The 57671-nt window shown below is 47.2% G+C and carries 45 protein-coding genes; 14 read left to right on the top strand and 31 right to left on the bottom strand.

Annotated features, from left to right (window positions below; genetic code table 11):
* Nucleotides 1-157 precede the first annotated feature (157 nt).
* The 14 genes from AAKU64_RS13295 to AAKU64_RS13360 form a co-directional block, all read right to left on the bottom strand.
* On the bottom strand, nucleotides 158-2341 hold the full coding sequence (locus AAKU64_RS13295) for a sodium-translocating pyrophosphatase (protein WP_354362236.1): 2184 nt from the start codon (nucleotides 2339-2341) through the stop codon (nucleotides 158-160).
* A gap of 462 nt (nucleotides 2342-2803) precedes the next feature.
* Complete coding sequence (gene adk / locus AAKU64_RS13300; protein WP_354330414.1) at nucleotides 2804-3460, bottom strand: adenylate kinase; 657 nt, start codon at nucleotides 3458-3460, stop codon at nucleotides 2804-2806.
* A gap of 378 nt (nucleotides 3461-3838) precedes the next feature.
* Entirely contained in the window at nucleotides 3839-4585 is a 747-nt protein-coding gene (gene kdsB, locus AAKU64_RS13305) for a 3-deoxy-manno-octulosonate cytidylyltransferase (protein ID WP_354362237.1), read from the bottom strand.
* Nucleotides 4586-4598: 13 nt separating this feature from the next.
* Complete coding sequence (locus AAKU64_RS13310) at nucleotides 4599-4778, bottom strand: Trm112 family protein (protein ID WP_354330417.1); 180 nt, start codon at nucleotides 4776-4778, stop codon at nucleotides 4599-4601.
* Nucleotides 4759-5919: a tetraacyldisaccharide 4'-kinase gene (lpxK, locus tag AAKU64_RS13315; protein WP_354330419.1), complete on the bottom strand. Its 1161-nt coding sequence runs from the start codon at nucleotides 5917-5919 to the stop codon at nucleotides 4759-4761. The genes AAKU64_RS13310 and lpxK overlap by 20 nt, the downstream gene beginning before the upstream one ends.
* A gap of 93 nt (nucleotides 5920-6012) precedes the next feature.
* Complete coding sequence (locus AAKU64_RS13320) at nucleotides 6013-6462, bottom strand: ExbD/TolR family protein (RefSeq protein ID WP_354330421.1); 450 nt, start codon at nucleotides 6460-6462, stop codon at nucleotides 6013-6015.
* Nucleotides 6462-7067, bottom strand: coding sequence for a MotA/TolQ/ExbB proton channel family protein (locus AAKU64_RS13325; RefSeq protein ID WP_354330423.1), 606 nt, complete (start codon nucleotides 7065-7067; stop codon nucleotides 6462-6464). Before AAKU64_RS13325 ends, AAKU64_RS13320 begins: the two co-directional genes overlap by 1 nt.
* A 197-nt stretch (nucleotides 7068-7264) precedes the next feature.
* Complete coding sequence (locus tag AAKU64_RS13330) at nucleotides 7265-7675, bottom strand: GtrA family protein (RefSeq protein WP_354330425.1); 411 nt, start codon at nucleotides 7673-7675, stop codon at nucleotides 7265-7267.
* On the bottom strand, nucleotides 7672-9009 hold the full coding sequence (locus AAKU64_RS13335) for an NAD(P)/FAD-dependent oxidoreductase (RefSeq protein WP_354362238.1): 1338 nt from the start codon (nucleotides 9007-9009) through the stop codon (nucleotides 7672-7674). Before AAKU64_RS13335 ends, AAKU64_RS13330 begins: the two co-directional genes overlap by 4 nt.
* A complete protein-coding gene (locus AAKU64_RS13340) occupies nucleotides 8960-9913 on the bottom strand; it encodes an NAD-dependent epimerase/dehydratase family protein (RefSeq protein ID WP_354330429.1) in 954 nt (317 codons plus the stop codon). Before AAKU64_RS13340 ends, AAKU64_RS13335 begins: the two co-directional genes overlap by 50 nt.
* Nucleotides 9914-10062: 149 nt before the next feature.
* Complete coding sequence (locus AAKU64_RS13345; protein WP_354330431.1) at nucleotides 10063-12420, bottom strand: hypothetical protein; 2358 nt, start codon at nucleotides 12418-12420, stop codon at nucleotides 10063-10065.
* A gap of 51 nt (nucleotides 12421-12471) precedes the next feature.
* On the bottom strand, nucleotides 12472-13227 hold the full coding sequence (locus AAKU64_RS13350; protein ID WP_354330433.1) for an SDR family NAD(P)-dependent oxidoreductase: 756 nt from the start codon (nucleotides 13225-13227) through the stop codon (nucleotides 12472-12474).
* A 2-nt stretch (nucleotides 13228-13229) separates the two neighbouring features.
* On the bottom strand, nucleotides 13230-14534 hold the full coding sequence (locus AAKU64_RS13355) for an FAD-binding oxidoreductase (RefSeq protein WP_354330435.1): 1305 nt from the start codon (nucleotides 14532-14534) through the stop codon (nucleotides 13230-13232).
* On the bottom strand, nucleotides 14522-15955 hold the full coding sequence (locus AAKU64_RS13360) for a UbiA family prenyltransferase (protein WP_354330437.1): 1434 nt from the start codon (nucleotides 15953-15955) through the stop codon (nucleotides 14522-14524). Before AAKU64_RS13360 ends, AAKU64_RS13355 begins: the two co-directional genes overlap by 13 nt.
* 1072 nt (nucleotides 15956-17027) lie before the next feature.
* On the opposite strand from AAKU64_RS13360, the gene xseA reads away from it, so the two are divergent.
* Nucleotides 17028-18389, top strand: coding sequence for an exodeoxyribonuclease VII large subunit (gene xseA / locus AAKU64_RS13365; protein WP_354333079.1), 1362 nt, complete (start codon nucleotides 17028-17030; stop codon nucleotides 18387-18389).
* A 170-nt stretch (nucleotides 18390-18559) separates the two neighbouring features.
* Here xseA and AAKU64_RS13370 read toward each other — a convergent pair whose 3' ends face one another.
* Entirely contained in the window at nucleotides 18560-19099 is a 540-nt protein-coding gene (locus AAKU64_RS13370; RefSeq protein ID WP_322119535.1) for a DUF3455 domain-containing protein, read from the bottom strand.
* A gap of 348 nt (nucleotides 19100-19447) precedes the next feature.
* Between AAKU64_RS13370 and sodB the strand changes: the two genes are divergently transcribed.
* From sodB to AAKU64_RS13395, 5 genes are all read left to right on the top strand, one after another.
* A complete protein-coding gene (gene sodB, locus AAKU64_RS13375; RefSeq protein ID WP_354333083.1) occupies nucleotides 19448-20026 on the top strand; it encodes a superoxide dismutase [Fe] in 579 nt (192 codons plus the stop codon).
* Between the two features lie 566 nt (nucleotides 20027-20592).
* Nucleotides 20593-21720: a mechanosensitive ion channel family protein gene (locus AAKU64_RS13380; protein WP_354333087.1), complete on the top strand. Its 1128-nt coding sequence runs from the start codon at nucleotides 20593-20595 to the stop codon at nucleotides 21718-21720.
* Between the two features lie 48 nt (nucleotides 21721-21768).
* Entirely contained in the window at nucleotides 21769-24036 is a 2268-nt protein-coding gene (locus tag AAKU64_RS13385) for an alpha,alpha-trehalose-phosphate synthase (UDP-forming) (protein ID WP_354362239.1), read from the top strand.
* An 8-nt stretch (nucleotides 24037-24044) separates the two neighbouring features.
* Nucleotides 24045-24848 carry a trehalose-phosphatase gene (gene otsB / locus AAKU64_RS13390; protein ID WP_354333091.1) on the top strand — a complete coding sequence of 268 codons (804 nt, stop codon included), beginning with the start codon at nucleotides 24045-24047 and terminating at the stop codon, nucleotides 24846-24848.
* A gap of 371 nt (nucleotides 24849-25219) precedes the next feature.
* A complete protein-coding gene (locus AAKU64_RS13395; RefSeq protein ID WP_354333092.1) occupies nucleotides 25220-27007 on the top strand; it encodes a glycoside hydrolase family 15 protein in 1788 nt (595 codons plus the stop codon).
* 200 nt (nucleotides 27008-27207) lie between these two features.
* On the opposite strand, the gene AAKU64_RS13400 is transcribed toward AAKU64_RS13395, so the two are convergent.
* The gene (locus AAKU64_RS13400) at nucleotides 27208-28893 is read right to left on the bottom strand and encodes a sensor domain-containing diguanylate cyclase (protein ID WP_354362240.1); all 1686 of its coding nucleotides are present in this window, start codon (nucleotides 28891-28893) and stop codon (nucleotides 27208-27210) included.
* Between AAKU64_RS13400 and AAKU64_RS13405 the strand changes: the two genes are divergently transcribed.
* The 3 genes from AAKU64_RS13405 (at nucleotide 28892) to AAKU64_RS13415 (ending at nucleotide 32033) form a co-directional block, all read left to right on the top strand.
* On the top strand, nucleotides 28892-29089 hold the full coding sequence (locus AAKU64_RS13405) for a hypothetical protein (protein WP_354333095.1): 198 nt from the start codon (nucleotides 28892-28894) through the stop codon (nucleotides 29087-29089). The two genes, AAKU64_RS13400 and AAKU64_RS13405, sit on opposite strands and share 2 nt — an antisense overlap.
* 259 nt (nucleotides 29090-29348) lie before the next feature.
* Entirely contained in the window at nucleotides 29349-30218 is an 870-nt protein-coding gene (locus tag AAKU64_RS13410) for a DMT family transporter (RefSeq protein WP_322119542.1), read from the top strand.
* 534 nt (nucleotides 30219-30752) lie between these two features.
* Nucleotides 30753-32033, top strand: a complete 1281-nt coding sequence (locus tag AAKU64_RS13415) for an MFS transporter (RefSeq protein WP_354333097.1) — start codon at nucleotides 30753-30755, stop codon at nucleotides 32031-32033.
* A 130-nt stretch (nucleotides 32034-32163) separates the two neighbouring features.
* Here the strand turns inward: AAKU64_RS13415 and AAKU64_RS13420 are convergent, their stop codons facing one another.
* The 10 genes from AAKU64_RS13420 to AAKU64_RS13465 form a co-directional block, all read right to left on the bottom strand.
* Nucleotides 32164-33291 carry an ABC transporter ATP-binding protein gene (locus AAKU64_RS13420; RefSeq protein WP_354362241.1) on the bottom strand — a complete coding sequence of 376 codons (1128 nt, stop codon included), beginning with the start codon at nucleotides 33289-33291 and terminating at the stop codon, nucleotides 32164-32166.
* A 183-nt stretch (nucleotides 33292-33474) separates the two neighbouring features.
* Nucleotides 33475-34989, bottom strand: a complete 1515-nt coding sequence (locus tag AAKU64_RS13425; RefSeq protein WP_354333101.1) for a glycoside hydrolase family 3 protein — start codon at nucleotides 34987-34989, stop codon at nucleotides 33475-33477.
* Nucleotides 34986-35813 (bottom strand): carbohydrate ABC transporter permease, encoded by an 828-nt coding sequence (locus tag AAKU64_RS13430; RefSeq protein ID WP_354362242.1) that lies wholly within the window; start codon nucleotides 35811-35813, stop codon nucleotides 34986-34988. The genes AAKU64_RS13425 and AAKU64_RS13430 overlap by 4 nt, the downstream gene beginning before the upstream one ends.
* On the bottom strand, nucleotides 35813-36682 hold the full coding sequence (locus AAKU64_RS13435) for a carbohydrate ABC transporter permease (protein ID WP_354333104.1): 870 nt from the start codon (nucleotides 36680-36682) through the stop codon (nucleotides 35813-35815). The genes AAKU64_RS13430 and AAKU64_RS13435 overlap by 1 nt, the downstream gene beginning before the upstream one ends.
* A 2-nt stretch (nucleotides 36683-36684) precedes the next feature.
* A complete protein-coding gene (locus AAKU64_RS13440; RefSeq protein ID WP_354333106.1) occupies nucleotides 36685-37929 on the bottom strand; it encodes an ABC transporter substrate-binding protein in 1245 nt (414 codons plus the stop codon).
* Between the two features lie 287 nt (nucleotides 37930-38216).
* Complete coding sequence (locus tag AAKU64_RS13445; RefSeq protein WP_354333161.1) at nucleotides 38217-39227, bottom strand: SIS domain-containing protein; 1011 nt, start codon at nucleotides 39225-39227, stop codon at nucleotides 38217-38219.
* Nucleotides 39220-40332 carry an N-acetylglucosamine-6-phosphate deacetylase gene (gene nagA / locus AAKU64_RS13450; RefSeq protein ID WP_354333108.1) on the bottom strand — a complete coding sequence of 371 codons (1113 nt, stop codon included), beginning with the start codon at nucleotides 40330-40332 and terminating at the stop codon, nucleotides 39220-39222. The genes AAKU64_RS13445 and nagA overlap by 8 nt, the downstream gene beginning before the upstream one ends.
* The gene (locus tag AAKU64_RS13455) at nucleotides 40329-41063 is read right to left on the bottom strand and encodes a GntR family transcriptional regulator (protein WP_322119549.1); all 735 of its coding nucleotides are present in this window, start codon (nucleotides 41061-41063) and stop codon (nucleotides 40329-40331) included. Before AAKU64_RS13455 ends, nagA begins: the two co-directional genes overlap by 4 nt.
* 73 nt (nucleotides 41064-41136) lie before the next feature.
* Nucleotides 41137-42111 (bottom strand): glucosamine kinase nucleotide-binding domain-containing protein, encoded by a 975-nt coding sequence (locus AAKU64_RS13460; RefSeq protein WP_354333110.1) that lies wholly within the window; start codon nucleotides 42109-42111, stop codon nucleotides 41137-41139.
* Nucleotides 42112-42438: 327 nt separating this feature from the next.
* Nucleotides 42439-45180 (bottom strand): TonB-dependent receptor, encoded by a 2742-nt coding sequence (locus AAKU64_RS13465; protein ID WP_354333112.1) that lies wholly within the window; start codon nucleotides 45178-45180, stop codon nucleotides 42439-42441.
* 912 nt (nucleotides 45181-46092) lie between these two features.
* Between AAKU64_RS13465 and AAKU64_RS13470 the strand changes: the two genes are divergently transcribed.
* Complete coding sequence (locus AAKU64_RS13470; protein WP_354333114.1) at nucleotides 46093-47061, top strand: cupin-like domain-containing protein; 969 nt, start codon at nucleotides 46093-46095, stop codon at nucleotides 47059-47061.
* 63 nt (nucleotides 47062-47124) lie between these two features.
* On the opposite strand, the gene AAKU64_RS13475 is transcribed toward AAKU64_RS13470, so the two are convergent.
* Nucleotides 47125-48024 (bottom strand): LysR family transcriptional regulator ArgP, encoded by a 900-nt coding sequence (locus tag AAKU64_RS13475; protein ID WP_354333116.1) that lies wholly within the window; start codon nucleotides 48022-48024, stop codon nucleotides 47125-47127.
* Between the two features lie 100 nt (nucleotides 48025-48124).
* On the opposite strand from AAKU64_RS13475, the gene AAKU64_RS13480 reads away from it, so the two are divergent.
* The 3 genes from AAKU64_RS13480 to AAKU64_RS13490 all read left to right on the top strand — a co-directional run bounded on the left by AAKU64_RS13480 (nucleotide 48125) and on the right by AAKU64_RS13490 (nucleotide 51238).
* Nucleotides 48125-48727, top strand: a complete 603-nt coding sequence (locus AAKU64_RS13480; protein ID WP_354333117.1) for a LysE/ArgO family amino acid transporter — start codon at nucleotides 48125-48127, stop codon at nucleotides 48725-48727.
* A gap of 317 nt (nucleotides 48728-49044) precedes the next feature.
* Nucleotides 49045-49644: a TetR/AcrR family transcriptional regulator gene (locus tag AAKU64_RS13485; RefSeq protein ID WP_354333119.1), complete on the top strand. Its 600-nt coding sequence runs from the start codon at nucleotides 49045-49047 to the stop codon at nucleotides 49642-49644.
* Nucleotides 49645-49828: 184 nt separating this feature from the next.
* Nucleotides 49829-51238, top strand: coding sequence for an MATE family efflux transporter (locus AAKU64_RS13490; protein ID WP_503012706.1), 1410 nt, complete (start codon nucleotides 49829-49831; stop codon nucleotides 51236-51238).
* A 463-nt stretch (nucleotides 51239-51701) separates the two neighbouring features.
* On the opposite strand, the gene AAKU64_RS13495 is transcribed toward AAKU64_RS13490, so the two are convergent.
* Both AAKU64_RS13495 and AAKU64_RS13500 read right to left on the bottom strand, forming a co-directional pair.
* Nucleotides 51702-52583, bottom strand: a complete 882-nt coding sequence (locus AAKU64_RS13495) for a pirin family protein (RefSeq protein ID WP_354362244.1) — start codon at nucleotides 52581-52583, stop codon at nucleotides 51702-51704.
* A 315-nt stretch (nucleotides 52584-52898) separates the two neighbouring features.
* Nucleotides 52899-53276, bottom strand: coding sequence for a DUF6404 family protein (locus tag AAKU64_RS13500; RefSeq protein ID WP_354362245.1), 378 nt, complete (start codon nucleotides 53274-53276; stop codon nucleotides 52899-52901).
* A 1028-nt stretch (nucleotides 53277-54304) separates the two neighbouring features.
* Between AAKU64_RS13500 and AAKU64_RS13505 the strand changes: the two genes are divergently transcribed.
* Nucleotides 54305-55039 carry a YoaK family protein gene (locus AAKU64_RS13505; RefSeq protein WP_354333163.1) on the top strand — a complete coding sequence of 245 codons (735 nt, stop codon included), beginning with the start codon at nucleotides 54305-54307 and terminating at the stop codon, nucleotides 55037-55039.
* Between the two features lie 53 nt (nucleotides 55040-55092).
* Here AAKU64_RS13505 and AAKU64_RS13510 read toward each other — a convergent pair whose 3' ends face one another.
* Both AAKU64_RS13510 and AAKU64_RS13515 read right to left on the bottom strand, forming a co-directional pair.
* Complete coding sequence (locus AAKU64_RS13510) at nucleotides 55093-56715, bottom strand: peptide chain release factor 3 (RefSeq protein ID WP_322121615.1); 1623 nt, start codon at nucleotides 56713-56715, stop codon at nucleotides 55093-55095.
* Between the two features lie 266 nt (nucleotides 56716-56981).
* Nucleotides 56982-57425, bottom strand: coding sequence for a hypothetical protein (locus AAKU64_RS13515; protein WP_354333128.1), 444 nt, complete (start codon nucleotides 57423-57425; stop codon nucleotides 56982-56984).
* Nucleotides 57426-57671: the final 246 nt, after the last annotated feature.

Consider the following 57671-nt stretch of genomic DNA (forward strand, 5'->3'; position numbering starts at 1 on the left):
CGGCAACTTTCGACTGGCTGGTCAAAAGGCAGAATGCTATCGCATCTGACCCTTTGACTTTTTATTCAATGTTGCTCTTCGTACTTGAATCCGCCAACGCAGATAAAGTGATCATTGCGATCAATGTATATCGAATTTATCTGCGTTTCTTCACGTTTTAGAGTTTGCTTTTGGTGCCAGCGTCTGCTGCGACAAGCTCAGTCACTATCTTGGCTGGCATCACCACAGACTGGCTGACAGCTACATTTGCTGCGTGAGGTAGATTTTGCATAGTAGCAGCATGCGGTACAAAAGGTGCCGAACTTGGCAACAAAGGTACCAGCAGCAGCGCCACGATATTAATAATTTTGATCAGAGGATTGATCGCGGGACCCGCTGTATCTTTGTAAGGATCACCGACCGTATCGCCCGTGACCGCTGCTTTATGCGCCTCTGAACCTTTGCCGCCATGATGTCCGTCTTCAATATATTTTTTAGCGTTGTCCCAGGCGCCACCACCAGTGGTCATAGAGATCGCGACAAACAGTCCTGTCACGATCGTGCCCATCAGCAAACCACCCAAGGCCGCTGGCCCGAGTAGCAAGCCCACCAGCACGGGCACGATGACTGGCAACAGCGACGGCACGATCATCTCTTTGATGGCCGAGGTCGTCAGCATATCGACAGCCTTGTCATATTCTGGCTTGCCAGTGCCATCCATGATGCCTTTGATCTCTTTAAACTGGCGGCGCACCTCTACCACCACAGCACCCGCTGCACGCCCTACTGCCTCCATCGCCATGGCACCAAACAAGTAAGGGATCAGGCCACCGATAAACAGGCCGACGATCACTTGTGGGTTCGATAAATCAAACGAGGTACTTTTACCGACCGAATCCAACGCATGAGTGTAATCAGCAAACAAGACCAGCGCTGCCAGACCAGCAGAACCGATTGCATAGCCTTTAGTAACTGCTTTAGTGGTATTGCCAACTGCATCTAATGGATCGGTAATTGCGCGCACTGATGCTGGCATCTCTGACATTTCGGCAATGCCGCCTGCGTTATCGGTGATTGGGCCATAAGCATCCAGCGCCACGATAATGCCTGCCATCGACAGCATAGAAGTCGCGGCAATCGCAATCCCATACAAACCCGCCAGCCAATAGGAGGCCAAAATCGCGGCGCAGACTGCCAGTACCGGGTAGGCAGTGGATTTCATCGAGACGCCAAGACCAGCAATGATATTGGTGCCATGCCCGGTAGTCGATGCCTGGGCGATATGTTTGACCGGGGCAAAATCAGTACCGGTGTAGTACTCGGTGATGTAGACCATTAAACCCGTCAGCACAATCCCGATCACGGTAGAGCCCATCATAGGCACACGCATATCTGCCGGCATGATCTGCCACGTTACAACAGCAAATCCGATCAGCGATAAACCCGCCGCCCACCACAAGCCCGTGTATAAAGCAGACATGATTTTTTTGCCAGGCTTGGCTTTGACCATAGAGCAGCCAACGATCGACGCCAGAATTGAGACAGCACCCAACATCAGCGGATAAATGATGGCCTCGCTAGTCGCATTGGGAACAATCAAGGCACCCAATAACATGGTGGCGATTAAGGTCACGACATAGGTTTCAAACAAATCGGCTGCCATGCCTGCGCAGTCGCCCACGTTGTCACCCACGTTGTCGGCAATCACGGCGGGATTACGGGGATCATCTTCCGGTATGCCCGCCTCTACCTTACCGACCAGATCAGCACCGACGTCGGCACCTTTGGTAAAAATACCGCCGCCAAGACGGGCAAAAATGGAGATCAGTGAAGCGCCAAACGCTAAACCGATGAGCGGTTTAAGTACATCATGCTGAGACAACACAAGCTCAGGGTGGCCTGCTGCGGAAACCACCAGCAACCAGTAAAACAAAGTGACGCCCAGCAAGCCCAGACCGACCACCAGCATGCCGGTAATTGCACCGCCTCTAAACGCGACATCCAAAGCCTCATTAATGCCCTTGGTTGCAGCTTGCGCCGTGCGGACGTTGGCACGTACCGAAACATTCATCCCGATAAAACCACATGCGCCAGATAACACAGCACCCACTAAAAACCCTGATGCCGTCATCAGACCCAAGCCGGGCGCAACCGCAATGGCGATAAACAATACCGCACCAACCATCGCAATGGTTCGGTATTGCCGGGCCAGATACGCTGCTGCACCCTGCTGTATTGCAGCAGCAATTTCTTGCATGCGAGGGTTGCCCGCATCTTGTTTCAAAATCCAGCTACGCGAGACCAGACCATAGGCCACGGCGACGATACCGCATGCAATGACGTACCATAAATTTGTAGACATATTGACTCCTCCAATTGTTATGGGCTTCTTTTGCATGGGCAGCGTCAACTACCAAGTGCAAAATTGCCCTATGTAATTATCGTAAGTTCGGTAAGTATCAAAAATAGAGAGTGGAACTGAAACTAAGACAGAGCAAAAACATGGAGCAAAACAGATCACAAAAAATCGTGATGAGATAAAACGGTGAAAAAGTAAAACAACGACAAATCTCACTTCTTAATGATGCTTGATACGTCATACGTGGCGCGTGATGCTGCGTAATGTGATCGGTGTCGGCATCAAAAAGTGATGGCTACAAGGTGCTGCAAAACTCAATCATTAGAGCTGAATCTTTAGAGCTGAATCCTTAGAACTGAATCCATACAACTTAGTCGTTACAACTTATCCGTGGCCCGTTTTTGGAGGAAAATTTGTCTGGGGGCGGTTGACAAGAAAAAAGCGGACAATCTTGTCCGCTTTTATTTATTCTGAGAGTGCGGCAAAGGCACTGTCTCTGATGGTTTCTACTGGTCCAATACCAACTATTTTGCGATACTTTGGCGCACCTGGCTGACCTGATTTTGCCCAGTCGCCGTAATAGCTGACAAGTACTTCAGTTTGTTCGTGATACACACTCAGACGTTTTTTGACAGTTTCTTCTTTGTCGTCATCACGCTGGATCAGTTCTTCACCAGTGACATCGTCACGGCCTTCTACTTTTGGCGCATTGTATTTGACATGATAAACACGGCCAGAACCCGGGTGCACACGGCGACCACTCATACGATCAATAATGGCATCGTCCGGTACTGCGATCTCTAAAACATAATCAATGATAACGCCAGCGTCTTTCATTGCATCAGCTTGCGGCGTGGTGCGTGGAAAACCATCAAATAAATAGCCATTAGCGCAATCAGATTCTTTCAGGCGATCTTTTACCAGACCGATGATGATGTCGTCCGATACCAAGCCACCCGCATCCATCACTGCTTTGGCAGCCAAGCCCAAAGGTGTGCCAGCCTTGACCGCGGCACGTAGCATGTCGCCAGTCGAAATTTGGGGAATATTGAATTTTTCCTTGATGTAATTGGCCTGCGTACCTTTACCGGCACCAGGCGCTCCTAACAAAATAAGACGCATGTTATTTCCTAAAGACGAGTTTGAATTTTTTGTATCCTGTTACATCCCAACCCGAGGTCGTGATGCCGTATTTTTTTGTACTGAAGAGATATTTGCCGTGCCTGTTATTTTTTAAGACTGAACCAAATCCCTTGCAGCAATGTTGCTGGATCGGTTTTGATTAAATCCTATTTTTATTCAAATGCAGCACTACTAATATCACAGTATCTTTTCACGAAACTTACCACAATTTTTTATATTATTGATGCTTTGCCATGAAATCAGCTGCGCAACGAAGTATTTTCATGCAATTCGCACATTTCGCCGACCAATTCTATCGATTCTGAAAACGCGATCAATTCTGTTATTGAACGCGAAACTGATCGATTTTTCGGCATCTCAATAGAATTGTCTTACCCGAATCAAATCCTCTGGCGTGTCCACACCGGGAGCAGGACTGGTGTCTGTAACATGAACCGCAATCGCATGACCGTTCCATAAGACCCGCAGTTGTTCTAAGGCCTCAATTTGTTCAAGCGGAGAAACTTCCAGATTGGGATAAGCCAAAAGAAAATCATTGCGGTATGCATACAAGCCAATGTGTCGCAAAGGCGCGTAACCGGTCGGCAATACATCGCGATTCAGAGCAAAAGCATCACGATGCCAAGGGATCGTTGCACGCGAAAACATCAGCGCTCGACCAAACTTATCCAGCACAACTTTCACGACATTGGGATTAAACACGTCCTCCACGTCATGCAAAGGATGCGCGGCGGTTGCCATGGGGACTTGCGTAGTAACAAGCGCGGCAGTCGCCGCAATCAAAGCCGGGTCGATCAAAGGCTCATCGCCTTGCACGTTGACTACGACTGCATCCGCCGCCAAGCCCAACAATGCTGATACTTCAGCGATCCTGTCAGTGCCAGAGGGATGATCGCTGCGGGTCATACAAGCTGGTATGCCATGCTCACGGCAAGCAGCCAGAATGTCAGCATGATCGGTCGCCACCATAATTTGCGACGCGCCGGACAGCATGGCACGCTCAGCGGTACGTACCACCATGGGCTTACCGCCCAGATCTGCCAGAGGTTTATTAGGTAAGCGGCTGGAAGCTAAACGTGCTGGAATAATGACACTAAAACTCATTTTACAAGCCCGTTCAGGCAGGTGGAAAAGCAGGCAACTGACGCGCCTGATCTACCCACATGATAGGAATATCGTCACGGATAGGGAAAGCCAGTTTGTCTGCATTGCAGATCAATTCTTTTGCTGGCTTGTCGTACACCAGCGGGCCTTTGCACAAAGGGCAAACCAAGACATCAAGCAAGCGTGCGTCCATGTTGTTTCTCCGAAATCAGTTCAATTATATTGGTTACAAAAGCAGCATCGAGTTGCGCATCGACTGGCACTACCCAGAGTCGGGCATCTTGTTGCAATGCAGGGATTTGCCGACATTTTACTGCATCCTTTTCTGTCATCAGGATGATGTCGGCATCTATCTGCGCAAAACTTGTCCCAGTGAACGAATGGTGATCAGGCAAAGCCAGCGTCGCGCATTCCACGCCAACGATTTGCAGCATGTTAAAAAAACGCTGTGGATTGCCAATACCGGCAGCAGCGGTGATTTTCAGCTTGCTGGCGCTAAGGGCAAGCAAGCTTTGTTGATGCTCGATATTTCCAAGCTGATAAATTTGTCCTGGCACTAAGCGCATACGGACAAAGGATTCGCCGATGCCGGGAGGTGTCAATTCTGGCGGTGCATTTAACACCGTAACATCACGACGTCTTTGCACCGGCTCTCGCAAAGGCCCAGCAGGCAACATCCAGCCATTACCAGCACCACGTTGATCAAACAACACAATTTCAACATCTCTGGCGAGGGCGTAATGCTGTAAGCCGTCATCAGAAATGATTACATCCGTGGCCGGATGCAATTCCAGCAGCGTCTGCGCAGCCAACACACGCTGCCGTCCGACTACCACTGGGGATTGCGTGCGCAGGTGGATCAGCAAAGGCTCATCACCAATAATTTGCGCTAAGGAATCTGTTTTCACCTCGGTAATGCTGTCCGCTTGTGCGGCATAACCTCTGGAAATCACACCCGGCGTCCAACCAGCCGCTTTTAATTGTTGCACTAAAAAAATGACCAGCGGCGTTTTACCGGTACCACCGACAAAAATATTACCGACCACGACCACAGGCACTGCCAGACATGTTTGCGGTTTGTAGCCCATCATGATCAGACCAAAACGAAAACTCACCAGCATCTGGAACAATTTAGCCATCGGCCATAGCAAACAGGCGAGCAAACCACGCCGCAGCCAGGCGCGCATCAAAACGGCTTCGAGCATTGAACGCAAGGAAAGTACTCCAGAGAAATAAGCAATCAGCTTGCAGCAAGAGCGCGCAAATACATCTACAACATACTCCCAACCAGTACCAAGTTCATAAAGGAGATTGTCCAGATATTCTTTGGACAACTGAGCATCTCATTAAGATACTCCCCTTTTTTGACATCAATATACGGCTAAAATAGTACTGGAGCTTGATGACGCGGATTAACTACTGTTTGATTATTTGGACTTAGCAGACGCCTGCGCGGCAAAAGTAACTTTCGCTAAACCAGCGATCCTGGCAGCCTCTAATACGTCCACCACTGATTGATGGGTAGTAGCCCGGTCAGCATTGATGATGATTACTGGATCAACTTTGGTACCGGTTTTACCTACATCCATCGCCGTGACTACTTGTTTTAAATCTTCTGCCAATGTCGCCGTATCCAAAAACGAGACTGGCTGATTATTGATTTTGTAGCGACCTTGGGCATCAATCCCGATATCGATCTGATTCGGCTTGTCTTGCGCTTTTTCTGCATCTGCCGTCGGCAAGGTGATTTGCAATTCTGTAAAACGGCTATATGTCGTCGTGACCATCAAAAAAATCAAAATCACCAGCAACACGTCGATGAAAGGGATCAAATTGATTTCGGGGTCTTCTCGCCCCTGACCTTTGCGGAAATTCATTATTTTCTCGCGCTGTGTACGGTATCGACAAATTTCACCGCCTGCTGCTCCATATCGACCACCAAGCTATCCACCAGTGCGCGGAAATGCCGATAAAAAATCAAGGCGGGCATCGCAATCATCAGGCCAAAACCGGTGTTGTACAAAGCTACCGAAATACCATGCGCTAATTGGGCTGGATTGGCGCCGGAGGCATTTTGTGAGCCAAAAATCTCGATCATCCCGACGACTGTACCGAACAAGCCCATCAACGGCGCCAGCGATGCAATGGTGCCCAGCGTCGTCAAAAAACGCTCCAATTCATGCGCTACGCCACGACCAGCTTCTTCAATGGACTCTTTCATGACTTCACGGGGCGCATTGACGTTACGCAAACCGGCGGCCAGGACCTTGCCCAAAGGAGAATTATTAGCCAACTGATCAATCACCTCCTGCTTGATTTTGCCAGCGTGATACACGCGGATCACCTCATCCAGCAAGGTGCGCGGCAAAATACGCTGACGGCGCAGGGACAAAGTACGTTCGATAATTAATGCCAGCGCGATAATCGACGCGACTAACAAAAGGTAAATAGGCCAGCCAGCCGCTTGAATAATGGCAAACAAAAGTGACTCCTTAGTCCGGAATTTGTAATGTGTGAAGGGAAAGCATCTAACCCCGCAATGTAGCGCGTTGTCTGCTTACGAGCAAGTATCGCTGCATGATCATTCGAATTTAATTTCTACATCTACAACAATGTTACTCAAGGCAACTTAGGAAATTCTCCCGTTTCAAATTGCCTATCAAGCATTCTCACTTGTCTCTACCTAAACGACCAACGCTTATGTCCGATATAACTGGTAAATACAGGAATAATTACTCCTACGGCATGAGCAATCTCTTTGGTATAGCTTGCTACTCCGACCCAAGGCAAAAAGTGATATGCCAAAAATATACTTATGAACCAAGTTTGCATTATAGCGACGAGATTAACCAATAAAAAAAATAAAGCGGAACTATAGATTGACCGCTGACTTTCCCTAAACACAAACAATTTAGCCAACACAAAAGCAGTTAACATACCCGTAATGTAAGCGAGAATCACCGCAGCAGAGAATCCCATCCATAGGTTGAAAAAAATACGAGAACCGAAATTGATAGCGGCAGAAGTACCGCCAGTTAGCAAAAAAATCAGAAACTGACGAGACGTGAATTGCCGCAGGTGGAACTTCACGCGATGACATTTCTAGCTAATTTCCGACCAAAGTCAATACTCTCGGAAATACCTCGATCTTCAGGGTAGTAGTAGGATGTATCTGCTACCCACAAGCCCTTGACCGGCAAAGCGACGGGCGGCAATTTATCAAGGTAACCTGGATCGCAAATCGGTTGAGCATAACGATAACGGCTAGCACGAATATCGATAAAATCATCATCACTCAAAGCAAGATTAATCTTCTTCAGGTAGCGCCGCACTTTATCCAGAAACATTTGGTCAGGCTCACTGAATTTCGGATGCTCACCTGGCATATAGAAAGGTACGTACACGATATGATGCTCCAGTGGGCGCAGATTAGAGTACTCCACCAATCCGGGGATATCCATATCAGGATCGTTGATATTCAGCCAGAAATTTTCTGTCAAGGCTTTACGTAGCTTAACAATTACGCAGACTACGGCAATATTATTCTTCGCTTTGAATTGTGCCAATATCTCATGCGGCAAATCCGGCATAATACGGGATACGTAAGGTAAAGGAATCGTACTAATGACTTTATCGAAAGCTAATATATTGCCAGCCACTTCAACGCCACGAATTACTCCATCTTGCATCACGACTTTACTTACTGGAGATTGCAATCGTATTTCGCCACCACGCGCCATAATATCTGACCGCATGGCCTGCAACAATGTATCCGAACCGCCTTCGAGATAGCCAAGCCTTTCTTTGAAAAGACTGTAGCGTGAGCGTCCAATACGACGAATGCGACTCCAAATCCATGCCGCAGAGAGATTACTGGTGTAATCATAAAATTTATAATCGAACAGACGACGCCACAATACCTCATAAGCTTCCGCGCCGACCCAGCGTTTGATCCAACCGATAGCTTCTACGTGGTCTAAAGACTTCCAATCATTGCGCTTGGTCGATAAAAAAGCATGTAAACCATAGCGAAACTTCGCTACAAAACTCAAACCGCGAAACTTGAGCAAGGCAATCGGGTTACCCCAAGCCTGCAGTTCCCCCCTGTACCAATATCCCATCTTGGTCGCGACCCAATGCATTTTATCGCGCAACCCCAACTCATCCAGCATGGCCAAAAAGGCGTGATCCGAGATACAGTGAAAGTGGTAATAACGCTCAATCGATAAACCGGAAAAATCGAAAGGTGCGGCCATTCCGCCCACTCTGTCGTCGGCCTCAAAAACGATGGGATGATGTCCATCCCGCGCTAATTGATAGGCGACTGCCAGCCCCATTGGCCCGGCACCTAAGACGGCAATGCGTTGCTCCATATTAAAACTCCAGAATGACTTTGCCGTAGGCAGGGTGGTTGAAAGTTTCATCGATCGCCCTGGCAAACGGCGTGCAAGACACACCGAAAATTCTTGGCCAATCGATCACTTCAAACGCATCTCTCGCGCACAAGGCAGCAAGTTGTTGCGTGGTGAAAGGAGGGGTTTTATCAAACAAACCCCAGGCCCATAGCAAAGCATAAAACAGGCGATACGGTATTTTGATAATCAAGGCGGATGCGCCGGTGGCACGCTTGATCTGGCGAATAATATCGATGTAATCGACTTCCTCATGACCTGAAATATTATAGATGCCATTGAGCGCCGGATTCTCTATACAACTGATGATCACATTGCAGAAATCGCCGACATACAAGGGTTGGCGCATGTAGCGTCCATGTCCCGGCACGGGGAACAAAGGCACCTTATTCATAAAGCGCGACAACCAGCCAAGATGCTTGCGATCAAACCAACCGAACATCAGGGTCGGGCGCAGGATAGGACATACAATTCCACTTTCCAGTACCATGCGTTCCTGAATCTTCTTGGTATTGGTATAGAAATCGTCCGCGATAGATTCCACCACTGAAGAACTGATCGCGATCAATCGCGGCACCTGATGCGCCTCGACGGCATCCAGAATCAATTGGGACGCATCTACATTATTGCGTACAAATTCCTGGTAATCATTGCCGCCAATTTGCGCTTGCAACATCACTACAACATCAGCGCCGATAAAGTGGCGCTGCCAGACGCCCGGTTCGGCAAGATCAGCATATTCAGCGGCTACGTCCGGTTGAACCTGCATCAGGATCTCCAGATTTGCGCGATGTTTATCAAGCACAACGATGTTACTGTAACCATTGGCTTTAAGGCGTGCCAACAGGTTTTGACCAACTAGACCCGCACCACCTGCAAGGATAATTTTTGACAATATCGTATTTTTCTTATCCATACTTCTTATTCTTTCACTATCTTTACGAATGATTTTTTCTTCATCCAAGACAAATCATCATATTCTCTGCTCAAAATCTTAAATCCAAGCAATAGGAAATCTTAATTACTAAAGCGAGATGCGCCGAATATCTCCAGCCGCCTCCTTTACTAGCCATTCATTATTTTTACGGGAATTCTGAATTGCCTACACATTTTCATTTTTCCATCTTGTTTGATTGCAAGACCCAAATCATATCTTCCGTTGAGTTTGGCAATATCCGCATCGATGATATATCCAGCATCCGACAATTTTGGATTCCTGAAATAATTGCCTAAATCAGGGCGCGGATTGACTTGCGCTCTGATGTACAACGGAATTCCTTTCATGTCGGTCAACACAATATAGACGTCTTCTGCAAGAATGCCTTTTTCCACTGAAAGTGCAATCCATCCATTCACCGTCAGTTTTTTCGATGCAGAGAAATTTTCTGGTGCAGGAGCGACTCCATTGACTTCATCGATAGATCCTTGGCATATCTCAGCCGTGTTAACTTCCGGACGCTGAAATACATCCATACGCTCCAACTTTGTCGTATCGGCAAAAGCCGCCCTCCTCGCCGAACTGAAGCGGATAGTCAATTCGTTTTTCCAAAGCACGGCGGCAAACTTGGGCTCGATTCTGAAAGACTTCACCTGCTTTGCGTCCAGAAGACTATTGAAATCGTAAAGCTTCACATATTCGTCTATGTTTTCAACCAATGGTGACAACACGAATCCCGTCTTGGTCATTCCTGACACGATCCTGAATTCCTTTTTTTCACCATTTTTCAATTCCACAAACAATTGCAGTTGACTGGCCTTAAAAAGTAAATTTGCCAGACTCCCTAACAAGCTCGGTTCAATCTCGATTTCGGCAAAGATCGTTTGATCCGTTTCTGGCACCGTAATGTTTTGTCCGAGTTTAAATTGACCACTACTGATTTGAGTCAGTTGTGAGGCGCTAATTGGCAAATCGTTTTTTTTTAGAAATAAGAAATCACCCTGTATTTTTGTTGGATGATATTTCGTCATTAATATTGGCCAACTGGCACCGTCTTCTATTGATGGGAATCTGTTATCGATGGGTTCTATACTAAAGATAATATTATCCGGGGCCTGACTACCGAGAAGGTGTTGACGATTCATCTCAATCAACGCTGGAGTGTAGGCAGAGTAACTTTGTAGCACTGGCCTGGTAGACCAGTTGTTTCCAGAAGCGATCAAATACGATTGATTGAAGGAATAAATATCTGTGGTTCCTTTTAAAACCGGGAAATTCGCCTTCGCCCTTAACAACGTCAATGCATCGTCATAATCAGATTGCAGCCAACCTTTATCTTTGATGCGGTGACGGATGCCTTGCCAGGCCGACGACGTAGCGGCATCGATGGTTCTTTTCATTCCTTCGGTTGATGTTTTGAAATAACTACTATCGATATAAGCCCAAGACAATATCACCAGAGCTAGTACAGGAAGTGATCTGGGTCTGTGCTGTACCAATGCGAGCAAGGCATAACTAATCAAGAGAGAGGTGCCTGAAATAACGGAGTGACCATCGTGCCGAATAAAACCTGCCTTAAATGAAATAAACAGGAATAAAGAAAACACCAGAACTAAGAAAATTTTTTCGTCCGGCTTGCGTTCCTTTTCACTCACAATAAGCCACACCAATCCGGTTGCCGCGAATAAAAACAAAATAATTTCCGCTATATTTCCACTCGATGCCATCGCTTCGGTATAGCCGGAAACGATAGGAATCATGTTGATCAGATAAACAGGCAAATCAAATATGTGCTGCCCCGAAATAAGCCAAAAAAAGAGCATCGACAGAATCGGTCCGAGCACAACAACAACAGCCAGTTGATAGGCTTTTCTGAGGACAAACGCTGCGCAGCATAATACGGAAACTGCAGCACACAATATTAGGATGCTCCCCTTAACCAGAGGCAGTAATCCGAGCGGAGAAAACAATAAAGCTAACAAAAATGATGGGTAAAGATTTTTGGTGGGTAATTCTTTTTCTGAAAAAAATACTTTAAAACAAACCATACTAATCACCATGGGAATACAAAGTAAAAAAGAGTCCCTGATGTACATAAGCAAACCCAGCATGAGATTAAAAATAAAGATTCGCTGCCACGCGACATATTTCAGTAAAAAAATCAAACAGAACCCGAGAGATAATGCCAAATAGAGACTGCCATAGAGCATCATCTGGTCTGTCGAAGGGTGATATACCTTTGTGTAAATTGCTGCGTAGGGGCCAAACGTAAACACGACCTCACGCCCAAAAGCCAATCCAATTCGGCTGGCCTCGTTCATACCAAAACGCCAGGACGGATCAAGTCCCTCTTCCGGCATGATAGGAATAAATGGAACGAATGTGACGATAACCGTTACAAGGATAAACAGGCTTAATAAAATTTTCCAAAATCTTTCGAAAATTCTCGACTGGGAAGCAATATGAGGATTGATCTGAGTGAACATCAAACTACCTAAAATATTTAAAAAAAACACCAGAATACATTTCAGGAATTTTTATATGTCCATCTTGTTAAAAATCGCATTTGGTAAATTTCGAACGATGAGCATAATCAGCGCCCATTTTCCTGGTGCATATACAACGGCTTTTCCGCTCTCGATGCCTGCGGTTACTGCTTTTGAGACATCTTCTACCCTAGCTAGTTTTCCGCCTTGCTGTCTCAAATGCGCAGTCATTGGTGTGTCCGTAGGGCCCGGTTTGATTAAAGTCACCTGGACCTTGCTTGATGCCAAACGATGTTGTAAGCCCTGCGCATATTTTTCGACCAATCCTTTGGCAGAGCCATAGACATAATTGGACTTGCGACCTCTATCACCTGCCACCGAGCCGATGATGCCAAGCTGTCCATGATTATCTGCTTGCATGCGGCTGGCAAAGGCTTCAGCGAACAGAACGGGAGAAATACCGTTAATCGTCAGTGCCTCATAGTTTGCAACAAGGTCTTGCTGACAAATTATCTGGTCGGGTAACGAACCATGCGCAATCAAGGCGATATCGATGCGCCCCCCAGATTGGATACTTTCCACAGTTTGGCTAATCAATTTGGGATCGTTAAAATTGATTGAGATGACGCGGATACGGCTCTGCGGACTACGCACCTGCAAGTCAGCCGCAACTCTTTCCATCTTTGCTATGTCCCTGCCAACCAATGTCAGGTCCACCGTAGCGTTAGCTACCCAAAAACGGGCACAATATTCTGCGATGGCGGACGTGCCTCCGACGATGACAATTTTTTTCTGCAACTCTGACATGACTACGTTCCAATCAAGCGACGAGACATCGCAGAACTGATGCCCGGGTCGCGGTAATGTAAAAAATCGGGAAGGCGTGGGTAACCTGTTTCGAATAAATCCCGAGGCATACGGGCATCCTTGGCGGGATAGATACGGCCTTTTGCTTCTCGGACAATCGCATCCAGACGGTCAAAGAGTTTAAGCGTGCGCTCGCCACGATTCGGGAAATCCAGCGCTAGTGTCACGCCGTGTTGCGGGAAGCTCAACATACCTTTGGGTTCGCGATTACCGAAGGTCTTCAGAACCGCCAGGAAGGAACCCTCGCCAGAGCGTCCGATTTCTATCAGCATGGCTTGTGTGGCATCGAAACCCACTGCGCGCGGAATGACACTTTGGTATTGAAAAAAACCTCTGGGTCCGTACATACGGTTCCACGCCAACAAATTATCGAGTGGATAAAAAAAAGATTCGTAATGCATGATGCTATTGCCTGCCTGTGCCTTTTTCAAATAATAATATGCATTATTGAACGGCCGCAGCGTAAGTCTATTCACCAAGGAAACTGGTGGCACAAAGGGCATGGTTTGTTGCCGGTCGGATGGCAGAGGTCTTTGAGCCGCGTCGACTGAATTGGCGCGCATGAATAAACCTCGACCACCAGAACCTGCCAGACAATCGATCCATGAAACGGTGTGCTCCCAGCGTGCGTCGGAGTCGTCTGATAATTGAAAAAACTGAGTCAGATCGTTGTAGGCAATAGTTTCCGTTTCCAGCCATGGGCCAAGTGACGGTGCCAATTGCAGCTCAACTTCAACGATGACACCCGTCAGACCCAGACCGCCGACGGTTGCCGCAAACCAGGCAGATAACAGGTGCGGTCCGCATTCAATGATGCTGCCATCGGTTCGTACCAGCTTTATCCAGCGGAGATGGTCGCCAAACGAGCCGGCGACGTGATGATTTTTCCCGTGCACATCGTTTGCAATTGCCCCACCTACAGTGACAATTTGCGTTCCTGGTGTGACCGGCAACCTCCAACCTCTGGGAATCATCATTCTTTGAATATCGCGCAGTAAAACCCCTGCTTCGCAATGTAAGCGTCCTGTCGTTTGGTCAAAACGGATAAAGCGGTTGAGACCTGAAGTATTCCATAACAGACCATCTGGATTCAGACAAACGTCTCCATAGCTGCGGCCCATACCAAAGGCAATGCTTGGCCTTGAACCGCGAATTTGTTCTTTGACTTGAGCGCGATCTGCAAGAGCAACGACTTCATGCTCCCAGAGACCGAGTCGTCCCCATGAAGAAACTGCTACCATGTCCATCCAATAGTACTCCCGGCGAGGACTGCCGCAAATAGCAGCCCAGCGAACAAGCTAGCCTTGTCCTTGACTGCAAAGACTAGTGGGTCATCATGCATTTCGCCACGATGGGCACTCATCCACATCCAGCTCACCCAAAATAATAATACGGGCACTGCTCCCCACACTAATTCGGGCTTCTTGTATAGCTTCAACACTACATCACTATTTAAATACAGCGCTAACACTAACACTGATGCGTAACCAGAAGTAACTCCTAAAATCTGAACCAAAGATGCATCTGATGTGTAATATCCGCGACCATGGACTTTTTGTTTGCCATTCAACAATTGCACCTGCAATTCCGCGTAACGTTTAACGTACGCGAGCGATAAAAATAGGAATACGGAAAATGCCAACAACCAGAACGATAAAAGCATACCCACGGCGGCGGCACCCGCCACAATCCTCAATGTATACAATAGTGCCAACGTGAGGCAGTCTATTAACATTAGTCTTTTTAGCCCCCATGAATAAGCACAAGTTAGTACAAAGTAAAATAAGAGCCAAGAACAAAAAGCAGCGGACACATTTTTTGCAAAAATCAAACTGATACACAATAATATTGGCGCTAGTATGGTGCCCTTCCATGCGGGTACCAATCCGGACGCGAAAGGACGCTTGCACTTATGCGGATGCTGCCGATCACTCTCGAGATCCAACAAATCGTTGGTAATATATACACATGAAGCGCATAAACTAAAAGCAAAAAAAGCCAGTATCAATCCCCCCCAGCTTTGCAAGTTACTAAACTGATGCGCAGCAAATAGCGGAACAAATAATAATAAATTCTTTAACCATTGATGCACTCGCAGCACCTTGCGCCAAGCTGTCAACCCAAAAGTCTTTTCCGGAAATACGCACTCTACGTCAAGCTCAGATTTTACTTTTTTCAACAGGGTAGCGGGGGCATTAACCACAATGGCCTTACGTGCACTTTGCCACACCACAATATCAGCTTGCGAATTGCCTGCGTAATCAAAACCGCGACGCCCAAACCTTTGCTCTAAGCGCAAGACTTTGTCCCTTCCGGCCATATTGATGATGCCGTCACTCGCGATCACGTCATCGAAAATACCGAGATGAACTGCAATAGCTTCTGCAATCGACCGGTCAGAGGCCGTGCATAGAATGAGCTTACGGCCTGAGGCTTTTTGATCTCTTAACCATTCTAGCAAATCAAGGTTGTACGGTAACAAACTTGCATCGAAGTCCACAAGGTTTGCAAGGTGGCGCTTCAATGATGCCTTGCCTTGAGATAACCAATATGGGATACGCAACACTTGCAAAGGATTATCTCGCAAAACACACAACGCAGACTCATGAAGCATATCTGTGTGAATCAGTGTGCCATCAAGATCAACTACTAACGGACAAAATTTCAAACTACATTTCCCAAATTAAATTTAATTATTAATTAATAGTATTTGACAATAAAAATACAAATCAGCTTCCTAAAACACAACATCCTATCTGATATTGGATTATCAATAAACGTTAAGAGAGCTGAAATGCGTATTTAAAAGAAACAGCAAAATAATAAAAGTGGTGAAGTTTTGCACAAATTCTGTGTGCAAGATTGTGGATAACTCTGGGGTAGCTTGTTAAGCTTTTGATTTTAATCAGTTTTATCTTGCTGCTACAGAATTAAGCAGCGGCTTATCCACAATTTTGATAGCACAAGCAATCTCAAAACAAGATAAGTTCTGCACAGTTAATGTGGATAACATTGTGAACAAGGCAAGCAGATCGCTCTAAGTGGCTGATTTATAAGCTAATTAACTTGTTGCTTAATTAACGGGCAAATTGGTATTTTTGTGGGTAAACCACTTACTAATGCCCGGTTATCGTTGGTAAGCCGCAAATTCAGAGATCGTGCCTAGGTTCTACACATATTTTGTGGATAAGACTGTGAAGAAGCTTTGTGAATAATGCCAAGCCCATGATTTTTATAGCAATTCAGAACATGCCTTTAAATTGAGCAAATAGAAGAATAAGACCTTTTTTGCTTAAATTTTAAGCAAAACTGAATTTAGACATCTACTTATTCACAAGCAGCGGCTATTTCTGCACACATTTTGTGGATAAGATTGTGCACAAACCCGGTGATTGTCGCTAAGTCATTGTTTTCATTAAATATTAGCTTAGTGCAAATAAAATAGGCAGCAGATCAAGCTAATTGATGTCCAATCAAATCGTCATACTATTTTTGTATAACAAGATATAAGTGCCTGCTGATACTGTGGATAAGTTTGTGAACAAGATCAAGAAGCTTCGCTAAAGTCCTTGATTTATAAGGATTTTCTTTTTTTCACCGCAATTTACTAAGAATAATATCCTTTTTAAAATCAATGACTTAAGAAAGACTCGGGAAATATTTTTGACATCATTAACACTTAATGACATTCTGATGACCAACCCTTCCCTCTGTGGACAGCTTTTGACTTGCTCGGCTTTATGAATCCAGAATCCCGTACTGAAACTCCAATATTGACGCCATCTGTAATCACAGTATCGGCGCTAAACCAAGCAGTTGCGCAATTATTAGAACGAAACATCCCATTGACGTGGGTTTCCGGCGAAATATCTAATTTCACCCGCGCCACCTCTGGACATTGGTACTTCACGCTAAAAGACGCGCAGGCACAAGTGCGGGCAGTCATGTTCCGTGGCCGCTCGCAATACGCAGACTTTATGCCGCGCGAGGGCGATAAAGTTGAAGTCCGCGCATTGGTCGGGTTGTATGCCCCGCGCGGCGATTATCAAATAAATGTAGAAGCAATCCGTCGCGCCGGCGTGGGTAATCTATACGAAGCTTTTTTGCAGTTAAAAGCACAACTGGCAAAAGAAGGTCTGTTTGATCCAGAGCGTAAGCGCCCTATTCCGCATTTTGTTAAAACGATAGGGATTGTCAGTAGTCCGCAAGCGGCGGCATTGCGCGATGTGTTGACCACGCTGCAACGACGCGCGCCGCATGTCAACGTCATCCTTTACCCTACACCAGTGCAAGGCGAAGGTGCTGCAAATAAAATTGCGCAAGCAATTGCTACCGCCTCGGCGCGTGAAGAATGTGATGTGCTGCTGGTCTGCCGCGGCGGCGGAAGTATTGAGGACTTATGGGCATTTAATGAAGAAATCGTGGCGCGAACAATCAGCCATTGCGCGATGCCTGTAATCAGCGGCGTGGGCCATGAAACTGACTTCACCATTGCCGATTTTGCCGCCGATGTACGTGCGGCTACTCCTACGGCAGCGGCTGAATTAGCGGCAGCACCGCGTGAAGACTGGCTAGAAACGCTGCTGCAATACCGCATCCATCTGCATAGGGGAATGCAAAGACAACTGGCGAATCAAAACCAGAATGTCGATTGGCTGACACGGCGTTTACTGAGTCCGATCAACGCCATCAAAGCAAAAAAATTAGCTCTCGAAAGTGCTGTGCAACGTCTCAAATTTGCCAGCGCAATCCCACGCCAACAGGCGCATGCCAACTTGCATCAATTACGAACCCGGCTTCAAGGAAATCGGCCAGACATGCAGGCATATCGTACCAATTTGCAAGAATCACAACGAAGGTTGAGCACTACTTTTAAACATCAGACGGATACTCAAAGAGTAGCGCTGGCGGGCTTAAAAGCGCAGCTTGAAATGCTAAATCCACAAAGAACACTGGAGCGTGGCTACGCTATTTTGAGTGACCGTAAAGGCAAACTAATACGCTCTGGTAAGGACTTGCAGCCGAATAGCCAGATCGCAGTGCGATTGGCTGACGGGACGACTGAGATCAGCGTGAATGGTGTGCAACCTAGTCTGGATTAATTTTATTGAGCTGATTTATTTATACATCTCCAGCAAACCATATCGACAAAAAAAGGGATGCCAGCGGCATCCCCAAAGTACAGCGGCAAATGCACTTTTCAAATGCCGCCACTACATGATCATCAAATCGCACTTTTATTGCGACCATGATTGGTCGCAATATCTCTCGATTACATCGCTTTGTAAAAGTAATAATCTGCTTGATACTTGACCAACTTTTTAGCGCCAACATTAGCAGCAGCACAGCTATCTGATGGCGCAATGCCACCCATCGTATTTAGACGTTGGATATAGCTGATATCAGTCATCGCGCCATTACCCATAGATGGATTAGCTTTAACCAATTGCAAAGGAATCGCATTGGCTGCGCCCGGAGTCACCGCCAATTGCTTACCAGTGACTTTGCTACCGTCATTGGCTTCCCAAGTCGGGCCAGCATAATATTTGCCCACCGCTTTACCGCTTTGATCTGACAACACGGCAGTCGGTCCAGCAAACACCCACTCATAAGCACCTGGCATCGCTGCTTTTACGCGGCATTCGTATGTCAGGTCGCCAGCACCTACTGCCATCATGACTAGTTTATTGCCTGCTGGCACAGCAACTGCTGCAGGCGCATCCGGTGCTTTCATCATAGAGCTCATAGAACTGCAAGCCGCCAAAGAGGAGATGAGTGCCGCGCCGGATAATAAGCGTAAAGAAGTTTTCATAACATTTTCCTAATGGTTTGTATGCAAAATAGTAAATAAGGATACGTTTTCTGTTGATCTGCTCGTGATTTTGGCAGTCAGATAGAGATACGCAGCCAGATACCAATCGGTTTCAAATTCTTACAAATTCTTTACATATACTTACAAATCAAGTTTTAATGTTCTCCTTGGCAATTTTTTATGCGCATTCTTTGATGCACTATTGGCTACCTTATTGAACACCATATTGGGCACAATTTGCCCTCTCACCATCTGATTTGTTAACAATAAAATAGGAAGATGCAAGCTTGACGCGAAGCTATTACAATGGGGGTTTTCCCCCGAACCACGAACAACAAAGGATGCAAAATGGAACATACCCTACCGGCACTGCCCTATGCACTGGATGCACTCGCACCGCATATCTCTAAAGAGACTCTGGAATACCACTACGGTAAGCATCATCAGACGTATGTCACGAATTTAAATAATTTGATCAAAGGTACTGAATTTGAAAATGCTAGCCTGGAAGAAATCGTCAAAAAATCTTCTGCTGGTATCTTCAATAATTCCGCCCAAATCTGGAACCACACTTTCTACTGGAACGGCCTGAAGCCAAACGGCGGCGGCGCTCCAACCGGTGCATTAGCTGATGCAATCAATGCAAAATGGGGCTCCTTTGATGCCTTCAAAGAAGCCTTCACTAAATCCTGTATCGGTAATTTTGGTTCTAGCTGGACTTGGCTGGTCAAAAAAGCTGATGGCACATTAGATATCGTCAACACATCTAACGCGGCTACGCCATTGACTACGACAGACACACCATTAGTCACTTGTGATCTGTGGGAACACGCTTATTACATCGACTACCGCAATGCACGTCCTAAATATCTGGAAGCATTCTGGGCTTTGGTGAACTGGGATTTTGCGGCGGCTAATCTGGCTTAAAAAGCTAGCGTCAGTTTTCTGAGAAATGCATTGCTGATTAATCCAGCAATGTAGCAAATTCAGTTTAACTCTCGGCTCCAAAACAAAATGGCTACTCGCTTCGGCGGGTAGCCATTTTTTTCGTCTCTACTCGGCGTAATGATGAGTGTACCCATGTGCTTTTTATATCAATCCTACTCCGTCTCAACTGTTGCGCCTCGGCAAATTACATTTGTCCAAATATATTTTGCTATAATCGTTTTCAATTAACGTAGCAAAAGGTCAAAAAGACCTATCTACTTTCTTAAATGAAATACAACTCTTCTTGGAATAACAATACTTTACGCCGCCACTGCAGGACTGCATCAGCACCCAATATTGATCTGCGCAACCTGGCAAACACACACGGCAAATGACGTTGATCTTGAGCTTGAGCTTGCTCTACGCCGCTAACGACCAACACCGCTGCGTCTCTTCTATTGATGACGCGTCACGAATAACTAAGCACCAATCGCTGGCATTGCAGGTATTGCTTATGCATATCGTTTGCAAATCAACGACATCCTGCCTTTACACAAAGGATCGCTATGTTTTCATTTGAATATACATCTTATGATTTGACGCTCGCTGTTACTGTATTTTTGCTCACGTTGGTCGCCCTGCTGCTACTTAAAGCGTTTGCAACACACCAGCTTAAACGCTTAAAACTGAAAGAGCGATTACATTTTTTAGGCTATGTCGAACACATAGTAAAAGCGACCCGCTTACCGTTTTTAATCGGAATCTCCTTACTTGCAGGTATTAGTCAGCTCGATTTTCCGACCCGCATTGATCGCGGTTTGCATTTCGCCTGGATCATCATTCTTGTCACCCAAATTGCCTTATGGGGAACACGCATCATTAGTCTGATTGCCGATAACGCATTTTTACGACAAAGAGAAAACAATCCCGATGGTGCCACCCATTTAGTCTTGGCAGGAATGGTCGGTCGGATCATCTTGTGGATGATCGCCACCTTAATTATCTTGGACAATCTTGGATTCAACGTGTCCACTTTAGTCGCCAGTCTCGGTATAGGCGGTATTGCCGTGGCTCTGGCAGTCCAGAATATTCTGGGCGACATCTTTTCTTCTGTTTCTATTGCGCTCGACAAACCGTTTGTGATCGGCGACTTTATTGTGGTCGATAGCTACATGGGAACGGTCGAATATGTAGGCATGAAAACGACACGCTTGCGCAGCCTGAGCGGCGAACAAATTATTTTCTCGAACACCGAGTTGCTAAAAAACAGAATTCGTAATTACAAGCGCATGCAAGAACGACGCGTCGTATTTGAATTTGGGATTGTTTACGAAACCCCAATTGAGCAAATAGAACGAATTCCAGAAATCGCAAAAAAAATCGTCACGGGTCATCAGTTCAATATCCGGTTTGACCGCGCGCACTTCAAATCTTATGCAGACGGAGCACTACAATTTGAGGTGGTGTATTACGTGCTCGATCCAGACTACAACGCCTATATGGATATTCAGCAAGCCATCAATCTGGCGCTGTTGAAACAGCTCCGCTCTCTCGGTATCAGTTTTGCCTACCCAACCAGGACATTGCATGTCGTATCACCCGGCATGAATCACGACCCGAATCGCGACGTGAATCGTGACCCGATTCGTGACATAGACCACGGCGTTTTAAATCCAATTCCTTCTACGGTATAGAAAACCTCATAGAAAATTCCACATAAAGATCGACATAAAGGTCATTTGATGAAATTACGTTCACTAAAACTATCTTTTCGCTTCGTCGTTCCGCTGGCGTTGGTGTTGGCGATGTTTGCCTATATTGTCGTTCCATTGATGGATGATTTGACCGTACGTTGGTTTGTCCGTGATCTGGAAATTCGCTCGCAATCATTAGCCAATGCCTTACAAGATCCTTTACTCGAATACGTACCGGCAGGCGCTAAAAAACGGATCGATCAATTGTTTGATCGTGCCATTGACGATGAGCGTTTATATGCACTGGGCTTCTGCGATGACAATGGCAAATTGCTATACAAGACCAGAACTTATCCAGACTCTATCGGATGCAGAGATGGACTAAAGCCGCAAGGTCCGAATCGCTCACTCTTGCGCTTACCTCAAGGGACGGTACACATCTCTGAGCGCGAATTAATGCAAGACGGTACCCTCCTTGGCAAGCTCATCTTAGTACACGATATGAGCTTTATTGAGCGGCGTAGCGCAGATACAAAAAAATATGCCATCATTATTTTTGTCTTGTTAGCGATTGTGATTTCATTCATCACCGTACTGGTTGCTCACATCAGCTTTTTAGGTTGGATGAACAGTGTAAAAAGTATTTTGCGCGGTGAATTACTACCAAAAACAGGGTCAAGCAAAAAAGAAAAAACACCGTCAGAAATGCAACCCTTGATGGGCGACCTGCAATCCTTACTACATGAATATCGCCAGGAACGTCGCGGGCAAGAATCGCCTTCTCAATTATGGACACCGGACAAACTGAAGTCGCTACTACAAGTTGATTTGGCGGGCGATCAAGTGCTAGTGGTGTCTAACCGAGAACCATATATCCATACGGAGACGCCCAACGGCATCGTCGTTAAACGTCCGGCCAGTGGTCTGGTAACTGCGGTAGAGGCGGTAATGCGAGCCTGCTCGGGTACCTGGATTGCGCATGGTAGCGGATCTGGTGACAGGCAAACAGTTGATAGTAAAGATCATGTCAAAGTGCCGCCCAAAAACCCTAGCTACACCTTGCGGCGAGTCTGGTTAACAGAGCAGGAAGAAAAAGGGTATTACTACGGCTTTTCAAACGAAGGTTTATGGCCGCTATGCCACATCGCACACGTGCGACCGGTGTTTCGCTCATCTGATTGGGATCAGTATGTTGCAGTCAATCAGCGCTTTGCCGATGCAGTCATTCAGGAGGCCAGCAGGGACGACCCTGTTGTGCTGGTACAAGATTATCACCTCGCCTTATTGCCACGTATGGTGCGAGATGTTCTTCCTAAGGCGACCATTATTACCTTCTGGCATATACCTTGGCCCAACTCAGAATCGTTCGGCATTTGCCCTTGGCGTGAAGAGATCCTTGATGGATTATTGGGCAGTACGATTCTGGGATTTCATACCCCCTTCCATCGCAAAAATTTTCTGGAAACCGTCGATCGATATTTAGAAACACGAATAGAAACCGAAGCCTCTACCATCACATGCCGGGGCGAACTCACACAAGTTGAGAACTATCCGATTTCGATTGCATGGCCAGAAGACGATACCGCCGATATTCTGACGGTCGAAGAATCTCGTGCTGAAATCAGAAAACGACTATCGTTAGCACCCGATCAGTTGCTCGGCATCGGCGTTGACCGGCTCGACTATACCAAGGGTATTGTTGAACGCTTTGCAGCGGTAGAAAAAATGCTGGAAATGCATCCGGACCTCGTGGGCAAATTTACCTTCGTACAAATCGCGGCACCAAGCCGGTCTTCATTGGAGGAATACCAAAATTTTGAAACGAGGGTAAGAGCCTTGATGGATAAGATTAATCAACGGTTTTCTAGTGCTGATTACACACCGATTATCCTTAAAGCGGAGCATCACGAGCAGGACGAACTAACCACATATTACCGGGCTGCCGATGTCTGCATGGTCACGAGTTTGCATGATGGGATGAACCTCGTCGCCAAGGAGTTTGTCGCTGCCAGAACGGATGAACAAGGCGTCTTAATACTCAGCCAATTTACCGGTGCTGCCAGAGAACTACATGAAGCTCTGATCATCAATCCGTATCATATTGAGCAAGGCGCAGATGCACTCTACCGGGCGTTACGCATGCCAAAAATTGAGCAGAGAGAGCGGATGCGCAGCATGCGTGCTCTGGTTAAAGATTTTAATGTGTATCGCTGGGCGGGCCACATGCTGCTGGACGCCGCCCGCCTGCGTCAGCGCGAACGGGTAATGTCTAAAATCCACTCACATAGCCGCGCATCATTGCGCCGCGTTCAGTAAAGGGAATAATGTTAACTTCATTCTTTGATCAAGGTATGCACAGGCTCAACGACATCGTCAGACCAGGCATGCTATGCGCGTTTGATTTTGATGGCACCTTAGCGCCTATCGTGACGCAACCAGACAAGGCCAGTTTGCCGGCTCCTGTATTGCGGCGACTAACCATCCTATCGGAGTACGCACCGATTGCGATCATCACGGGCCGCTCGATTGCGGATATTTGTACCCGGCTCTCATTTGTGCCGGACTATGTGATCGGCAATCATGGGATAGAAGGACTGCCCGGTGAGACGATAGATGCTGAACATTACAAAGCACTTTGCAATGAGTGGGAGGCCCGATTAAACCTGGCATTGCAAGCGCATCCCAGCATAGACCCGGGGATCTGGATAGAAAATAAAACTTACTCGCTCTCAGTACATTATCGACTTGCCACGAATCGCACGCTGGCCGAAAAACACTTGCTCGCTTTATTTGCACGCGTCACTCCCGAAGCAGATATCGGCACCGGAAAATGTGTCTTTAATCTCTTGCCGCCAGGCGCGCCGAACAAAGGTATCGCCTTGCAGCGCTTGTGTGAATCCTGCCAAGCACCTACCGCAATTTATGTCGGTGACGATATCACTGATGAAGATGTTTTTAACATGCACAGAAAAGACTGGCTAAGCTTGCGGATAGAACGTTCGGACGACACTGCCGCAGAATTTTATCTGAATCACCGTCTGGATATTGTCAGATTGCTGGACGAATTAATCGCCCGTTTAGCAGCGATGCCGAAGTGGAAAAATGTGACCCGCGCCATGAGCGGCTGAGTCAGTTAGTGGAATAAATTGGGACGCAAAGAAAAACATAAAAACAAACATAAAGGCAAACATAAACGCAGACACCAATCCGATCAAAATACTTGATCGATTGATTCACTAATTGAATATACTCCCAATTAGTATATTTAATTGTCCATATAATTATTGGACGATAGAGCATATTTCACTAAATTAATGGGGAGTATATTAAATAAAACCTTTTTTATGTACGAATAAGGATGGGCATTTAAGTAGGTAAACTGCTAGCTAATTGGATCAGCTTATTTATTAATTCTCCATCGAATTTTCAGGAAGACGGCAGAATGTTTAAGCAGTAAATAAGCTTTCCCGATCAACGATTTTTGTAAAGGAATTTCAGCATGTCAACACTCAATCTTGGATTAATAGGCAACTCACGCACCAGCGCATTGATTGACCAAAAAGCGTCCATCGTCTGGTGGTGTTTTCCGGTATTTGATAGTGACCCTATCTGCTGCACCCTGCTGCAAAAACAAGATCCTGAAAATGCCTCAGGCCTGATCGATATCCAATTAGGCGATGCGATATTAGTCAAACAAGAATATGAAAGAAACTCCGCCATCTTAAGCAGCCTTTTTGCCGATCCAGCCGGAAATAGTTTTGAAGTAATTGATTTTGCGCCACGCTTTCGCATGCATGGCCGCCTGTTCTCACCTTCTATGCTGGTCAGAATTATTCGGGTTGTATCTGGTCGTCCACGGATTGCATTACGTATCAGACCCACCATCAATTATGGTCAGGAACGTGCCGAAGTCCGCAGCGGCACCCATCATATTTCCTATCTAGGTGGCGAAGCACCGATGCGTCTGACAACGGATGCATCAATTTCTGCGATCCTGACCGAGCGCCCCTTCTTCCTGCAAGATAGCCTCACACTCATGATGGGACCCGACGAAACGGTGAACGGATCACCGCATGATGTCGGGCGCTCGTTTTATGAACAGACATTGGATTATTGGCAGAACTGGGTACGCAATCTTGCCATCCCATTTGAATGGCAAGATGTCGTCATCCGCGCTGCCATTACCTTAAAACTAAATGCCTTTGACGATACCGGTGCGATCATTGCTGCCGTAACTACCTCAATACCGGAAGCAGCAAATAGTGGACGTAATTGGGATTACCGTTACTGCTGGCTACGAGATGCCTACTTTGTGATCAACGCCCTAAACCGGTTGGGTGCGACCGCGACGATGGAGCGCTATTTAGGCTACATACTCAACATCATTGCCGATACCCGCGACACGCCGATGCAACCAGTGTATGGCATTCGCAGAGAAGCAACGCTGACAGAAAATATCGCACCGGCATTGGCTGGCTATCGAGGAATGGGGCCAGTCCGGGTCGGTAATCTTGCGTATAACCAAATTCAAAACGATGTCTTTGGTGCTGCGATTATGGCGAGTACCCACGCGTTTTTTGACATGCGTCTGGCACGTCCTGCCGACCGGAAAATATTTGATGATCTGGAACGTCTGGGCGATCAGGCGATCCTCAGTTACAACACACCCGACGCTGGCATCTGGGAGCTACGTGGTTCTAAACGTGTACACACATTTTCCAGCATCATGTGCTGGGCTGCATGCGATCGTTTGGCGAGTATTGCAGGCCAACTCAAGCTAGCCGATCGTGCGCATTACTGGTCAAGTAATGCGAGCAAAATGCATCACAATATTTGCGAAGCTGCGTGGAATCCGGCAATGCAAAGCTTTGTCTCAACCTTCGGCGGCGAACACTTAGATGCCAGCTTATTGCTGATGGCGGAGTTTCAATTCTTACCGGCGACTGACCCACGCTTTATCAGCACAGTAAATAAGATCGGCACCGTATTACGTCGGGGTGATTTTTTGCTGCGATATGATGAAGAAGACGACTTCGGTAAACCAGAAACAGCCTTCCTGGTTTGTACTCTGTGGTGGATTTTGGCGCTGGCGCAAATTGGTGAAAAAGTGCAAGCCAGAGAATTATTTGAGAAAGTACTGACACATCGTAATCCGCTTGGTCTGCTGGCAGAAGATGTTGCGCCAGAAACGGGCGAGCTTTGGGGTAACTTCCCACAAACTTACAGTATGGTTGGCCTGATCCAGTGCGCCTCGCGCTTAAGTATGCCTTGGGATGAAGCCTATTAAAAAAATAGCGCTCATCATGTCATCATGACGAAGGCGACAAACATATTCCTATGTCGCCATTTTGTACGCGCGAGTAATTGCATTATCAGCTTTGGCCGAACAGCAAAAAATCTAATCTATACGAGAAGATGCGTGAATGTACGTGAATATCCGTGAACATACACGAGTGCTCAAATCATGAGCATGGGAATCATGCCTAATCATGTATCGTGCAATTCGTAGGCAACTTGATTGTATCCCCGTCGCTTAGCGGCATTCAAATGCTGATCTGCTTCCGATAAGGCGACGCTGTCATTATCATGCTCAGTCAAGGCGATTGCGACACCAATACTGACGGTGACTTGCTCAACGATCGGCAATGTAGTTTGATTGACAGCATTGACAATTTTTTGTGCCATGGCGACTGCGGCAGGCAAATCGACCGCAGGCAATAAAGCGAAAAATCGCTCGCCGCCCAAACGGCCAACCACATCGGTGGAGCGCACGGTATGCCTGATGATAGCCGAGACCTCAATTAATACTTTATCTCCAACCCCGCCTCCAAAACGCTCATTGATATTTTTTAAATGATCAATGTCCATCATCAATACGGCATAAGGCACACCTGTGCGCTGCATACGGGCAAACTCAGAGAATAAGGTTTCATTGATAGACAAACGATTTGCGAGTCCGGTCAGCAAGTCACGTCGTGCCATATGATGCAAAGCCTGATTGGCGGCAGCCAACTCTGCAGTGCGCTCGGTGACTTTGCGTTCAAGCGACAAATTTGCCTCTAGTAAGGCTCTCTTGCGATACAAAAGCTGATCCGTCATACCACTTAATGCGTCAACCAGATCGCGAAGTTCGTTGGAACCCGCGTTCGATTCCAATACGGCGTTTTCATCACCGCGCTCAATTAGTCTGGCAGTGATTGCCAGCCGCTCCAGCGGACTGCTAACTTTGGAAGCGACCCAATAAATACTGCTGATAAAAAGAATCGCTGCGACGATCCCAAATAATAATAAAGTGCGCCGCAATTCAGTCACTGGCGCTAGCGCTGTCGCTGCTGGTTGCCTGACTACGATGCGCCAGTTGAGTGGGCGTGTCGCAATCACTTCTGCGACGAGGATGGAGCTACTCAGATACGCTGTGTTACCACCCCAGTTATCCAGCACAAATTCTTTTCCAGATAGTACCGATGGTGGGATTTTTTGCGCATGCAATTCAGGCCGGTCTGGATAAATGATTTCCTGATCTGCGTTCACGATAAAGATTTCTTGTTTATTCATGCGGGCATTTTTGGGTTCCAAGACACGAATTACATCACCCGCCCAACGCCAATGGGCATGCGCAGCTAGTACCCCGCGCAGTACACCGTTATCATCGAATACGGGCGCTGCAAAATCGATAAACCGCACTGGCCCTTGACCCTCGCTCTGCGGTAAAAGCTTGGCCAATAATTTTGCCTCATGCAGATCGCCGACGTAAGCCCCTTCTTTGCCACGCTTAAACCAAGGGCGCTCTGCGACGCTGTTACCTTCTAGCAAACCAGCAGCGGCAGATTGGACTATGCCAACAGTGTCTGCGACACCAAGCCAGCTGTAGTAAGGGTAAGAACGCCGCAAACGATTGACGGCATCTTTTGTATCGCTGCTAGACAATGGCAATCGACGGAAGACCGGACTGCCTGCCATTAACTCAATCTCTCTTTGCCGCTCTTGCAGATTGGCAGTCAGCACTGCAGATACCGCAACTGCCAGATCCCTGACTGCATTCCCACGTTCGATAATCAATCGCTCAGAAAACACGTGGTTGACATGGTAATAAACAGGGACGCCGATTAGCAATGCTAGACCGCCAAACAAACCGACCAGGCGACTTTTAAAACTATTGGGTAAGAGATTCATGAGAGCTGCCATCAAGTTTTTCAAGGGTTCCGCGTGCATCATCAGTCAGACCAAAGCACCGCTGTCGACACTGCAAAAAATCAGTGCTGATGTAAGCTTGAATATAAGCTTGAATATAAGCTTGAATGCAGGTGCAAATACAGGTGCGAGACATAGAATCAAGCCTGATGAAAATCACGGCATGCCGAAAAATTGATGTAATTATTGTACGCCTTCTCCCCCACTTTGGTTAAATAGGCAAGACAATAATGCAAATAAATGTTAAGCCCGTTTTTGCCTTAGCCGCATCACATCAAATGCGATGAAATAATTTCGTCTAAACATCGTGTCGTGCAGAATTAAACCTATTCATTTCATGCATAGAAAAAATAAAATCAGCGCACTCCTGTGAGATTATGGCGGTCACTTTATTTAAGGCAATTTGCTACAGAGCGCTTTGTTAGCCCACCCCACGTATGATCAATTCATCTTCACGACTCCGCTTCCTCCCCGCCATTTTTATTTTTATCTGGGCCTCTGGCTACGTAGTCGCTAAATACGGTCTGCCTTACGCCGAACCGCTAACTTTCTTATGCTTACGGTATTTAGGTGTCATCCTGTTTATGGGAGTGTTGGCAGTGACCATGCGGGCGCCCTGGCCTGCCAGATCAGCCTGGCCGCATATCGCGGTAGCAGGCGTATTGATGCAAGCGGGTTATCTTGGCGGAGTCTGGTGCGCAGTCAAACTTGGCATGCCCGCCGGTCTGGCAGCCTTGATCGTCAACACTCAGCCCATCTTGACCGCCGTATTGGGGCCAGCAATTGGAGAAAAAACGCAAGGCAGACAATGGATAGGTCTGGGCTTCGGGATCATCGGTGTCGGTCTGGTCGTAGCGAACAAAATCTCTGTCGTGCATTTATCCGCAGCCAGCATTGCGCTGGCAGTCATGGCACTGTTATCGATGACCATCGGCACCTTGTATCAAAAGAAAACCTGCCCCTCCTTTGATGTACGCACCGGTCAGGTAATCCAGTTTTTGGCATCGCTGATCTTAACGCTGCCGTTTGCATTGATGCTGGAAACCCAGACGATACTCTGGACACCAGAATTCTTTGGCGCAATGGCATGGTCTATTTTTGTCTTGTCCGGCGTCGGTATCTCGGTACTGTTTATCCTGATACGCAATGGAGAGGCGACTAAAGTCACCAGTTATATGTATCTGGTTCCTGCAGTCACTGCGGTCATGGCGTGGCTGATGTTTGGTGAGCGTTTTACCGTCACCGCCGCTGTGGGCATGGCAATCGCGTTGCTGGGCGTGGCTTTGGTGGTTAAACCCGGGCGTTGACTAAAGACAAAGAACACCACATAAGACACATAGAATTAATATACTCCCACTACGTATATTTTAAGTGTCCATAAGAATACTGGACAATACGCCATTTTTAAAATAAAAAATGGGGAGTATATTCAACTTAAGAAATTACACCGAGGTCAGAACAAAACTCTGCGCAAGCAACTTCAGCATCAAATTCAGATTAAGCCAGATCAAGCGCACCCATCAAATAACCACCATACCAATTCGCCAATCTGGCGATTTTGCGTCATTAACACCACAAATCACCTTATCCGCAAATGGGGAGTTAATCGTCATTGAGAACTTTTTATGATTGATTAAAAGAATTTATCTGATTTTTTTAAATCAAGCATCTCAGTGGAGTTAAAGTGGCATTATTTAAACAAAACCAGTTGACCTGAGATTTCTCGCCTTGTATGTTGTCCGCTGAGACAGATGGATAGCATTCTTCCACTGCCTACATGCCGAACCGAACCGCAGCGAGCAGAACAATAATCTAGCCGAAAACCCTGAGAGATCATCAAGATGAGCACTGAACAGACCACTCACCGACATCCTATGCGCTGGATTCCTACGCTGTATTTTGCGCAAGGCTTGCCATTTTATGCCGTCGCATTGGTCGCGGGTCTGATGTACAAAAGTATGGGGATGCCAAACGACCAGATCGCGCGATGGACTGGACTGATCGGCGCTGCCTGGGTCTTCAAATCCTTATGGAGTCCATTTCTGGAATTGGCCAGTAGTAAAAAATCCGTCGTGGTTATTTTTCAGATCATCGGTGGCGCAAGCTTAGGTCTGGTCGCACTGTCGCTGCAACTACCCATGTATTTCGCAATCAGTATTGCCTTGCTCGCGGTAGTGGCGTTTGCCTCTGCGACTCACGATATTGCCTGTGACGGTTTGTATATGGCGAGTCTAAGCAATAAACAGCAGGCCGCCTATGCAGGATGGCAAGGCGCATTTTTTAACGCTGCCCGATTTTTTTCTTTAGGCGGCTTAGTTTATTTGGCCGGCTATCTCGAAAAACATATGGACCCAGCCCATGCATGGATGATCATCTTTGGGATTCTCAGCGTGATGCTGATCGTGCTTGCGCTCTACAATTTGTGGGCCTTACCAGGGACAAAAAATGCGCCGATGGAAACCTCACTCAAAGGTGCATTCTGGATTTTGAAAGACGTCATCATTGATTTTTTTCAAAAGCCAGGCATCTGGATCGCCATCATTTTCATCATTTTGTTCCGTGCCGGAGAAGGCCAGGTACAAACCATAGGACCGCTATTTTTGCGTGAAGCAAAGGAGCTTGGCGGCTTAGGTTTGACTACCGATGAAGTCGGTATCGTATATGGCACAGCGGGAACCATCGCATTTTTAACAGGTAGCGTGCTCGGTGGTTACTTCACCTCATGGCTGGGACTAAAGCGCGCATTACCTTATCTCATTATTGCGATGAACCTGCCTATTTTGGTATTTGTTTTCCTGAGCAGCAATTTGCCTGGCAATCTAGGCATCATTACTGCTGCACTGTGCATAGAAATGTTTGGTTATGGCTTTGGTTTTGTCGGCATTATTTTATTCATCATGCAGGTGGTGGCGGTTGGTAAATATCAGACCGCACATTACGCATTGGGATCAGGTGTCATGCAATTGGGCTTCATCATTTTTAAAATGATCAGTGGCGATATCCAGCTCGCCTTAGGGTACAAAAATTTCTTTGTCTGGGCGCTGATTTCTGCGGTACCGGTCTTGATCTTATCGCGATTTTTAAAATTCGAGGCCGAACAGAAAGTACCTGTAATAGTCTGATTATGCCATCGCAAAGCATAACTAAAAACTAGCAAGCATCAACTAAACTAAAGCGCACTCTGAAAAAACAGAATGCGCTTTTTTTACTTCTGCCGAGCCTGCTACACAAATCACCTCAGCTTGACCATGTTTAAGTACGACAAGCCTGCCCTGTGGCATCAAACAAATGGCAACGGGATAAAGGCATCACCACATCGATCTGGCTACCTGCCTTTAACGCGGGCGAGGTCGCGCACAGATCCGCACTCAATTTAATAGAGAGGCTTTGCTGATCGTTTTTAGCATTTGCAAGGTGTCCGTAAATTACAGAGGCGTCACCAAGATGTTCAATGAAATCGATGGAAATCTGTAATACGGGCGCTTCCGTTGAGCCACTTATTGTATGCGGTAAAGCTAGTTGCTCTGCACGCACGCCCAACGTAACAACATCACCGATAGCGACTTGTGATGCAATCACAGGCAAGGTCAAGCTAGTTCCATCTTTTAACCTTAACTGTGCATCCGTGCCATTGAGTGCGGTCACTTCTGCATTCAGAAAATTCATTTTCGGCGCGCCTAAAAATCCTGCAACGAACAGATTGGCAGGACGTTCGTATAACTCCAAAGGCGTACCAAGCTGCTCTATTTTTCCAGCATTGAATACAACAATACGTTGACCCAAGGTCATTGCCTCCACCTGATCATGGGTCACATAAATCATTGTCGTTTTTAAATCCTGATGCAGCCGACTCAACTCAATCCGCATCTGCACGCGCAGACTGGCATCGAGGTTGGAAAGTGGCTCATCAAATAAAAATAGCTTGGGCTGACGCACAATCGCGCGACCAATCGCGACCCGCTGGCGTTGACCGCCAGACAGATCTTTTGGCTTACGTTGTAGCAGATGTGTAATTTGCAATATCTGAGCGGCCTGCTGCACGGCATCGTCAACTTGCTGCTTTTTTTGCCCCGCCATTTTCAAGCTGAATGCCATATTTTCATAGACAGTCATATGCGGATACAGAGCATAGGACTGGAACACCATCGCAAGACCGCGCTTGGCTGGCGGGATATCGTTGGCCATTTCTCCATCGATGAATAGCTCGCCATCGGTGATGTCTTCTAATCCAGCGATCATACGTAGCAAAGTTGATTTACCACAGCCTGAGGGCCCGACAAAAACAATGAATTCACCGTTGTTGATATCGAGATTGATACCTTGGATGACTTTGGTGTCGCCGTAGTGTTTGGTGATATTGCGTAGTTGAACTTGAGCCATTTTTGTTCTGGTATTCTCTCGAACTAATATTTTTATACTTCGTAGCGACAGGCCGGGAGTGACGACCCCGCGGCGTCCGAAATACCTCCAACCAACAAATACATCAAAAGCCTAAAGAGTCTCTAGAAGCTCTGATGAGATAAGTAGAGTGCGCCATGCGCACCACTCCCGCCACCAAATTTCTCAAACATCAAAACCAGCTACAGGCAACTTACCTTCAGCAACAATATCTCCACGTAACCAAGCCGCAACAGCGGCTATCGCTGGCGTAGCAAAACCATAGGTAATCAGCGCAGGCGATTGGATGTCCAACGATTGAAACGGGTTCCATAACACCAGATGTAAATCCGGCTTCCATTCCCGGCGAATTTTTTCGCTGTAACGCAAACGGATTGTGGAGGCGAGTATCGTAAAGCGACCATCATCGGGCAATGCGCTCCAGTCAAATTCGTTCGCCCGATCAAATTCTACGGTTTCAACATCATAAATTTCACTCAGCATCGCGCTGACTTTTTCGGAGCGGATACCCGCTTCCGAGACGCCGTCGCTGACCACATTAGCGCTGATCACTAAACGGACTTTATTGCCGGGTGAAGGAGCTTTGGGGCTGTGGTAAGGCGTCAATCCACGCTTCCATCCCTCTGCCATTAATTGCAAATCGTGTGCTTCGGTTTGATAGGCGATTTGAAACCCCGTTTGCTGACATGGATACTGTTGCGTCAGTTTGGTGATGCGCGCCAGCCGTTGCTGCAACCCAGCTGCGTCGATCTGCTCGCTTTGTATGGCGTCGGTCAAGGCTGCCAGTGTCTCGATCTGAGTTTCTCTGGTGCCTAATGCCATCACCAGATCAGCCCCCGCATCCAAAGCAAGGACGGCGGCTTTGCCCGCGCCATAGCGACCGGCAATTGCGTGCATGTCCATGCCATCGGTGATAACGACGCCCTGATAATTCCATTCATCTCGCAAAATGCCAGTCAGGATTTTTTTCGACATCGTGGCGGGATAATCGGCATCTAATGCAGGGTAAACAATGTGTGCCGTCATCATGGCTGGCGCGGCGTCTTTAGCCACACGAAAAGGTGCAAACTCCAGTGCATCCAGTTCTGCACGAGACTTATCGACCGTCGGCAAATCACGGTGCGAATCGACATTGGTGTCACCATGCCCGGGGAAATGTTTAACGCAGCACGCGACGCCCTCGGACAAACTGCCTTCCATCCATGCCATTGCTAAACGACTAGCCTTCTGCGGATCAGAGCCAAATGAGCGTTCAGAGATGACGGGATTATCAACGTTATTATTGAGGTCGAGCACCGGAGCGAAATTCCAGTTAAAACCGAGAGACTTCACGCCACGCGCAACCGCCGCACCTACCGCGCGACATAGCGCTGGGTCATCGCTAGCTCCCAAAGACATCGCAGCGGGCGGCTGCGGCACCCAGGTCGCTCGCACGACCGCTCCGCCCTCTTGATCAATGCCGATCAAGGCATCCGGCCCCATGACGTCTCGTAAATCCGACGTGAACTTAGACAGCTGCTGCGCATCCACCATATTTTGGCGAAACAGGCAAACTGCGCGGATATGATTGTCACGTAAAAATTGCGCCATCTCTGCATCAAGCGAGGTACCGGGCATGCGTATCATGATCAATTGACCTGCGATTTTTTTTGCCGCTGCGTTTGTCATTATGTTTGTCATTTCACTGCTCCATCCATGCCGCGCATAAAAAAGCGCTGGGTAAATAAAAAGGCGACGAGTATCGGCGCGATCGTCAAAATAGTGCCCGCAGCAATCACCCGTGTACTGCTGCCGTAAGTACCACGCAGATACAGCACACCTGCCGACAAAGGAAAATCATCGGGCTTACTAATTACGATAGAAGGCCAGATATAGTCATTCCAGGCTTCCACCGCAGTCAAAATACCGACCGTTGCTAACCATGGCGAGATCAATGGCAACACGATTTTCCAGAAAATAATCCACTCCGGTGCACCATCAACCCGTGCGGCATCAATCAGGTCTTGTGGTACTTCATCGAAGGCTTGTTTCAACAGCAGTATCGATACCGCGGTCACCACATTCGGCAAGATCACACCGGTATAAGTATTGACCAAGCCTATCTTGGTCAGAGTGATAAAGTTCACCAAAAAATTCACTTCTGACGGCAAAATCATGGTTGCCAATATCAGCCCAAACACCAGCTTGCTACCGCTGAAGCGCATGCGTGACAAAGGATAGGCTGCCAGCGAGCACAGTAGTAGTTTCCAGCATACGGTTGCTACGGTAATCAGCAAGGAATTTTTATAAAACGCGATCATCGGGATGACGCGGAATACTTCAATAAAATTGTCGATTGATACCGCTTGTGGCATAAAGCTGGGCGGGAATTCAAAAATATTGCCCTCAGTCGATACCGCCACTACCAGCGTCCACCAGAACGGGAATACGCATAACACCGCCAATGCGATTAGCACCGTATATTGCACAACAATTTTAAACAGACGCTCAACGGAATAGGACATCACCTGTGCCTCGGCTTCAGATAGCGCAGACAAGCCAGTGCAATGGCAATACAAGATAATGACATCACAAAACTGGCGGCAAGACCGCGTGGCAATTTCAGATGTTTTAAACCCTGATCGTAGGCATAGTAGAGCGCGGTGAAAGTTGAATTCATCGGGCCGCCCTGAGTCAGAACATCGACCTCCTGATATGCCTTCAGCGCAGCTAAAACGGACATGATGGTACAGACCATGATGGTTGGAAATAGCATAGGTACGGTGATCTTCCAAAACCGTTGCCATAGATTTGCACCGTCTAACATGGCGGCTTCTTGCATCTCGGCCGGGATGGATTGCAGCGCCGCCAGATACATCACCATATACCAGCCCAGTCCGCGCCAGAGCGAGACAAACATAATCGAGAAAATCGCCAGACTATCATCCGATAACCAGCCCAGTGGTTGATTAATGGCATGCAGTTTCAGGAGTGCATAATTCAAGGCGCCCTGATCATGGAACATAAATCCCCACATAATCCCGACTACCGCAACCGTGGTCACCACCGGCACATAATAAGCCGCACGGAACCAGCGTATCGCTGGCAATTGGGTATTGACCAGCGACGCCAGTAAGATCGCACCGACCTGAATAAACGGGACGATCAATAAAAATAGCAGGGAATTTTTAAGACCGTTGACAAACATCGCATTTCCAAAAATATAGCGATAATTATCCCAACCCACCCAATGCGTAGCGCGGACTAAACTGAAATCGGTAAAGCTCAGATAGGAGCCATATAACACTGGCCAGAACGAGAACAACGCGAGCAACAATAAAGCCGGTGCGAGGAATACATAGGCAATCACATTATGTCGTCGAAAGGCGGACATAATCAGTGATCCTCCTTCGCCATCATCCCGGCATGGATTTGTGCATTAACGTCAGCAGCCAGCTTTTTATTCCAGATCGCCACTGCCTCATCAAGTGCCAGCTTGATCTCTTTTTTGCCCGTCATTCCCGCCTCTACTGCCTGCACCAGAAACCGCCGCAACTCATCGTAATCAGTAATGCCATCCACATACAAACTGCGTGAATACTGCATAGAACCAGCAGCAACGGTCTGCGCAACTTCTGCTGCGCCCGCATGATCCGGCATCTGTGCAAAGTAAGGATTAGCAAGTGCTTTGACTGTGGTCGGCATGACTTTGGCAATCTTAGCAAAGGCTAATTGATTCTCGTCGTTCGTCAGAAATTGGGCAAACTCAGCAATCGCGGGAAGCGATCGGGGATTGACGCCTTTTGGTACAGCAAAGTTAAACATCCAACCACCGTCGGCAATACCCGTAGGACCAACAGGCGCAGGGAAAATCGCGGTATTCGCATAGATTTCGGCAGAGTCGGCCTGAATACGTTTTAAGGCAGTTGGCGCGCTGACCATCATGCCTAAGCGACCGCCCAGATAAGCATCCACCACGGCGGGGAAATTGTCTTCGGCAAACAATTTATCCTTCAAAAAACCGTTCACCTTATAGGTGTCAGCGAGCTTTTTGATCAAGGCGATATGGGCGGGCGAATTAAAAACAGCCTTGCCATCTTTGATCAGCGGCAGACCTTGCTGCATTAAAAAACCATCGATCTTGCCTAGCGCAGGCGCATAGCCAGCCTTACCAGTTTTGGCTGCAATCTGGCGTGCATAGGCGAGCAGCTCGTCCATATTTTTCGGTGCTTGCGTGATCCCAGCAGCACTCAGAATTTTACGGTTGTAGGCAATCACATTGACGTTGCTGTAATGTGGAAAACCGTAGAGCTTGCCGCGAAAGGTCAGATCATCGAGCGCGCCTTTGGTGTAGACCGTTTTGTTCTTCATCAGACCGTCAACCGGTTCGATAAAACCATCACGCGCAAATTCTTCTGCCCACGGCACGCTGAGATTGACTAGTGAAGGCGGTGTGCCTGCTGCAATCGAGGTGATGAGTTTCAGTTGCAAAATATCCCAGGGGAAATCTACCCACTCGACCTTGACACCGGGATGTTGCGCTTCATACGTTTTAACCAGCGTTTGAAAATACGGAATGAACTTCGGCTTTAAGCTCATGGTCCAGAATTCGATTTTTTCTGTAGCGTTTACGCTAGTCATAGCAAGCACAGAGACCGTTACCGCGAACGAGAATAGGAATATGGCGCGCCGCATGGATACCGCTAGCCTTGCAAGGATTTTGCTAGCTCGCTGCCCCATCACTAAACGCCACATTCTGCCTGACAAAGAAATACTCCCCTATTTTTTTTGTAAAATATCGCTGATTGTCCAGGTTTTCTATGGACAATGTAAATATACTAACTAGGAGTATATTTATAAACAGTTTTAAAAAAAGCGCTATGCTCTTTCGTTACCAAATGCGCACTAGTGTTTTTCCTCGTGCGATTTCAATTCGTCTTGGTCACTTTACTTAAATGCCGTGGCTTGTCAGGATCTAATCCGCGGGCGATCGACAAGTGCGCTGCCATGACATAAAACGCCTGAATCGCCACGATGGGATCAAGGTCTGGTGTGGCTGCGGTAGGCAATGTCAGGTTACGTTCTTTTACGTCGATTGGTGCTGCCAGCAACACATTAGCGCCACGGCCACGCATCTCTTCTGCCAGCGCAATTAAGCCTGCTTGGGTAGGACCGCGGGTTGCAAAAATCAGCAGAGGATAGCCATCATCAATCAAGGCCATCGGGCCATGTTTGATCTCTGCACCACTAAATGCTTCTGCCTGTATGACTGAGGTTTCTTTAAACTTAAGCGCCGATTCTAATGCGACTGGGAAGCTGATACCGCGCCCGACGGTCATGATGCGCGACGCTGGGGTTAACACGTCTAAAGCATTAGACCAGTCGCAACGGGTAGCCGCCTCTAAGGCTTCTGGCAGAGACTCAATCGCGCTCAAAAATTCCGCATCGTTTTGCCAATTGCCTGCAACACGCGCACCGGCAACCAGTGAGGTAATAAAACTCTTGGTTGCTGCGACACTCAATTCTGGCCCTGCATGCAAAGGCAAAGTCCATTCGGCGCTCTGCGCTAATGGCGATGTCGCATCGTTGACTAATGCCACCGTGGAGGCGCCGCCCTCACGAAAATAACGAATCGGCTCAATTACATCCGGGCTTTGTCCCGACTGCGAGATTGCAATCGCCAGCGCATCGCGGGCATGCAACGGTGACTTATTCAATGTCACTAATGACATCGGCAAAGAGGCAACGATGCGACCCAGGCGCGACATGATCAGGTAGGCTGCGTAATTAGCGGCATGGTCAGAACTACCACGTGCCACCGTCAATACCGATGACGGCGGATGATCTCTGAGATGTTTTCCCAGCGCGATATAACGGCCTTTGTCCTGCGTCAGTTGATGCGCCACAAACTCGGCGGACGAGCAGGCTTCCTTAAGCATTTGCGAGGTCAATCTTTTCTCCTTCTACATACACAGCAATCAGGTTGAGCTTGCGGTCAAGCACGACGATGTCGGCATAACTATCCACTTGCAAACGACCACGATCAGATAAGCCGAGATAATCGGCGGCATAAGTGGAAACACGCTTAGACGCGTCCGCAATATCGAGACCGATGCTGACCAGATTGCGCAAGGCTTGATCCATCGTCAAGGTGCTACCTGCTAGCGTGCCGTCTTCTAGCCGCACACCGCCCAGACATTTATGTACCACCTGACGGCCGAGCATGTACTGACCATCTGGCATACCAGACGCAGCGGTAGAATCGGTCACACAATACAGATGCGGAATCGCCCGCATTGCCGCCTTGATCGCACCGGGATGAACATGCATCAGATCGGGAATAATTTCAGAAAATTGTGCATGCGCGAGTGCTGCGCCGACCATGCCAGGCGCGCGATGATCAAGGCGCGACATCGCGTTATACAAGTGCGTAAAACCCTTGGCACCATTTTCTAAAGCGGCGACACCCTCTTCATACGTGCCCAGTGTATGACCGAGCTGCACCACCATACCCATATCGGTCAGCTCACGTACCAGTTGTAAATGACCTTCCATTTCTGGTGCAACTGTGATCAGTTTGATCGGTGCAATATCGTGTAAATGCTTAACCTGTTCCAGCGAGGCAATCCTTGCAAAATCTGGTTGAGCACCGAGCTTGCCCGGATTGATATACGGGCCTTCCAGATGGACGCCAAGTACGCGTGCTGCGCCTTTGGTTCTGGTTTCGCATACTGGCTTTAAAGCGTGCAGAGCTGCCTCCAGATCAGCCATGGGCGCGGTCATGGTAGTTGCCAGCAAACTGGTCGTGCCGTGCTGTGCGTGCATGCGTGCAATGACCTCGGCAGCATCACCTGCTTCCATCGTGTCTTTACCGCCAGCGCCATGCACATGCAGATCGACAAAGCCGGGCAAAATATATACTTGCTGATTTTGTGCTGGATCAATGGTCGCACCAAGGATTGCCGTCACGCGTTCTGCAAAATCGATAGAGCCGCTAACCCAACCGGAAGAAGTCAGGACATTGCCTTGCAAAGTTCCACTCATCTGAACAGCTCCGCAACAAAATCATAATAATCACTGCGACAAAACGAGTGCGTCAGTTCTACCGCAGCACCGGTCGGCAAGTAACCAACGCGGGTAATGTAGAGCATTGCCGCACCTTGTTTAATGCCTGCCAGCTTGGCTTGCTCGGCCGTCGCGTTGACAGCACGGATATGTTGCAAGGCGCGGGTCGGCGTGACGTTATGCGACTCCAGATAACCATACAAACTGTCGGTGACTAATTTAGGATTGGGTAAATAGATCGCCGGTATGGTCGTGCTCTCTATCGCCATCACTACATTATCAGCAGTGCGCAAGCGCTTTAGCCGCGATACCACAGTGTTGGGCGACAAACCTAATGACAAAATCTCTTCCGGTGCGGCGATACCGGTTTCGCGTGAAATCCATTGCGAACCTGGTGCAAAACCACGTTGGCGCAGCTCTTCACTAAAGTTAGTCAGACGGGATAAAGGTTGCTCTAATTTTGGGGTGATATACGTGCCAGAGCCATGCTTGCGGGTGAGCAGCCCACGCTCGCACAACATATCAATGGCTTTGCGCGCAGTGACGCGAGAAATCTCTAATACCTCGGACAATAAGCGCTCTGATGGCAATGCCTCGTCTGGCTGCCAGATGCCGCTATGGATGCCTGTTGCTAATTTGTTCGCCAGTTGCAGATACAAGGGCGTAGAGCTTTCGCTATCTGGTTTGAAATCACTTAATTGCGCTTGCATAGTTTTTTCCTAGTGAAGCGTTTTTACAAATTACTCATGAATTTGCGATTAAATTTTTACTGCATGTTCTGTATTAAAAATTGATCTGACGTTGAATCAAAATCAATGCACCCGCTGCTGAGTCCGATTTTGGCTTTACGATGCGAGGCAATAAATCTAAAGGCAAGTAAGGCAGCATCGGTTCTGCCAAGCCACCGCACAAAGCAATCGGCAACAATCCCGACGGATCTAATGCGGACGCCATTTTAGCGACTTCGCTACCCGCAGCCAGCATAATGCTACCAGCACTGGTCGTCGTGGGTGCATGCGCAATCACGACCGGTGCCAGTTGGGCATAGTTTGTTTGATTTGCCTTGGCTAACCAGTTGAATATGAGATCACGACTCTCAGTGTTACTTCTGTTCGCTTTATGTTCAGTCTCATTTTCAGCTTCAGTAAGAGCATCAGGGCCCGCACACGCTTGCAACAATGCTGCAGAAAACGCATCCTCTGGACTGCGTCCATCCAGTACATGCTGAATATGATTGATGGCTCTTAAACCCAACCAAGCGCCGCTGGCTTCATCGCTGGATGGAAACCCCCACCCTCCAACTTCACGACGGATGCCATCCACTAACATCACCTCGCCTGCACTGCCTGTGCCTAATGCAATAATCGCACCAGCCGCGCCTTGATGTGCGCCTAACAAAGTTGTCTCGGCATCAGTTCCGATCGCCAAGGAACCAAAGCCCGGATTTTTTACATAGAATTCTGTTGCCCATTGCTTGTTATGAATACCCGCCAAGCCACAACCTGCGGCAATTTCTCGTAAGGGTGGCATCGCCAACCCTGCATCAAAAAACGCTTTTCTGGTAGCAGCAAGAATCGATTGCCAGGCTGACTCAATACCATGCATCAAACCAGATGGTCCCGCACTGCCCTGACCGACTTCAGTACCGCCAACCTGCACCAGACGCACTCGGGTTCCGGTGCCGCCGCCATCGACGCCTATCAGGTATTGGTATTGATCAATCACTTTCTCGCCCATAGAATTTTTATTGGTTTTCACTAAGTTCTTACTGTTAATTCTGCTTTTTGCAGTGCAATAAGACATCCTAGAGCTTTTATATAGTGGTTGTCAATAGGTATTTAAGTGGTATTTAAAAATCTTTTGTACTAGCGAATCATTATTTCTTTTATTGTGCAGAACGATGGGGTCACTAATGGCACCGATATTGATCATATCTATCTCAATCAAGTGATCGGATGACAGCTTCGACCAGATTACTTTCGCTAAGAAAAAGGTGACGGAGCATATGCCCCGTCACCGATAATTTGAGGGGTTTGAAATCAGCACCAACATTAGCATCGATATCAAACATCTCAGTCACTCATATTACATTTTTGCGTGCAAAGTCAGGTAGAACTGACGACCACTTTGGTACACAGAACGTGGCTGATCTTCATTTAAGGCATAATATTTTAGCGTTGGATTATTCAGATTTTGTGCATCTAAAGTGATACCAAAATTCTCATTAATCTTATAACCAAAGGATGCTGACACTGCTCCAGTTGCCGCCTGCGAGAATGCAGTCTGACGATCTAAGCCACTGTAGAAACTAGACCGATAACTATAGGACAGACGCGCATTAAACTTATCATCTTCGTAGTAACCACTCAGATTGTAAGTATTTTTGGAGGCACCCACGACGTCTTTTGAATCAGCATCTTTGGCATCAGCATAAGTGTAGTTAGTGGAGAAACCAAAGTTCTTACCGACTGGCTGCTCATACGCTAACTCGATACCTTTCACCTTGGCGCTGGTATTGGTTGGAACTGATAAAATATACGGCACCATCGCACCTTGTGGTGTCTGAGCGCTGTACGTCATATAGCTCTTAGAGACTTGTCCTATCCCGACATAGCTAGTCAAATCCATATAGAACAACCCTGCGGATAACAAAGAACGCGGTGCAAAATACCATTCTAAGGACGCGTCAAAGTTATTCGAGCGAATCGGTTTCAGATCAGGATTAGCGCCACTACCGCTACCTACACCACCGGCAACTGCTGGCGGACTCAGGCTGATCGCACTTGCCAGTGCGCCGTAGTCTGGGCGAGTCATCGTCTTCGATACAGCAAAACGGGCAACCAGATCTTTGGTGACATCAAGACGTAAATTCCCACTTGGTAAAATATCGTTATAGGTATTATCGAATTGCTGACGGATGAATGGACCAAACAGGGATGTTGTGATCGCACCAGGCGTCGTAGCAGTGGCAGCAAATGGTAAGGTCACGCTTTCTTTAGTTTGTACAAAACGGATACCAAAGTTACCGCTCCAGCCTTGACCTTCCAGATTGCTTTGGATATACGCGGCACTGGTGTTTTCTTTAAGCGCGAACTCAGATGCCCAATTTTCACGAGAGCCATCGGTCGGACGCAAGGCGTATTGCGCGTCATAAGCCGCTAACTGACCAGCGGTATAGGACCAGACGTTTGTTGGAAAACTACCACCAAGACCACTACCAAAATTACCTGGATATGAAACTGTTCCGCCAGCAGGTAAATTGTTGAATGCAGAGCCATCCAAAACCGGACGTTGATTATTCACAAAATCATTGTTGCGCTTATGTTCAGTAGCACGTACACCGAATTTCAGGTTGGTAAATACACCTTGATTAATCGCATACTCACCGTCTAGCTTAGCCCAAGTTTCTTTATCTTTAACGCTGACTTGCTGATCGCCGAAAATCCAATCCAAACCAGTATTGGCATTGCTGGAATTATTAGTCGTACCCAGATTCCAGTTGGCGGCGCTGCCAATGCCGTTCAAGCCCCAGGAAGCACCACTACCTTTGCCGGTATCCCACTCAGCCACGTCTTGTGTCAAGGTTTTTCCTGTACCGCTGGAAGTTCCCAACTGACCATTTAACTTGAAGGACGAATTGACACGCCAGCTTGCTTCAACGCTGACAAAATTAGTATCAGAACCAGCATCAGGACGGGAAATCTGATCGTAGATGCCGTATTGCGTACCAGCGACACCAGTGAAGTTAGCATTGGTCAGAGTTTTTACGCCGTTGGTCGTGCTCACAACATAACCAGGATCAGGCGCTTGTCCTGCACCGCCATTGATGAAGTGGGTGCCCCACATCATATAGTTACGATTATAGTTAGCAGCATCCATCGTCGAACTGAAGGCATTAACATCGATCGTAAAATCATTGCTTGGTTTGAATTGCAAATCAATCAAACCACCCTGACGCTTACGTACTTGTTCAAATAATGCAGAACCCATTAATCCTGGGTAATACACTCCAGCCAAATCAGGATTAGACAGGGCAACTTTGCTGTTAGGTGCAATTTTTTCGTAACCCAAAATCTCTTGGCCATCACGGCGCAGGCTACGCTTTTCAGAGAAGGCTTGGATCATGACACCAAACGTATTGGCATCATTCTTCCAGTTCAGCAACGCGCTGATTTGTGGATCGGTCTTCTTAGGCAGATCGGCATACACCGCACCGATAGTCGCTTCAGCAGTAAATTGCTTTTTAAAATCCAGCGGCTTACGGGTAATGATATCGACGGAGCCAGCAACACCCCCCTCAACTAAACTGGCCTCAGATGACTTATGGACTTCAACACGGCTAACCAACTCAGATGGCAACAAGGTATAGCTGACACTACGTCCGACACCAGGACCACTTTGGTTCAGGACAAACCAGTCACCTGCCGCCATGTTGTGGCCGTTGATTAAGGTCTGAGTCAAACTTGGGTTGGTGCCGCGCATACTGACGCGATCGTTTTCATCAAAGCCACCTTCGTTACCACTAGCAGAACTTGTTGTAACACCAGGCAAACGCTGCAATGAGTCAGCGACGTTTTTATCTGGCATTTTGCCGATATCTTCGGCAGTGATCACATCCAGATGTGAATCCGCATTACGTTTTTGATTTAAAGACTGTTGTGCAGCAGCGCGAATACCCGTAACCACCACTTCTTGTGCTGCCGGATCGGCTTGCTGCGCTTGTGCTGACATTGCGACTGTCATGATTAGCACTGCAACACCGGACGCGATTGGCGTCAGTTTAGGCGTTGATTTAGGTGCTAACTTAAGTGTCAGATTACTTTTCATTTACTCCCCCAAGATTTATCAATCAAAACAATTTGATGCCCTGCTGCGAGATATTTTTTTCTATACAGAAGAGCGTTTCGATACCACCCGCGATACTGCAACTTACCAAGTCAAACATACAAAACCACTTAAATGCCACAATTTAAAACTAACTCTATAAAACGACACAAGGTCTTTACTTACTCAATCAGGCCATGGCGTTTCAAATGCGCAGACCGTGGTTAAATAAAAACTGAATCTGATTGAGTAAGATAAAAAATCTCTAGCAAGATCACTCTCATGCTTTTTATCTTTGGGGCGACTGATACTTTGATTTTCGCCTGAAATAGGAAGCAGTGGGCTCACTGTAGTTAGCGTAAAAGTGGCTGTCAAGCGGTATCTACGTGGTATTACCGATACTCATATTGGTACTAATAAGAAGAATTAAACAAACATTACAAGCCATTGATTTAAATCAATAATTATTTAATTCAAATATGTTTTTTATAAAAGTGGACTGATTAGTTTTTACAACAAACAAATAAGCTTAATCATTTATCAGATAAACGATATTGCAGAGAAATTTTTTCTGACGGGGGCTTTTCTTGGGCGTTTTCGCTTGAACACCAGGCTTAAAAATCGATACAAAATTTGTCCATTGTCATAGACAGGAACCATCTATTTTTTTGAGCAATCAATAAAGGAAATCAAACCCATCGCAATCAAATTAGCGAATGAGGCATAAAATAATATTCAGGACTGGATATATAATTGGTATTAATGTCTTATCTAACGATGAAGTACACTCAGTCTCATTCGTGATTTTTTGAATCAAAACAAGGTAGCAACCCGACCACCACCACCACCCGCTTCGCCAGTATGAATTTGAGAAGCCAAATCAAAGTACATCGCTACTTTTAAAGAATACAACTCATGTCAAACCTTGAATTGAAGCCACTGAGAGAATTTCATCAACTGGATGAAACGACTTTTTTGCGCGATGTGATTGGTACGCGCCAGCCCTGCGTCTTACGCGGATTTGTTAAACATTGGCCCTCAGCACAGCAAGCGTCGGTAGAGGCTACTTATCGTTATTTAAAAAATCTGGATAACGGTACGGCCGTCGATGTAATACTGACACCGCCCCAAGAGGACGGCCGTATTTTTTATAATGAGGCGTTGGATGGTTTTAATTTTTTACGGAATAAATTATCAATCTCGGCGGTGTTAGATCAAATAATGCGCTACAGCCAGTTTGATCAGGCACCTTCCGTAGCGATACAAAGTGCATTGATCGCTGAATGTCTGCCCGGCTTTTTGGTGGACAATGTTTTGCCATTCATGAGTGAGCAAATCGCTCCCCGAATCTGGCTTGGTAACAAGGTGACGACACCTGCTCATATTGACACTTCCTACAATATTGCCTGTGTTGTCAGTGGTAAGCGACGCTTTACGATCTTCCCACCAGATCAGGTGGCCAACTTGTATATTGGCCCTTTAGACTTTGCACCAACCAACTCACCGATTAGTCTGGTGTCGTTCAAACAGCCGGATTTTCAGCAATTCCCCCGGTTCAAACAAGCACTGGAACATGCTTTCGTTGCAGAACTGGAGCCTGGTGATGCAATCTATATCCCAACTTTGTGGTGGCATCATGTGGAGTCGCTGAGCAAGCTCAATGTCTTGATCAACTATTGGTGGGGTGGCCCGATCCGCACTGAACAAACGCCAAGTACGCCCTTTGAATGTCTGGTGCATTGTCTGACGAATTTAAAACAACTACCGCCAGATCAAAGAGCCGCCTGGGGTGCCTTGTTTCAACATTATGTATTTTCCAAAGACGATCCTGCGGCGCATATTCCGTCACATAGACGCGGCGTTATGGATGGCAGAACTGAATGATTTTTCTTAGCTGGCGAACACGTATTTTTCACGCGCGACTAAAAAGAAATTACTTTTGAATGATTAGCGCAAGGTCTTTTGCGCTGCCTCGTGAACCATCGAGGAAATACAATCCAGATAAGTTGAACTAATTCTCCAGCGATGCCAATACAAAGAAATATCTAGCGGATACCTCTTCGCGATATGGATCAGCTCCCCTCGCTGCAAAGCTGACTCAACAATGTGCTCTGGCATCATGCCCCAGCCAAGACCTGCGCACGCCGCCTGAAAAAATGAGCGGGTAGATGGAATCATGTGTATGCGAGGTCGGATTAAATTTGTCGTGAACCGTGATATAAAAACATCTTGCAAGGCATCCTTTTGATTGAACTTCAACATAGGGGCAAGCTCAAGCGCTTTTGCATTAACGCCCTTTGGGAAATAGCGTGTCTTGAACTCCGGTGTAGCAACTGCCAGATAACGCATGATGCCCAACGGTTCAACTTTACATCCTTGGATTGCATCTGCGCTGGCACTCACTCCAGCCATTACGCTACCTTCGCGCAAAAGAGCCATTGAGTAGTCTTGGTCCTCGGTTCTGACATCCAACATCATCGAACCATCAAGTGCGACCGCCTGAAATACTGAACTAAACCAGCTATCCAACGAATCGGCATTTAAGACAATCGGAATTCTTACGGCAACAGAAGCATCTTCTGTTTGCACAGATAAACCAGAAAACATTTCTGATTCCAGCAAAGCCACCTGCTCTGCATATCGCAAAAATATACGCCCTGCTGCCGTAGGCTGGCAGGGCGTTGTGCGCTGGATCAGGATTTGCCCCAAACGATCCTCAAGCAACTTGATTCGCTGACTAATTGCTGAAGGTGTCAGGTTTAACTTCCGGGCAGCAAGCTCAAAGGTTCCCTCATTCAGTACGGCAGCAAATGCAGACAGCTGGGCATTATCGACTTTGATATTCATTTTTTCTAATGTAGATTAAAAATATTTAGCTTTACTTAATGATTCTAGCTGAATAATCTGCGCTATCCCTTTATTACTCTATTGATTGCGCTAGGTTTATATGATCTCTGATTTTCTCTCTGGATTTCTATCGGGAGCAACCCTCATCCTCGCCATCGGGGCTCAGAATTCTTTTGTCTTACGACAAGGTATACGGAATGAGCATATTGTTCCGGTCGTTCTGGTGTGCTCCTGCGCCGACGCATTGCTGATCATAGCTGGGGTTGCAGGTCTGGGACTACTGATTCAATCGAATCCTGCTGTACTAACTTTCGCACGATATGGCGGAGCGATATTTTTAGCAGCATATGGTATCGCTGCGGGAAAGCGAGCACTCCAGTCAAATCACCTAGTGGTTAACGCCGAGATTGGCGCATCCCTGGGCACCGCCATAGCGACTTGTCTAAGCTTCACTTTTCTCAATCCACATGTTTATCTGGATACAGTGATTCTTCTAGGCTCGCTAGCCAATCAGCGCCAAGGCACGGGTCGATGGATTTTTGGACTTGGCGGCTCAATGGCCAGTTTCGCCTGGTTCTTTGCGCTGGGGTTCGGCGCACGCAAACTAGCTCCACTCTTCAGCAAAGCAATTGCATGGCGCTTACTGGATACGGCGATCGCAATTTCTATGATCGGACTCAGCGTGATGCTATTCATAGGTTGAGAATACTGACGCCGGGAAACCTCATCCATACAGGTCGTTCGCTAGCAGTTATTTATTCACTCTAGTTTCGACCATGTTTGCTCATTAAAAACTAGTGAGTGATTTACAGCTAATAAAACAGTCCTGCAACAACTGTACCCAATTCTCTCTCAGTATTGAAATACCCTTGCTGTTCCTGAGCAAGATAAACACCGCCAACCGTCTAACACGCCTAGAAATAAGTTATTTTTAAATTTTTATAGATGATAATAATAATCTATTTTATTTATGACGATTATCATCTATGATGTATTTATTGACCAAATCGGGAGTAGGTAATGCCACGGGTATCACGCGAACAAATGGAATCCAATCGTGCGACGATTGAAGATGTTTCGGCTCGTTTATTCCGCGAGCAAGGTATTGCTGGTGTCAGCGTGGCGGATTTGATGTCGGCAGCAGGGCTGACGCATGGCGGGTTTTATGGCCACTTCGCCTCAAAGGACGAACTCGCCGCTGTCGCCTGTGAACACGCCTTTACAAAAGCAGCACAGAGCCGGGAAAAACGCACAAAACAAGCAGGCTCAGGCGTGGACGGTGCCGCCAGTTTAAAAAACTATGCCGACCATTATCTGACCTCGCGCCATAGAGATAATGCCGGCCAAGGTTGCCCGGCATTGGCATTTGCGACGGATGTGATGCGCGAAACGCCGGATAAACCAGTGCGCGACGCCTATCTGAGCGGCATTAAAAATATGGCAAAAGCGCTTGAAACCATGGCGGGTGCAGGCGCGCAGACTCAGCGTGAGCAAGCACTGGTGGCAATGGCAGCCGTGGTCGGCGCAATGACGCTGGCAAGAGCGACCAAGGGCGATCCTTTGTCAGATGAATTGCTGGCGGCAGTACGCGGATTTTTTGCACATCAAAATGCAGATTAATAATCTTGAAACTGATTACTGAATTGATCAAGAAGTTAATCCGAGTTAATTAGTAAAACCATGCTGCAAACCCATATTGAAAGATCGTATGCAAACCGCTCCCAGCACTAACATAAGCGCTCAAATGAGCGCTACTCCAGATACGATAAAGCTAGTAGCGACAACCGCCATACCTGATACATCAATGGATGCACGCACCAAGCTGTTGCTGGAAGCACCGATTTTATCGACCTTATTGGGGCTAGGCGCACCGAATGTTTTGGTGATGGCAGCACAAGCCGCAGTGGGCTTGATCGAAACTTATTTCGTCGGCAAATTAGGCACCGATGCGCTGGCAGGTATGGCGCTGACCTTCCCTGTTGTGATGTTGATGCAAATGATGTCGGGCGGCGCAGTAGGAGGCGGGATTGCATCTGCGATTGCGCGGGCACTGGGCGCTCGGCGGCGTGCTGATGCCGATGCATTGGTGTTGCATGCAATGCTGATTGCGCTTGGATTTGGATTGACGTTTACGCTGATTGTGCTGACTGGCGGACATTGGCTGTATAGCCAGATGGGCGGCAATGGCGGCTCGCTAGATGCTGCACTCACTTATTCCAGCTGGGTGTTCTCAGGTGCGGTGCTGATCTGGTTATTTAACTGCTTCGCGGCGATTATCCGGGGTACCGGCAATATGGCTTTTCCGGCGATGGTGACTTGCGTGGGAACGGTGGTATTGATTCCTTTGTCACCCTTGCTGATTTTTGGCTGGGGACCTATCGCGCCTATGGGTATTGCCGGCGGTGCGATGGCCTTGCTGGCATATTATTTTATCGGTTGTATCGTATTTTTTATTTACTTGCGATCCAGCAAAAGCTTATTACGCCCAACTCTGGTCAACTTCACATTCCAGAAAAAATTGTTTGGCGACATTTTAAAAGTGGGATTGATCGGCGCGGTATCTACGGTTGCGACCAATGTCACCATTGGTATTGCGACGGCATTTGTGGGCAGCTTTGGTACTGCCGCGATTGCCGGTTATGGCACTGCCTCACGGCTGGAATATTTATTAGTACCGCTGGTATTTGGCTTGGGCGGCCCATTAGTCACCATGGTCGGCACCTGCATAGGCGCAGGTCAGCATGAGCGAGCTTTGCGGGCAAGCTGGATTGGCGCTGGCATGGCGTTTGTGGTCACAGAACTGATTGGTTTATGGGCCGCATTTTTCCCGCACGCCTGGCTGAGTATTTTTAACAGCGACCCGGCGATGCTGGAAGCTGGCTCTCAATATCTGCATATTGTCGGTCCAATGTATGGCTTCTTCGGACTGGGTCTAACCCTGTATTTTTGCTCGCAAGGAGCTGGGCGTTTGATGTGGCCGTTGCTAGGTAATATTATCCGCCTGTCAGTTGCTGGTATCGGTGGCTGGATGGCAATGCATCATAGCGGCGGCTTGGCTGGTGTATTTTTGGCCCAAGCTGTTGCGCTGGTGATTTATGGGGCAGTCAATGCGACTGCGATTGCTGGCGGCGCTTGGTTTGGCCCAATCGGATGGCCGCGTACCACCAATGGTTTGCTGCGACGATTGAACCATGAAAGAGCCGCGTCAGCTTAGGCGGCTCGCCTGCAAGTGATGGTTCTTAAAGCTGTTGCTCTGAGGGCTGCGGTTGTTAGAGCAACAGCAAGATTACTGCTAAAGGCACGCAGAAACGACATGCGTACCGGTGAGCTTTGTTGAATAATTCAGTTAGCTGACAATTGAAAAAACAATCAGGCGCTCTCTTTATCATCGGCCCGAATAAACAACATGGCTAGAGATTATAAATAAGCAGTTATCTACGTAAAAATTTGGCAAATTTAATATACTCCCCATTTATTTTACTAAATATGCCGTATTGTCCAATTAATAAATGGACGCTCTATATATACATAATGGGAGTATATTAAATTGACGATAACATAAAGATCCATTCTCACGCTGAATAGATGTGTTTAATCATCGCCTCACTACCCTTTTAACCACATTCATATCGCTATCGCATAGCCGTTATCGCGATGTTAGGCACGCTGTTGTAGTGCTAATGATCAGGCAATGGTATCCATTCCGACTCACCCGGCACCGGCGGGAACAGGCTTGCGTCCTGATTGGCCCATGCTAGTTTCGCGGCCTCTAAACGCTCCTTAGAAGTGGACACAAAATTCCACCACAAGCTGGGCGCTTTCTCCAAGGCGTCGCCGCCCAACAGCATCAAAATACTATTGGCATCGGCCTTAATCACAATATCGTCGCCAGCCTCTAGCACAAGCAGCGTGCCCGCCTCTATAGGCTGCGTATTCACAACAACGCCGCCACTGATAACGTATAAGCCGCGCTCAGCGTACGCCGCCGCTGTCGCCGGAATATCCAGCGTTGCGCCCAGATCCAGCCATGCGGCCACATATAAAGTGGGGCTATGACAAACTACTGGCGAAGTCTGGTCAAACACGCAGCCTGCCAAGACATGCAGCCGCACGCCAGTCAATTCAATCCGTGGCAATTCATCCGCCGGATAATGATGGAAGGCTGGCGCAATCTCTTCATCTTTTTCCGGCAACGCCACCCACATCTGCAAACCCTGTACTGCGATGCCTTGTTCACGGATATCCTCAGGCATACGTTCTGAATGCACTATCCCACGTCCCGCAGTCATCCAGTTAATATCTCCAGGCACAATCCGCTGCACACTACCCAGACTATCTCTGTGCATCATTGCGCCGCTAAACAGGTAGGTCACCGTTGCCAGACCAATGTGTGGATGAGGTCTGACGTCACCAGCGTGCCCACCTGGAGTGAAGAACGCCGGCCCCATATGATCAAAAAATACAAACGGTCCGATGCGTCTTATCGTTGCATCCGGCAGCAAACGCTTCACTGGGAAGCCAATATCGCGGGTCTGGCCGCGAATTAATTTGATGGTCATAACAATCTCCTGAAAACGATTAAATTTAGGATTTATTAAAATTATCTCTGCAAGGCATCGTGACGATGAGATTACTTTATACGGATAAGCTGTCGTAGTTGCAATCCAACCGAACATGGCGTATCAGATAATGAGCGTCTGAAATCGCTACATTACGGTCACTAGCGATCATCGAACGTACGTCTGGTCGAATCCGCCACTGAAAGGAGACACTGGCGATGATGTTTTAAGGTTTGAGATGAGAGGCGGCGCCCCGCTTGCAGGGCGCTGTCCTCTCGATTGAATCGTTAAGTACTTGAAGCCTCATAGACGTCCCTACGAATCTTGACGCTTGCCGCGAAAGCTTGACCAGCAAACGAGACCATATTTGCGCGCGATGTGTCGATAGTAAAACGGACCGGCCAACGAGCCGACCGCAAAGCAACCCGCCATGAACCACAAGACCTCTACCGCAGACAAGTGATGCCTAGCCGGATGACGAAGTATGGAATAGAGCCACAACATCGGCGGGATTATGGCGAGACATGTACCGCTGATAAGCCCCAAGACAATGAAACTAATAAATGGTGGTGGCGGACACTCAATCCCAATGGACCACATCCAACGCCACAGCTTAGGCACGGCATTGTTTCTTGCCACTCCTTGCGCCACCATGTATTCCTCGTACTGCTCAACACGTTCTCGATGGTTCATAAGCACCTAACGTAAATTTGACATGCGCGAAGCGTCTACGTCGAACGGCAAGTTATTCTCTATAGCGATATACATCAAGGTGACATCCCTTATGGGTTCTTAGTCAAGTCACAGCCGCAGACGTGACATTTAGTCTTAAAAATCTCAACTGGAACTCGTATTATCCGAGGCCGCTGATAGTAATCATCGCTCGTCTGATAAACCGGCGTTCTGCAGTTTGGGCACTCAATTTGCCTCATATATATTGACCAAGCAAATAAATTGCCAAAGAACGCCAACGCAAATAATTCAGACAAATGCATTGCAAGCAGTCCCGTGACCGCGCCGCCAGCAAAAAACCCAATCCAACATAGAATCCATTTTATAAATACAGTCATGATGAATCAATTGCCTAACTTATGGAGTGAGTCATGCAGGTTGTTCAGCAATACGTATTATTTCGCGTATTTTCCGCATAACTTCAAATAGAGTGAAAAAAAATCCGCCTAACCTAGCGGTTTGTACGAGCATCCTTGCAAGCCAATCCGTCCGTAACTCCTGCTCTGTAAGGCTTTCCGCTATATGCGGTACATATATACAGCACTAAATAACCAAGAAAGGCAGACAGCTTCCATGGATACCGATCGTCTCACTTCCAAACTCAGTTTCAAACAACCAAAGTAGCTTATCCACGTTAAAAATTGTATTCGTGATAAGTGCAATAGCTTACGCATTGAGTAAACTTATGTCTACTGGATCTGTTCGTATGTCAGCGTTCGTAGCTATGCAAACACTCAAGAAAATCATTTGACCGGTTCGTAAGGGCACAACTGCGACATTCACGATCTGATGCATCCTGTCAGATCGAGTGACAACTTGTACAGATCAGCGCTACAACACAGCGGATGCGGTTTTGCATAAGTCCTGAAATTACTTTGATTTGCGACGGTATCAGCGTATCAGCTTGCTGGTATTCCGTTTCGTCCGCTACACTGAATCATCTTCCTAAATATCTCAGGGACTTGCTCACATCTGCATCGATTGCCGCTATGCCACTTAGTTATCTCGCTCAACTGACCTCACCCCAACGCACGGCGCAAGCCAATTTGCATCTTGGTGTTGCTTTAGCATGTAATGCTGGCGCGCTTAATGCCGGTGGATTTTTGGCGGTGGGGCAATATACCTCGCACATGACGGGGATCGTCTCCTCAGCTGCAGATGACATTATTTTAGGCCGGCTGATACCCGCATTTGCGGCATTGCTGATGCTTGCTGCGTTTATCTCAGGATCGGCCAGCACCGCGATTATCGTCAACTATGCCAAACGCAATACGCCGGACTATATCTACACACCGGTATTACTTTTAGAAGCCAGTTTGCTTTTACTATTTGGTCTAGTCGGTACGACATTGCGCCAGCATGAAGTGATCACGGTATCGTTCACCGCGGTATTGTTGTGCTATGTGATGGGATTACAAAATGCGCTGATCACTAAAATTTCTAACGCAGAAATCCGTACCACGCATGTCACAGGTTTAGTCACAGATATAGGGATTGAATTGGGTAAATTAATTTACTGGAACCGCAATAAAACCATTCCCAGTCAATCGGAAGTCGTCGCCAATCGCGTAAAATTAAAAATACAATCGATGCTGATCTCCGCATTTTTTATTGGTGGATTAGTCGGCGCAGCAGGATTCAAATATCTGGGATTTATTTCTACTTTGCCGCTGGCGATTGCGCTGGTAACTTTATCTTTGGCGCCACGATTTAAATCCTCATAAAAAAACCGCCGGTGATTTCTCAATAGCGGTTTTGTTTGATTTTTCCTCGGATTTTAATCCAGCTTAGCGGCATGCTCACGGGTCGCATGGAACACCACACCAGGCCAACGTTCTTGTGTCAACTTCAAATTCACACCGGAGGTCGCCAGATAAGCCATATTGCCAGCTGCATCAAAAGCGATATTGCCGCCAGCGCTGGAGCGTTCAAAATCAGCCAGCATTTTTTTATCGTCGCAAGTAATCCACCGGGCACTGCTGATGCTGGTGCCTTCAAATACGGCATCGACACCATATTCATTTTTAAGCCTGCTTGCTACAACTTCAAACTGCAATACTCCAACCGCGCCCAATACCAAATCGCTGCTGACCACGGGCTTAAATACTTGTACTGCTCCCTCTTCACCCAACTGCTGTAAACCCTTTTGCAATTGCTTGATTTTCAGTGGATTCAGAATCCGTGCTGTGCGGAAAAAATCAGGTGCAAAGTAAGGAATCCCTGTGAACTGCAATAATTCGCCCTCAGAGAAACTATCGCCAATTTGCATATTGCCGTGATTCGGCAAACCGATAATATCGCCTGCATAAGCTTCTTCCACCTGCTCGCGGGAAGACGCCATAAAGGTTACTACCGAAGACACTTTGATCTCGCGGTTCAAGCGTAAATGCTTGAGTTTCATGCCCCGCTCAAAACGCCCAGAACAAACCCGCAAGAAGGCGATACGGTCACGGTGAGCGGGATCCATATTCGCTTGAATTTTAAAAATAAATCCAGTGAACGGCACCTCTTTTGGTGCTACCGAACGCACGCTGGCATCACGCTCACGCGGTGCCGGCGCCCAATCCAGCAAGGCATTGAGAATCTCGCGCACACCAAAGTTGTTGATTGCAGAACCAAAGAAGACCGGCGTCTGAACACCTGCCAAAAAATCATCCAGACTAAATGGATGGGAGGCGCCGTGCACCAGTTCCACTTCCATTTTTAACTGTTCAATTTCTAGCGGAAACATTTCTGCCAGGCGAGGATTATTGATTCCGCTGACGACTTCAAATTCTTGATCGGCACGCTCGCTGCCTGGTGTGAAAAGTAAAATTTCATCGCGCAAAATATGGTACACACCGCGGAAGGTTTTGCCCATGCCAATCGGCCATGTAACAGGCGCACATTTAATTTTTAATACCGATTCCAACTCATCCAGTAATTCCAGAGGATCGCGGGTTTCACGATCCATCTTGTTGACGAAGGTGATGATCGGCGTATTGCGCATTCGGCATACATTTAGCAGCTTGAGGGTTTGCTCTTCCACACCTTTGGCCGCGTCAATCACCATCAAGGCAGAATCAACCGCCGTCAAGACGCGGTAAGTATCTTCAGAAAAATCCTGGTGACCTGGTGTATCGAGCAAATTGACGACGTGATCACGATATTCAAACTGCATGACTGAGGATGCGACAGAAATTCCGCGCTGTTTTTCAATCTCCATCCAGTCCGAGGTGGCATGGCGACCACTCTTACGTGCTTTGACCGTGCCCGCTAACTGAATCGCGCCGGAAAACATTAAAAGTTTTTCGGTCAGCGTGGTTTTACCCGCGTCTGGGTGAGAAATAATGCCAAAAGTACGGCGACGCTCAACCTCACGGTTAATCAAATCACTGGAAACGGTGACAGAGGGCTGAATTGCTTCAGAATCGGAGGGAGAATTGAGGTCGGACACGGTATTGGCCAAATTAAACAAAAGCTGACAAGTTTAACGGGGTTTAGGGTTTGTGTCGAATAAGGAGGATAGTTAGAATAAATTGCAGAATGTTTTTATTCTAATATTTTATGAATACGCGGTGACATATTTTTCAATGAGCTATTCCGGCGTGCTAACGAATACTGGTAGTGCCTGATCAATCATGTCTTTATTACTAACTTGCAATGCATCAGACTTACTTAAGTAAATTACATCTTTTCATCAATCTTCAAGCTGGGCAAACCTTTCTTTGCAGCATCCGCACATTGCTGAACTACCCAGGCCTTGGCATCCCCATAATTATCAAAAAATTGAATAGGGCAAACGCCTTTGTAGAATTTTTCATACACTGGTTCGATAAAGTTACGTCCTTCAACATCTTGTTTTGCCACAAACGCACTGCAAACCAAATGACGCTTATCTACTGCAATTTGTGCTCTGTATGCTAGTGTTTCTAAGGCTTCGCGAGAACACAGCAAAGAATCATGCATAATCCCTACCGTGCCCCAGAGTCCTTTTGCAGAAATTTCTTCAATATGGGGCATCATCGCGTTAAACCACGCGTCCAGTAGTTCAATATTCCATTGGCCACGCACCTCTGACACCAATACTTGGTCATCAATATAAGTGGTAAAGTTTCCGTGTGGTCGCATACAGTCTTTTTTTGCGGATAGAAGAATAAAATTTCAGCAATGCATACTACTATTCGTAGTATTGCGTGTGGCAGGCACATCTGAAATGAAGCTCGTTATCCGCTTAATGGTTTATTGATGTTATTAAGCAATAATTATAAGGAATAACTATCAAGCATCAAACATAAATAAGAAGCTTGCTAGAGTGGGAGATTCAATAAAAGAATCAGCGAAAAAATGGGAGCGATTCCTAGTACAAGACAATGT

This window comes from Undibacterium sp. GrIS 1.8 (genome assembly GCF_040544445.1).
Lineage (GTDB): Bacteria > Pseudomonadota > Gammaproteobacteria > Burkholderiales > Burkholderiaceae_D > Undibacterium.

Coding starts and splice junctions, on each gene's coding strand:
- AAKU64_RS13470 (WP_354333114.1), top strand. CDS start 46,093: ATGTCAAACCTTGAATTGAAGCCACTGAGAGAATTTCATCAACTGGAT.
- AAKU64_RS13415 (WP_354333097.1), top strand. CDS start 30,753: ATGAGCACTGAACAGACCACTCACCGACATCCTATGCGCTGGATTCCT.
- AAKU64_RS13295 (WP_354362236.1), bottom strand. CDS start 2,341: ATGTCTACAAATTTATGGTACGTCATTGCATGCGGTATCGTCGCCGTG.
- AAKU64_RS13320 (WP_354330421.1), bottom strand. CDS start 6,462: ATGAATTTCCGCAAAGGTCAGGGGCGAGAAGACCCCGAAATCAATTTG.
- AAKU64_RS13435 (WP_354333104.1), bottom strand. CDS start 36,682: ATGTCCGCCTTTCGACGACATAATGTGATTGCCTATGTATTCCTCGCA.
- AAKU64_RS13410 (WP_322119542.1), top strand. CDS start 29,349: ATGATCAATTCATCTTCACGACTCCGCTTCCTCCCCGCCATTTTTATT.
- AAKU64_RS13485 (WP_354333119.1), top strand. CDS start 49,045: ATGCCACGGGTATCACGCGAACAAATGGAATCCAATCGTGCGACGATT.
- sodB (WP_354333083.1), top strand. CDS start 19,448: ATGGAACATACCCTACCGGCACTGCCCTATGCACTGGATGCACTCGCA.
- AAKU64_RS13405 (WP_354333095.1), top strand. CDS start 28,892: ATGAGAGCTGCCATCAAGTTTTTCAAGGGTTCCGCGTGCATCATCAGT.
- AAKU64_RS13350 (WP_354330433.1), bottom strand. CDS start 13,227: ATGTCAGAGTTGCAGAAAAAAATTGTCATCGTCGGAGGCACGTCCGCC.
- AAKU64_RS13455 (WP_322119549.1), bottom strand. CDS start 41,063: ATGCAAGCGCAATTAAGTGATTTCAAACCAGATAGCGAAAGCTCTACG.
- AAKU64_RS13380 (WP_354333087.1), top strand. CDS start 20,593: ATGTTTTCATTTGAATATACATCTTATGATTTGACGCTCGCTGTTACT.
- AAKU64_RS13310 (WP_354330417.1), bottom strand. CDS start 4,778: ATGGACGCACGCTTGCTTGATGTCTTGGTTTGCCCTTTGTGCAAAGGC.
- AAKU64_RS13505 (WP_354333163.1), top strand. CDS start 54,305: ATGCCACTTAGTTATCTCGCTCAACTGACCTCACCCCAACGCACGGCG.
- AAKU64_RS13480 (WP_354333117.1), top strand. CDS start 48,125: ATGATCTCTGATTTTCTCTCTGGATTTCTATCGGGAGCAACCCTCATC.
- AAKU64_RS13420 (WP_354362241.1), bottom strand. CDS start 33,291: ATGGCTCAAGTTCAACTACGCAATATCACCAAACACTACGGCGACACC.
- nagA (WP_354333108.1), bottom strand. CDS start 40,332: ATGAGTGGAACTTTGCAAGGCAATGTCCTGACTTCTTCCGGTTGGGTT.
- AAKU64_RS13440 (WP_354333106.1), bottom strand. CDS start 37,929: ATGACTAGCGTAAACGCTACAGAAAAAATCGAATTCTGGACCATGAGC.
- AAKU64_RS13495 (WP_354362244.1), bottom strand. CDS start 52,583: ATGACCATCAAATTAATTCGCGGCCAGACCCGCGATATTGGCTTCCCA.
- AAKU64_RS13500 (WP_354362245.1), bottom strand. CDS start 53,276: ATGAACCATCGAGAACGTGTTGAGCAGTACGAGGAATACATGGTGGCG.
- AAKU64_RS13445 (WP_354333161.1), bottom strand. CDS start 39,227: ATGCTTAAGGAAGCCTGCTCGTCCGCCGAGTTTGTGGCGCATCAACTG.
- AAKU64_RS13515 (WP_354333128.1), bottom strand. CDS start 57,425: ATGCGACCACACGGAAACTTTACCACTTATATTGATGACCAAGTATTG.
- adk (WP_354330414.1), bottom strand. CDS start 3,460: ATGCGTCTTATTTTGTTAGGAGCGCCTGGTGCCGGTAAAGGTACGCAG.
- AAKU64_RS13340 (WP_354330429.1), bottom strand. CDS start 9,913: ATGGATAAGAAAAATACGATATTGTCAAAAATTATCCTTGCAGGTGGT.
- otsB (WP_354333091.1), top strand. CDS start 24,045: ATGTTAACTTCATTCTTTGATCAAGGTATGCACAGGCTCAACGACATC.
- xseA (WP_354333079.1), top strand. CDS start 17,028: ATGAATCCAGAATCCCGTACTGAAACTCCAATATTGACGCCATCTGTA.
- AAKU64_RS13400 (WP_354362240.1), bottom strand. CDS start 28,893: ATGAATCTCTTACCCAATAGTTTTAAAAGTCGCCTGGTCGGTTTGTTT.
- AAKU64_RS13425 (WP_354333101.1), bottom strand. CDS start 34,989: ATGACAAACATAATGACAAACGCAGCGGCAAAAAAAATCGCAGGTCAA.
- AAKU64_RS13475 (WP_354333116.1), bottom strand. CDS start 48,024: ATGAATATCAAAGTCGATAATGCCCAGCTGTCTGCATTTGCTGCCGTA.
- AAKU64_RS13345 (WP_354330431.1), bottom strand. CDS start 12,420: ATGTTCACTCAGATCAATCCTCATATTGCTTCCCAGTCGAGAATTTTC.
- AAKU64_RS13385 (WP_354362239.1), top strand. CDS start 21,769: ATGAAATTACGTTCACTAAAACTATCTTTTCGCTTCGTCGTTCCGCTG.
- AAKU64_RS13465 (WP_354333112.1), bottom strand. CDS start 45,180: ATGAAAAGTAATCTGACACTTAAGTTAGCACCTAAATCAACGCCTAAA.
- kdsB (WP_354362237.1), bottom strand. CDS start 4,585: ATGAGTTTTAGTGTCATTATTCCAGCACGTTTAGCTTCCAGCCGCTTA.
- AAKU64_RS13355 (WP_354330435.1), bottom strand. CDS start 14,534: ATGGACATGGTAGCAGTTTCTTCATGGGGACGACTCGGTCTCTGGGAG.
- AAKU64_RS13395 (WP_354333092.1), top strand. CDS start 25,220: ATGTCAACACTCAATCTTGGATTAATAGGCAACTCACGCACCAGCGCA.
- AAKU64_RS13335 (WP_354362238.1), bottom strand. CDS start 9,009: ATGAAACTTTCAACCACCCTGCCTACGGCAAAGTCATTCTGGAGTTTT.
- AAKU64_RS13430 (WP_354362242.1), bottom strand. CDS start 35,813: ATGTCCTATTCCGTTGAGCGTCTGTTTAAAATTGTTGTGCAATATACG.
- AAKU64_RS13370 (WP_322119535.1), bottom strand. CDS start 19,099: ATGAAAACTTCTTTACGCTTATTATCCGGCGCGGCACTCATCTCCTCT.
- AAKU64_RS13490 (WP_503012706.1), top strand. CDS start 49,829: ATGGATGCACGCACCAAGCTGTTGCTGGAAGCACCGATTTTATCGACC.